Annotated in this window: 49 protein-coding genes and 1 riboswitch (2 of these 50 cut by a window edge); of the genes, 16 read left to right on the forward strand and 33 right to left on the reverse strand. The window is 64.5% G+C overall.

Annotation, left to right across the window (positions count from 1 at the left end; all coding sequences use genetic code 11):
• From A4C63_RS20215 to mnxG, 13 genes are all read right to left on the reverse strand, one after another.
• Positions 1 to 60 carry the start of a secretin N-terminal domain-containing protein gene (locus A4C63_RS20215; RefSeq protein WP_063914264.1) on the reverse strand. The gene continues 1806 nt to the left of window position 1, outside the view, so the window shows 60 of its 1866 coding nt (coding positions 1-60); it begins with the start codon at positions 58 to 60; the stop codon falls past the left edge of the window.
• Entirely contained in the window at positions 57 to 566 is a 510-nt protein-coding gene (locus A4C63_RS20220; RefSeq protein WP_063914369.1) for a hypothetical protein, read from the reverse strand. Before A4C63_RS20220 ends, A4C63_RS20215 begins: the two co-directional genes overlap by 4 nt.
• Positions 566 to 1129: a type 4a pilus biogenesis protein PilO gene (gene pilO, locus A4C63_RS20225; RefSeq protein WP_063914265.1), complete on the reverse strand. Its 564-nt coding sequence runs from the start codon at positions 1127 to 1129 to the stop codon at positions 566 to 568. Before pilO ends, A4C63_RS20220 begins: the two co-directional genes overlap by 1 nt.
• Positions 1116 to 1658 (reverse strand): PilN domain-containing protein, encoded by a 543-nt coding sequence (locus tag A4C63_RS20230; RefSeq protein ID WP_063914266.1) that lies wholly within the window; start codon positions 1656 to 1658, stop codon positions 1116 to 1118. The genes pilO and A4C63_RS20230 overlap by 14 nt, the downstream gene beginning before the upstream one ends.
• Position 1659: 1 nt before the next feature.
• Positions 1660 to 2451 carry a hypothetical protein gene (locus A4C63_RS20235; protein ID WP_063914267.1) on the reverse strand — a complete coding sequence of 264 codons (792 nt, stop codon included), beginning with the start codon at positions 2449 to 2451 and terminating at the stop codon, positions 1660 to 1662.
• Positions 2435 to 4240: a GspE/PulE family protein gene (locus A4C63_RS20240; RefSeq protein WP_256202957.1), complete on the reverse strand. Its 1806-nt coding sequence runs from the start codon at positions 4238 to 4240 to the stop codon at positions 2435 to 2437. Before A4C63_RS20240 ends, A4C63_RS20235 begins: the two co-directional genes overlap by 17 nt.
• A 60-nt stretch (positions 4241 to 4300) precedes the next feature.
• Positions 4301 to 4834 carry a response regulator gene (locus A4C63_RS20245; RefSeq protein ID WP_063914269.1) on the reverse strand — a complete coding sequence of 178 codons (534 nt, stop codon included), beginning with the start codon at positions 4832 to 4834 and terminating at the stop codon, positions 4301 to 4303.
• 248 nt (positions 4835 to 5082) lie between these two features.
• Positions 5083 to 5724, reverse strand: coding sequence for a SurA N-terminal domain-containing protein (locus A4C63_RS20250; RefSeq protein ID WP_063914270.1), 642 nt, complete (start codon positions 5722 to 5724; stop codon positions 5083 to 5085).
• A gap of 12 nt (positions 5725 to 5736) precedes the next feature.
• Positions 5737 to 7227, reverse strand: coding sequence for an ABC transporter substrate-binding protein (locus A4C63_RS20255; RefSeq protein WP_172827541.1), 1491 nt, complete (start codon positions 7225 to 7227; stop codon positions 5737 to 5739).
• 239 nt (positions 7228 to 7466) lie between these two features.
• Positions 7467 to 8132, reverse strand: a complete 666-nt coding sequence (locus A4C63_RS20260; RefSeq protein WP_063914272.1) for an SCO family protein — start codon at positions 8130 to 8132, stop codon at positions 7467 to 7469.
• The gene (locus A4C63_RS20265; protein ID WP_063914273.1) at positions 8129 to 8785 is read right to left on the reverse strand and encodes an SCO family protein; all 657 of its coding nucleotides are present in this window, start codon (positions 8783 to 8785) and stop codon (positions 8129 to 8131) included. Before A4C63_RS20265 ends, A4C63_RS20260 begins: the two co-directional genes overlap by 4 nt.
• Entirely contained in the window at positions 8782 to 10758 is a 1977-nt protein-coding gene (locus A4C63_RS20270; protein ID WP_063914274.1) for a cytochrome D1 domain-containing protein, read from the reverse strand. The genes A4C63_RS20265 and A4C63_RS20270 overlap by 4 nt, the downstream gene beginning before the upstream one ends.
• An 18-nt stretch (positions 10759 to 10776) precedes the next feature.
• Positions 10777 to 16623 carry a manganese-oxidizing multicopper oxidase MnxG gene (mnxG, locus tag A4C63_RS20275; protein ID WP_063914275.1) on the reverse strand — a complete coding sequence of 1949 codons (5847 nt, stop codon included), beginning with the start codon at positions 16621 to 16623 and terminating at the stop codon, positions 10777 to 10779.
• 671 nt (positions 16624 to 17294) lie between these two features.
• Between mnxG and A4C63_RS26595 the strand changes: the two genes are divergently transcribed.
• The 4 genes from A4C63_RS26595 (at position 17295) to A4C63_RS20290 (ending at position 24135) form a co-directional block, all read left to right on the forward strand.
• A complete protein-coding gene (locus tag A4C63_RS26595; protein ID WP_063914276.1) occupies positions 17295 to 22166 on the forward strand; it encodes an RHS repeat-associated core domain-containing protein in 4872 nt (1623 codons plus the stop codon).
• Between the two features lie 3 nt (positions 22167 to 22169).
• Positions 22170 to 22586: an SMI1/KNR4 family protein gene (locus tag A4C63_RS25960; protein ID WP_082888380.1), complete on the forward strand. Its 417-nt coding sequence runs from the start codon at positions 22170 to 22172 to the stop codon at positions 22584 to 22586.
• Between the two features lie 17 nt (positions 22587 to 22603).
• Positions 22604 to 23086 (forward strand): hypothetical protein, encoded by a 483-nt coding sequence (locus A4C63_RS26375; RefSeq protein WP_156510897.1) that lies wholly within the window; start codon positions 22604 to 22606, stop codon positions 23084 to 23086.
• Positions 23087 to 23862: 776 nt separating this feature from the next.
• Positions 23863 to 24135: a DUF3077 domain-containing protein gene (locus A4C63_RS20290; RefSeq protein ID WP_015270601.1), complete on the forward strand. Its 273-nt coding sequence runs from the start codon at positions 23863 to 23865 to the stop codon at positions 24133 to 24135.
• A gap of 323 nt (positions 24136 to 24458) precedes the next feature.
• On the opposite strand, the gene madM is transcribed toward A4C63_RS20290, so the two are convergent.
• From madM to mdcA, 9 genes are all read right to left on the reverse strand, one after another.
• A complete protein-coding gene (madM, locus tag A4C63_RS20295; protein ID WP_063914278.1) occupies positions 24459 to 25223 on the reverse strand; it encodes a malonate transporter subunit MadM in 765 nt (254 codons plus the stop codon).
• A gap of 2 nt (positions 25224 to 25225) precedes the next feature.
• Entirely contained in the window at positions 25226 to 25648 is a 423-nt protein-coding gene (gene madL / locus A4C63_RS20300) for a malonate transporter subunit MadL (RefSeq protein WP_063914279.1), read from the reverse strand.
• Between the two features lie 201 nt (positions 25649 to 25849).
• Entirely contained in the window at positions 25850 to 26770 is a 921-nt protein-coding gene (mdcH, locus tag A4C63_RS20305) for a malonate decarboxylase subunit epsilon (RefSeq protein ID WP_063914280.1), read from the reverse strand.
• Positions 26767 to 27381: a malonate decarboxylase holo-ACP synthase gene (locus tag A4C63_RS20310; RefSeq protein WP_063914281.1), complete on the reverse strand. Its 615-nt coding sequence runs from the start codon at positions 27379 to 27381 to the stop codon at positions 26767 to 26769. Before A4C63_RS20310 ends, mdcH begins: the two co-directional genes overlap by 4 nt.
• Before the next feature lies 1 nt (position 27382).
• Positions 27383 to 28174, reverse strand: a complete 792-nt coding sequence (mdcE, locus tag A4C63_RS20315) for a biotin-independent malonate decarboxylase subunit gamma (protein WP_063914282.1) — start codon at positions 28172 to 28174, stop codon at positions 27383 to 27385.
• The gene (locus tag A4C63_RS20320) at positions 28171 to 29019 is read right to left on the reverse strand and encodes a biotin-independent malonate decarboxylase subunit beta (protein ID WP_063914283.1); all 849 of its coding nucleotides are present in this window, start codon (positions 29017 to 29019) and stop codon (positions 28171 to 28173) included. Before A4C63_RS20320 ends, mdcE begins: the two co-directional genes overlap by 4 nt.
• A complete protein-coding gene (locus A4C63_RS20325) occupies positions 29012 to 29311 on the reverse strand; it encodes a malonate decarboxylase subunit delta (RefSeq protein WP_063914284.1) in 300 nt (99 codons plus the stop codon). The genes A4C63_RS20320 and A4C63_RS20325 overlap by 8 nt, the downstream gene beginning before the upstream one ends.
• Before the next feature lies 1 nt (position 29312).
• A complete protein-coding gene (locus A4C63_RS20330) occupies positions 29313 to 30257 on the reverse strand; it encodes a triphosphoribosyl-dephospho-CoA synthase (RefSeq protein ID WP_063914285.1) in 945 nt (314 codons plus the stop codon).
• Positions 30257 to 31918 carry a malonate decarboxylase subunit alpha gene (mdcA, locus tag A4C63_RS20335; RefSeq protein ID WP_063914286.1) on the reverse strand — a complete coding sequence of 554 codons (1662 nt, stop codon included), beginning with the start codon at positions 31916 to 31918 and terminating at the stop codon, positions 30257 to 30259. Before mdcA ends, A4C63_RS20330 begins: the two co-directional genes overlap by 1 nt.
• Positions 31919 to 32283: 365 nt before the next feature.
• Here mdcA and A4C63_RS20340 point away from each other — a divergent pair, with 365 nt between their 5' ends.
• Both A4C63_RS20340 and A4C63_RS20345 read left to right on the forward strand, forming a co-directional pair.
• Entirely contained in the window at positions 32284 to 33354 is a 1071-nt protein-coding gene (locus tag A4C63_RS20340; RefSeq protein WP_063914287.1) for an enoyl-CoA hydratase/isomerase family protein, read from the forward strand.
• A gap of 16 nt (positions 33355 to 33370) precedes the next feature.
• On the forward strand, positions 33371 to 34522 hold the full coding sequence (locus A4C63_RS20345; protein ID WP_063914288.1) for an acyl-CoA dehydrogenase family protein: 1152 nt from the start codon (positions 33371 to 33373) through the stop codon (positions 34520 to 34522).
• A gap of 130 nt (positions 34523 to 34652) precedes the next feature.
• Here the strand turns inward: A4C63_RS20345 and A4C63_RS20350 are convergent, their stop codons facing one another.
• A complete protein-coding gene (locus A4C63_RS20350) occupies positions 34653 to 35585 on the reverse strand; it encodes a LysR family transcriptional regulator (RefSeq protein ID WP_063914289.1) in 933 nt (310 codons plus the stop codon).
• A gap of 125 nt (positions 35586 to 35710) precedes the next feature.
• Between A4C63_RS20350 and A4C63_RS20355 the strand changes: the two genes are divergently transcribed.
• Positions 35711 to 35974: a DUF2790 domain-containing protein gene (locus A4C63_RS20355; protein WP_063914290.1), complete on the forward strand. Its 264-nt coding sequence runs from the start codon at positions 35711 to 35713 to the stop codon at positions 35972 to 35974.
• A 1-nt stretch (position 35975) separates the two neighbouring features.
• Here A4C63_RS20355 and A4C63_RS20360 read toward each other — a convergent pair whose 3' ends face one another.
• Positions 35976 to 36668, reverse strand: a complete 693-nt coding sequence (locus A4C63_RS20360) for a tRNA (adenine(22)-N(1))-methyltransferase TrmK (RefSeq protein WP_063914291.1) — start codon at positions 36666 to 36668, stop codon at positions 35976 to 35978.
• A gap of 136 nt (positions 36669 to 36804) precedes the next feature.
• Here A4C63_RS20360 and A4C63_RS20365 point away from each other — a divergent pair, with 136 nt between their 5' ends.
• On the forward strand, positions 36805 to 37185 hold the full coding sequence (locus A4C63_RS20365; protein WP_015270613.1) for a RidA family protein: 381 nt from the start codon (positions 36805 to 36807) through the stop codon (positions 37183 to 37185).
• Positions 37186 to 37439: 254 nt separating this feature from the next.
• Entirely contained in the window at positions 37440 to 39440 is a 2001-nt protein-coding gene (locus A4C63_RS20370; protein WP_063914292.1) for a U32 family peptidase, read from the forward strand.
• Positions 39441 to 39552: 112 nt separating this feature from the next.
• On the opposite strand, the gene A4C63_RS20375 is transcribed toward A4C63_RS20370, so the two are convergent.
• A complete protein-coding gene (locus A4C63_RS20375; protein ID WP_063914293.1) occupies positions 39553 to 40878 on the reverse strand; it encodes a sigma-54 dependent transcriptional regulator in 1326 nt (441 codons plus the stop codon).
• A 341-nt stretch (positions 40879 to 41219) separates the two neighbouring features.
• Here A4C63_RS20375 and A4C63_RS20380 point away from each other — a divergent pair, with 341 nt between their 5' ends.
• Positions 41220 to 41486 (forward strand): hypothetical protein, encoded by a 267-nt coding sequence (locus tag A4C63_RS20380; protein WP_013972506.1) that lies wholly within the window; start codon positions 41220 to 41222, stop codon positions 41484 to 41486.
• 106 nt (positions 41487 to 41592) lie between these two features.
• Here the strand turns inward: A4C63_RS20380 and A4C63_RS20385 are convergent, their stop codons facing one another.
• The 4 genes from A4C63_RS20385 to cobW all read right to left on the reverse strand — a co-directional run bounded on the left by A4C63_RS20385 (position 41593) and on the right by cobW (position 48117).
• A complete protein-coding gene (locus tag A4C63_RS20385) occupies positions 41593 to 42159 on the reverse strand; it encodes a VWA domain-containing protein (protein WP_063914294.1) in 567 nt (188 codons plus the stop codon).
• Positions 42160 to 42260: 101 nt separating this feature from the next.
• Positions 42261 to 43283: an ATP-binding protein gene (locus A4C63_RS20390; protein ID WP_063914295.1), complete on the reverse strand. Its 1023-nt coding sequence runs from the start codon at positions 43281 to 43283 to the stop codon at positions 42261 to 42263.
• A gap of 1 nt (position 43284) precedes the next feature.
• Positions 43285 to 47046, reverse strand: a complete 3762-nt coding sequence (gene cobN / locus A4C63_RS20395; protein WP_063914296.1) for a cobaltochelatase subunit CobN — start codon at positions 47044 to 47046, stop codon at positions 43285 to 43287.
• A gap of 3 nt (positions 47047 to 47049) precedes the next feature.
• Positions 47050 to 48117 (reverse strand): cobalamin biosynthesis protein CobW, encoded by a 1068-nt coding sequence (cobW, locus tag A4C63_RS20400; RefSeq protein ID WP_003247913.1) that lies wholly within the window; start codon positions 48115 to 48117, stop codon positions 47050 to 47052.
• 99 nt (positions 48118 to 48216) lie between these two features.
• Positions 48217 to 48430: riboswitch (cobalamin riboswitch) on the reverse strand.
• A gap of 98 nt (positions 48431 to 48528) precedes the next feature.
• Here cobW and A4C63_RS20405 point away from each other — a divergent pair.
• The 3 genes from A4C63_RS20405 to A4C63_RS20415 all read left to right on the forward strand — a co-directional run bounded on the left by A4C63_RS20405 (position 48529) and on the right by A4C63_RS20415 (position 51888).
• Entirely contained in the window at positions 48529 to 48888 is a 360-nt protein-coding gene (locus A4C63_RS20405) for a hypothetical protein (protein ID WP_063914370.1), read from the forward strand.
• A gap of 266 nt (positions 48889 to 49154) precedes the next feature.
• The gene (locus tag A4C63_RS20410; RefSeq protein ID WP_063914297.1) at positions 49155 to 50732 is read left to right on the forward strand and encodes an ATP-binding cassette domain-containing protein; all 1578 of its coding nucleotides are present in this window, start codon (positions 49155 to 49157) and stop codon (positions 50730 to 50732) included.
• Between the two features lie 136 nt (positions 50733 to 50868).
• Entirely contained in the window at positions 50869 to 51888 is a 1020-nt protein-coding gene (locus tag A4C63_RS20415; protein ID WP_046614378.1) for a branched-chain amino acid aminotransferase, read from the forward strand.
• Between the two features lie 217 nt (positions 51889 to 52105).
• Here A4C63_RS20415 and A4C63_RS20420 read toward each other — a convergent pair whose 3' ends face one another.
• Complete coding sequence (locus A4C63_RS20420) at positions 52106 to 52534, reverse strand: multidrug/biocide efflux PACE transporter (protein WP_063914298.1); 429 nt, start codon at positions 52532 to 52534, stop codon at positions 52106 to 52108.
• A gap of 92 nt (positions 52535 to 52626) precedes the next feature.
• On the opposite strand from A4C63_RS20420, the gene A4C63_RS20425 reads away from it, so the two are divergent.
• Positions 52627 to 53481 (forward strand): LysR family transcriptional regulator, encoded by an 855-nt coding sequence (locus A4C63_RS20425; protein WP_063914299.1) that lies wholly within the window; start codon positions 52627 to 52629, stop codon positions 53479 to 53481.
• A 29-nt stretch (positions 53482 to 53510) separates the two neighbouring features.
• On the opposite strand, the gene A4C63_RS20430 is transcribed toward A4C63_RS20425, so the two are convergent.
• Entirely contained in the window at positions 53511 to 54401 is an 891-nt protein-coding gene (locus tag A4C63_RS20430; protein WP_063914300.1) for a DUF2950 domain-containing protein, read from the reverse strand.
• A complete protein-coding gene (locus A4C63_RS20435) occupies positions 54398 to 55867 on the reverse strand; it encodes a DUF3300 domain-containing protein (protein WP_063914301.1) in 1470 nt (489 codons plus the stop codon). The genes A4C63_RS20430 and A4C63_RS20435 overlap by 4 nt, the downstream gene beginning before the upstream one ends.
• A gap of 295 nt (positions 55868 to 56162) precedes the next feature.
• On the opposite strand from A4C63_RS20435, the gene A4C63_RS20440 reads away from it, so the two are divergent.
• Positions 56163 to 56408 (forward strand): hypothetical protein, encoded by a 246-nt coding sequence (locus A4C63_RS20440; RefSeq protein WP_063914302.1) that lies wholly within the window; start codon positions 56163 to 56165, stop codon positions 56406 to 56408.
• 11 nt (positions 56409 to 56419) lie between these two features.
• Here the strand turns inward: A4C63_RS20440 and A4C63_RS20445 are convergent, their stop codons facing one another.
• Positions 56420 to 57079, reverse strand: coding sequence for a VIT1/CCC1 transporter family protein (locus tag A4C63_RS20445; protein WP_063914303.1), 660 nt, complete (start codon positions 57077 to 57079; stop codon positions 56420 to 56422).
• A gap of 130 nt (positions 57080 to 57209) precedes the next feature.
• Here A4C63_RS20445 and A4C63_RS20450 point away from each other — a divergent pair, with 130 nt between their 5' ends.
• A protein-coding gene (locus A4C63_RS20450; protein ID WP_063914304.1) for a hypothetical protein crosses the window boundary here: on the forward strand, positions 57210 to 57272 show its 5' portion. Its footprint extends 189 nt past the window's final position; only the first 63 of its 252 coding nucleotides appear in the window; it begins with the start codon at positions 57210 to 57212; its stop codon lies off the right edge, out of view.

The following is a 57272-nucleotide window of genomic DNA, read 5'->3' on the forward strand; positions in this document are numbered from 1 at the left end:
GGCCACGCACAGCGCCACAAGCAGGAACGGAGCCGGTTTGCACAGCTTTGACGACTTCATGGTGCGCTCCCTACAGACAAAGTCTGCGACTGATGCAAAGGCAGGTAGACCAGGTGCAGCTCGCTGGCCGATACCCGATCGAGGCGGTAGGTGTCTTCGATCACGTCGCCCTGGCGCACGACGTAGAGTTTTTCGCCGCTCTGCAGGAAGATCTGCAGGTCGTCGCGGTCGCCGATGCGGCCGATGAACTGGAATGGCAGGTCCGGGGCGGTCGGGGCTGCGGCTACGGCGGGCGCGGTGACCACGGGTTGTTCGGTGACGGTGGCCAGGGCTTGGGGTTTGGTCCATTGCTGGGTTGGGAAGAGATCTCTTGAGGCCTGTTCCGGCCTATTCGCGGGTAAACCCGCTCCCACAGGGACCGTGGATACCGCCGGTTCTGTGGGAGCGGGTTTACCCGCGAAGGCCGTGACGCCGTCGTCCCGGCCAAACCAGTGCCCCGGGGCCCAGGCCAGCGCCGCACTCACGCCGAGGAAGCCAACCCAGATGACAGCACGTTGTGTGTTCATCATGACCTCGACAGGTAAAGGGTCATGCGCAGGCGGGCGTTGAGCTCGCTGTCGCCAATGCGTTTGCGTTGCAGCTCGAGGTCTTCGAGCACCAGGGTCGGCAGCTGCTTGAGCAGGCCCTTGAGGAAGCCACGAATCTGCGGGTAACTGCCGCGTACCGGCAGCACGATCTGGTAGCGCGCCAGTTGCGTCTTGGGGTCGACGCCCAGGGCGTATTCGCCACGCGCCAGGCTGATGTGCTCGGCGCTGGCCAGGTGGTACAGGCGCTCGATCAGCGCGCTGGCCTGGGGCTGCCCCGGCAGTTGCTGGCGCAGGCTGTCGAGGGCCTGCTGCTCGGGTTTGATGGCGATTTTCAGCTCGCCACGCCTGACCCGCTCGACCTGCACGCGGGCGTCCGCTTCGCTGGCGCGCAGTTCGCGCAGGTTCTGCCATTGCGGCAACACCCCGGCGCAGAGCACGCCCACGGCCAGCAGGCCCACCGCAACCGCAGCCAGGCCGACCGGGCCGACGCGACGCAGGCGCTCCTGGAGGATCAGGCTGTTCAGCGATTCACGGGCGCGCATGGCCGGTCTCCCAGGTGGCGGTAAGGGTGAAACGCACCGGGTGCTCGGGCTGTGCGGCCAGCACCTCATGGTTGAGCAGCGACACATCGCTGAGCTCGGCACTGGCTTCCAGACGCTGGTGGTACTGCAGCATCGCTTCCAGGTTGCGCGCCTCGGCGGTGATGCGCAGCTGGCCTTTGCGCGCGTCGGGGGCCAGGCTGAGCAGCGCCACGTCGTCCTGCGGCTGCGCTTCGAGCATGGCGAACAGTTGCTGCCAGGGCCGTTGCAGCTGCTGCGAGACGCTTTGCATCTGCGCCAGACGCTCGGCCTGTTCGCGGCTGGCGGCGCTGCTCAGCGGTGCGACGGTGGCCGGGCGCCGCCCCAGTTGCTGCTCCAGGCTGTGCACGCTGGCCTCCCGTTCGACCTGCTCGGCCTGCAAACTTTGTTGCAGCAGCACCAGGGCTGCGACCATGGCGCTCCCCACTGCAAGCAGCGACCAGGCCAACGGGCTGCTGCGCCGGGGCTGGAATTCCAGGTCGAGGCGGCGCATGTCAGGCCACCGCCCGCCACATGGCGCACAGCGGGTCGGCGTCGGTGGCCGGCTGGCACAGTTGCACCGCCGCCAGTTGCGGCACGTCGCCCCGACCCGGGGCATGCAGGTAGACCCGTGGCAGGTGCTCGCCGTACAGCTCGCAAGTGCGCTCGATCAGTGCTTGCAGGGCCTGGTCGCTATCGGCGCAGCCTTGCGCCAGCACTTGCTGCCAGGCGCCCCCGGCAGCCAGCAGCAGCACGCTGCGGCGCGGCTCGGCCAGGACGAACAGGAAGTCGCCCTGCTCCAGCTGTGCCGAGCAGCGGTTGTAGGCAGCCATCAGGTACGGCTGCACCGAGCGCAGGCTCAGGTGGCTTTCCCGGCCCAGCGCCTGCAGCCGCTGCAGCAGGGCTTCGGGCAGCGCCGTGGCGATGCGTGCGGCACCGGCCGGCTCGGGCGAGAGCACGATGCGCCAGTCGTCCAGCGGCTGCCCGTAAAGGTTTTCGAAGCAGGCCCGGGCGTAGGCGTCCAGTTCGCGCGGGTGGCTGATGGCATCACTCCAGGGCACCAGGCAGAACCGGCTGTAACGGGCCGACAGCAGCACCCGCAACTGGGCACCGCGCACGGCATGCTCGGCCAGCAACGTGGCCAGGGCGTCGACGGCGGCTTCCCAGGCCGGCTGGGCGGCATCACAGGTGAAGTCGTGGCTGCCCAGCCACTGCTGGCGGTTGGCGTGCCAGCTACCCAGGCCTACACCTTCGGCACCGAGTACGGCGCTGTATCTATAGGAGCCACGATCAGATGAATGTGACACGGTTGATCTCCTCGAGGGTGGTTCGGCCATCACGGACCAGGTCCAGGGCCGAGGCCCGCAGCAGGCGCAGGCCGCGCTGGCAGGCGAGGGTCTTGATCTGCGACAGGGGGCGGCGCTCGACGATCATCTGCCGCAGGTCGTCGTCCAGGTGCAGCAACTCGGCAATGGCGCTGCGGCCGCGGTAGCCACTACCGCGACACTGGCCGCAGCCCTGGGCACGGACGAACCGCCACCCCGCCACCCCTTCACGGGTCAGGCCAGCGCCATACAAGGTGTCGTCATCCACCTCGCACGGCGTCGCGCAGTGCGGGCAGGCCAGGCGGATCAGGCGCTGGGCCAGCACCGCATTGAGCGCGGAAACGAAGCTGTAGGGGTCGACCTGCATCTGGCTGAAGCGGCCGATCACATCGAACACGTTGTTGGCGTGGATGGTGGTGAACACCAGGTGGCCGGTGAGCGCCGACTGCACGGCAATTTGCGCGGTGTCCGGATCGCGGATTTCGCCGACCAGGATCTTGTCCGGGTCGTGGCGCAGGATCGAGCGCAGGCCGCGGGCGAACGTCAGGCCCTTCTTCTCGTTGACCGGAATCTGCAGGACGCCGGGCAGCTGGTATTCGACCGGGTCCTCGATGGTGATGATCTTGTCCACGCCGTGGTTGATCTCGCTGATCATGGCGTACAGGGTGGTGGTCTTGCCGCTGCCGGTGGGGCCGGTGACCAGGATCATGCCGTAGGGTTCGGCCGCCAGCCGGCGCAGGGCGCGCAGGGTTTCCTCGGCAAAGCCCAGGGCCTGCAGCTGCACGCCGCTGACCCGGTCGGACAGGTCCTGCTTGTCGAGTACCCGCAGCACCGCGTCTTCGCCAAAGATGCTGGGCATGATCGATACCCGGAAGTCGATTTGCCGGTCGCCCACGGCAACCTTGAAACGGCCGTCCTGGGGCACGCGCTTTTCGCCGATGTCCAGCTCGGCCATTACCTTGATGCGCGAAATAACCTGGTCGGCGAAGGCACTGCCGCTGGCCTTGCCAGCGCCGTTGAGCACGCCGTCGATGCGGTACTTGATGGTCAGGCCCTGGCCGGTCATGCCCAGGTGGATGTCGCTGGCGTGCAGCTTGAGGGCGTCGTACAGGGTGGAGTTGACCAGCTTGACCACGCGGCTCTGGTCCTCGCTGATGCTGGCCAGCGACAGACGTTGCAGCGGGTCGCTTTCGCTGCTTGCTTCGGTGTCGTGGTCTAGGGCGTCCACGGCGTGGAAGCTTTCTTCGTGGCGGGCCAGGAAGGTAGCCAGGTCTGCCGCGTGGGCCAGGTACAGCGGTGCGCCTTGTAGCACATCGTCGACCCAAGCCAGGCGGGCGTGGTCGAAGGGGTCGGCGAACACGCCCAGCAGTTGACCGCCCTGCTCGATCAGCACGAATTCACGCTTCAGGCACATCGCCAGGCTGACCTTGTCAAAGCGTGGGGTGCTGGCCAGCAGCGATTGGCTGTCCAGCACCGGGTAATGCAGGGTCAGGCCCAGACGCTGGGTGAAGGTATCGGGGGTGTCGCAGGCCAGCTGTTCCAGGCGGGTGAGCAGGCGTTCGTCGCTGGTTTGCAGGCGGGCCTGGGCCAAAAGGTCATGGGGGTAGGCTGAATGTTCTGTTACCTGAGCTGGCCCTTTCGCGGGTGAACCCGCTCCCACAGCATTCCCGCTGCCTTCAAGATTGCAGTGTACCTGTGGGAGCGGGTTTACCCGCGAAGAGGCCGGTGCAGGCGGTAGAGCTTCCTGGGTTGCATCGAATGCTTCTGGCATGGCCTGCGACTCCGCTCAGGGGCGCGTCGCAGGCTGGCTCGGCCAGGGGTGCGGGCGCCGCTATTCCCCTGTGAGCAGTTGATCGTCGTCGGGCCCTGGGGGCTTGGCGCCATTACGGCGGCGGTCGGCCAAAACCCAGCTTCCATCGTACAACTGCAGGGGGAACGATTCGTTCCTGTTCTGGCGTCGTTCGACAAACCCTTCAGCCGGGTTGTCCGTGGCCCTGCGCCGGCGCTCGATGCCCATCAGGTCAAAGATCGCACGGGCCAGTTCCACCAACGGGAACGGCTTGAACAGGACATGGCTCACACCCAGTTCGGCGGCCCGCTCACGCACTTCGACGGTGGGGTGGGCGGTAATCAGCACGAAGTGGCACTGCCTGTTCTTGCGTACGGTCTCCAGAACCTGAAAACCCTCCATGTCGGGCAAGCGGTAATCCAGCACGATCACTTGCGGTGCCAGGCTTGCAGCCTGTTCGATACCACTGGCACCGTCGTGGGCAACATGAACTTCCAGGCCTTGCGCCTGCAGGTACGCTTGCAGGTTCTGCGCAAGGGTCTGTTCGTCATCGACTACCAATACTCTGTTCACCAAGGTCGACTCCCAAGAACTGCCCGGTTACCCGGTCTGCGAAGTGCGCCCCTGTACAGGCTTGAGCAGGCTTCGTGCCAGGCGTGAATAGTCATGCTGCACCACTGTAAGTCATTGATTTGCCGAGGGTGCCGATCAACACCCGTAAGGCGGCGGGCAGGCACACCCGCCCAGTTCCCCACATGCGGGGAAACTGATGGCATACTGCCATTTCTTTATTCCCCAGCATTGGGGAAACGCCATCACGGGCCTCAGTCGGCAATCTCCACGGTAGCGGACGCACGCAAACGTTGGCGCACGGACTGACGCGCCTGCGCCTCCCGCTGCCCGATGAGCGTGGCCCTGGCCAGGACCAGACCCTGTTCGCGTATGATCGAAGGCTTGTCACTTTGTTGCTGCGCTCCTTGCAGGGTTTCCCGGTTGGCATCATAGAATGCCTCGACTTCGGCCTGGCTGGGCGCGGCGACCGCGCTGAGCAGGGCATACACCTGCTGCGCGGCCAGCTCGTGCCGGGTGTAGTCATTGTACTGTGCCCTATCGAAACCCGCTTCCGCCAGCCGCCGTTCAAAAATTGCCGGGCTGCCAGACGCGGCCTCGACTTCGCCGACATGCGCCGACACCTGCTCGTCGCTGATGGCTATGCCGCGGCGCTGGGCCTCCTGCCACAACAGCTCCTTGTCGATCAGTTCATCCAGGGCCTGGTCGCGCAGGCGCTTGTACAGGGTCGGGTTGCGGATGCTGGCCACCGTGCGGCCCTGGGCGTCCAGGTACTCGCTGAAATAGCGCTCCAGGCGCGCCACTTCGATCTCCACACCGTTGACCCGCGCCGCCGCCACTTCGGCCCAGCTTGCCTTGGCCAATACCTGCAACAGGCACAACAACAAAACACGCATGGCAACCTCCGCTCAAGGGCTGTCCGGCACTGGCCGGTACGGGGTGACCGCGGTGAAGCGCGGCCCGGGCAGGGCCACCGCCACCACATGGGCACCGGCCATGCCCTGGCGGCGACCGGGGCCGAAGCCCAAGGCCGGGGTCAGGCCGGTGGGCACATCATGCAGGCCTTCCAGCGCGGCAATCAGCTGCTCGCGGCTGGTGTCACGGCCAGTCTGCTTCAACGCCTCGCTCAACAGCCGCAGGGCGCACAGGGTGTTGACCTGCAACGACGCCTGGCGTGGGTCGAGGCCTTGGCGCTGTTGCAGGCCGGCCAGCGCGGCCAGGCCCTGCTCGGTCCAGTCCTCGGGCACGTAGGGATACGCCAGGAACACCCGTTGCGACCACGCCTCGGGCAAGTGCGCCACGGCGCTGGTCACCTGGCTGGAGGCGGCAAACAGGTACGGCTGGCGGCCAGCGGCCTGCAGCGCCGAGGCCAATTCGGCAAAGGCCTGGGCACGGCCGAGGAAGACAATGCCTTGCCCGTCCACGGCCTGGCCAGCAAAGGCCTGGACGGCGGGTGGTGCCCAGCCCTGCTGAAGCAGGTGTTCGCGCACTTGCTCGGCCAACGCCGCTTGCTCATTGCCGGCATACACCACACGCAGGTCGCCCGCTGCCAGGCCCAACGCCGCACGGGCGTGGCCTGCCAGGCTCAGCAGTTGCGCAGGCAAGCCGGGCAAGGGGTCAAAAATCTGTACGCTGCCGCCACTGCGTGGGGTGCTGCCGATCAGCGGTACATTCTGTGGCGCCAGCAAGGTTGCCAGGCGCTGGTCGAGCATGGGCGCCAATGGCGCGATCAGGGCGAACACCTGCTCCTGCTCCAGCAACTGCTGCAGCGCCCGTTCGGCGCTGGCCGGGTCGAAGCCCGGGTCGAGCACTACCAGTTCCAGGCGTCGCCCGTGGATGCCGCCCTGCTGGTTGAGCTGCGCCAGGCCGTCTTCCAGCACCGCACGCACCACCTGCCCGGCCTCGGCCAGCGGGCCGGACGCCGGCAGCAAGGTACCCAGGCGCAGCACACCCTCCTCCACGCCAGGGTCGCGGTCCTGGGCCAGGCGCTTGAGGTAGGCCGTGAGGTTGCGCTGGTCAGCCAGGGTCAGCTCGAAGCGCGGCATGGCCGGGTCCAGGCGATTGCCGGCCGGGTCGACGCCTTGCTGAATGGCCCGGGCCAGGCTGCTGTCGGTGTATGCCGGGTAGCGGCGGCCGTTACTTTGGCGTTCGCCTTGGCCTTGCGCCAGGCGCTGCCAGTCTAGGCTGGGTGGCCGCACACCACCTTCGGCGCGACCGCGGCCATCGTTGCCGTGGCAGCTGGCGCAGGGCAGCACGCTGGCGGGGACCGTCATGTCGCTGGCGCCGACCCGGGCTTGCAGCTGTGCGTCACTGCTTGAGACGCCCTCGCGGTAGAGGCGTTTGCCGGCTTGTTCATGTTCGGTCAGGTCCAGGGCAAAGGCAGAAAAAAAGGGTGCCATGCCGAGCACGAACGCCAACCAGATCGCAAGCCCTGTGGGAGCGGTCTTTGTGGGAGCGGCCTTGCGTCGTGAAAGGGCTGCGCAGCAGCCCCAGCGATAGTTGCACCAGCCCAGAAAACGGGGAGCGCTGCGCGCTCCTTTCGCGACGCAAGGCCGCTCCCACAACGACCGCATCCACAAAGGGAAGTCCCAGAGTGGCAGATGCCACAGAGGCCAATGCCGCAGGGATCGCATGATACTCACCGGTCTGCCAAAGGCAGGGCCAGCAACTGCATGCGCTGGGCAATCGCCGCAGGCGGTGCATCCGGGCGGATCTTGCTCCAGCGCTTGCCGGCCACATCGCCGGCAATCAGCTGTGTGGAATGCTGCTCGGGGCTGGGCAGGAACTGGCCGATGCGGCCGAGCACCAGGTCGACATTGGCCTTGTCACCGGTCAGGAACAACCAGTTGGGCCCATCCACCCCCTGCTTCTCGGCAAACGCCTTGAGCACCTCAGGGGTGTCGTTGAGCGGGTCGCTGCTGATCGACACGAAGGTCACCTGGCTGGCCAGCTGCGGCCCCATGGCCTCGCGCACTTCGCGCAACTTGCGGGTAATCAGCGGGCAGGCGTCGGTGCAGTGAGTGAAGATCACGTTGAGCATCACCACCTTGTCCTTGAGCACATCGCTGTAGAAGCGCAGCTCGCGGCCGTTCTGGTCCTTGACCACAGTGTCGGTGAACCAGGTCCAGGCATCGCGGGTGCCGCCGCCACTGGTCATCGCCTGTGGTGCCGGCTGCGGTTCGGGAACCTGCGGGGCATGGCCCTCGTGGGCGAACGCCACCGAAGCGAGGATCCACAGGCAGCCACCCAGCACCAGCCAGTCAAAACCGCGCATGCCGACGCGGCGGGAGCTTACCTGGCTCATGGTTGCACCTCGTGATGGTCGGCAATGGCCGTGCTCTTGGCATGCACCCGGCGGGCGCCCAGGCGGTTGATTTCGTCGATCAGCACCGCCGGGTCGGTGAACCCGTAGTAGCGCGTCCAGTGCCCGGTGCGCCCGTCACCCACCAGGATCAGCGGCGGGTGCTGGCTGAGGTCGGCGCTGAAGCTGCCCAGGCCCTTGAGGGTTTCGCTGATGGCGTACGGCGTGCCGGTCAGCCAGCTCCAGCCCGGCCCCTTCTGGAAGGCCTTGGCGTAGTCTTGCAGGCGCTTGGCGTCGTCACGCTGCGGGTCGACGCTGATCGACACCAGATGAATCTCTTGCCCTACCCGGCCACCCAGTTGCTGCTGGACCTTGCCCATGATCGAGGACACCACCGGGCACACCGTGGTGCAACTGGTGTAGATAAAGCCCATGACCACCAGGTGGTCGCCCACCAGGTCTTTTTCCAGGCGTATCGGCATGCCGTCCTGGTTCAGCAACGATACATCGGCAAAACTCACGCTGGCCTTTTCCTGGCGCGCCGCCGGCGGCTGTTCGGCATGGCCGTTGTGGTCGTGGCCGCCATGGGCCAGGGCCAGGTTGCTGGCAAAGGCCAGGCTCAGGGCCAACAGTTTGCAAGCATGCTTGGCGTTCATCGCAAATTCCTCACATCAGTCTCGGAAGCGTTGGACGTTGTGGCCGGCAGGACACGCAGGCTGGTGTAGTTTTCTTCAGCGAACCTGTGCCCCAGCGACGGCGACTGCACATGCAGGTACCAGGCGCCGGCTTCGGGCAGGGTCAGGGCCGCTTGATAGATGCCCTCGCCCACCTCCTCCAGCTGCAGGTTGCGCGGCATCGACGAAGGCGCCAGGAAGTAGCGCAGGCTCAGGTCGTTCAGGCCCAGGCGCGGCTGGCCGTCGTCGCCGACGATGCGCACCCGGGCGGTAATTGAGCTGTGCTGCGCCAACGGCCGGTCCAGGCCGATGAACTCGGCGTGCGCGCCCTTGCGCTTGCCGGCATTCGGCGCTTCGGCCACGTCGGTGCTGAAGCAGTGGATGATCTGCGGCTGGTTGAGCAGGAACGCCACGTCGAACTTGCCGGCGGCGGGCATCTTCACCGTCGAGCCGTACACCCCCGGCGCCAGCTCGCGCAGGCTGCGGTCGACGACGATGGCGGCGCGGGCCTGGTGGCCACGGTTGTTGTAGCCGGACATCGGCGCGTTCATGCCTTCGGCGTAGAAGTAGGTGGTGTTGTCCACCGGGTTGACCACGAACACCGAATTGTCGTCACGCGACACCGACAGCCCCTGAGCCAGCGGCAGGTCACCTGCCTGGCGTGGCGCCGCCGGGCCGGCCTCGAAGCCCTGGACGATCGGTGAGCGCCCTTCGCCCAGGCTGGCCAGGTTGATCATGCTCACCTTCGGCGAAGCCAGGCCGCGCACGTAGGCATAGCCCTTGGTGAAGGTCAGCTGGTAGGGTTCGGCCGCTACCGGGATATGGTGGATCAGCTTGTCGGTACTGGCGTCGATCACCAGGGCCTGGTTCTCCAGGGTGTTGAGCACAATGCCGTAGCGACCATCGCTGCTGAAGCGCATCGGCCCCAGGCCCTGCTCGGCCTGGACCGTGTGCCGCAGCTGGTGGTTGCGTGCATCGAACACCCGCACGCTGCCCTCTTCGCCGTCGACCACGTACACCGCTTGGGACAGCGCCGAATAGCTGACCGACAGCGGGTGCGGGCCAACCTTGATGGTTTTGACCAGGCGCATTTCCGGGATGTCGATGACGCTCAGGGTGCCGCTGTCGCGGTTACTGACATAGGCATAGCGCGAGTCGCCACTGAAGGCGATTTCGTGGTGCCCGCTGCCGGTGTTGAAGGTTTTCAGGGTGTTGCGCCCCGGCACATCGATCACCGTTACGCCGCCCTTGGCCGGATCACTGCTGTTGTTGCCCACCCACAACCGGTGCTGGTCTGGCTGCAGGGCCACGCGCAGCGGCTGGTCACCGGCGTCCAGGTCGGCCACGCGGGTGAAGGTTTCGGTGTCGATCACCGAAACCTTGCCGCGCTCGGGGATGGACACGAACACCTGTTTGTCGTCACCGGTTGCTACCCAGTCCATGGGCCGCCCAGGCAGGTCGATGCGGGCCAGGGTGCTGGTCACGCCGCCCACCGATACGGTCGGGTCGATCACCGTCAGGCTGGCGTCCTTGTTCATCATCAACAGGAAGTAGCTGTTCAGGTCGAGCAACGGCCGGGCGCCGATGCTGCTTTTGAGGAACAGCGCGACACGGGCCTTGCAGCTCTGGTCGCGGTCGCCCTCCGGGGCCGACTGCGTCGGGTCGATCCACGCCCCCGGGGCCATACCCGACAGCGGCTGGCCACTGGCCTGGTCGCTGACCTTGAAACGGATGTTGGCGAAGCTGCCTTCCTGCAGCTCGCCCCCCGCCAGCGGCCGGGCCTCGAACTCCACGGTCACGCCGTCCCGGCTGAGCCGGTGCAGGGCCTGCGGGTCGGCAGACTCCTGCAACAGCTCGCGCGGATCGCACCAAAGGTTTTCATACGCCACGCCCAGGCCGATCAGCGCAACTCCCAGTGCTACCCCCAAGTAAGCAGGGCGAGTCTTCTTGTTCATGCTCGCACACCCCTTCCGTCACTGCGCCGGGGCCGTTGCCGGTGGCGCTTCATTGGTCACCCGCAAGATCCCCCACAGCCCCGAGAGGTTGCCGTAGGCGGCGTAGTCGCGGAACAGGTAGTCACCTGTCACCGCGTTGGCGCCCCCGGCACTCGGCAGCATGAAGCTGAAGTGCGCCGCCGGCAGCACGCTTTCCTGGGCACCGATGTACATGGCCATCGGGTTGTAGCCGAAGCGCACCGAGCCGATGCCAGGCAGGCTCAGCGGGTAGCCGTCAACGTCATTCTTCTCGGCCTGGTAGTTGTGCAGTGGCCACACGTGGCCATCCAGCTGGTAGACCATGCCGCGGCTGCCACCACTGGGCATCACGATGTGGTTACGCACGGGCTGGCCAGGTTTGGCGTACAGCACCGGGGTTTGCGGATCGCCACCGACCAGGGCATTGGCATAGGCCATATGGGCGTTGGGTACATCGCCAAAGCCCAGGCCAGCGGCGCGGCCGAATGGCGAGTCGGGGGCCATGCCGAAGCGCAGCCACAGGGGCTCGGTCTTGTAGTTGACTGCCATGTTGCCGTTGTCCTGCGGGTCGCCGGTGGCGCCGTTGCCTTCGGTATTGATGCCCTCCACCGGGCGGCCATCGGCCCAGCGCATGTTCAGCGCACGCTGCCAGACCGTGACGAAGTCGCGGTAGTCCGGTTGACCGGTGACCTTGACCGTGGCCTGGGCACGGGTAGCGGTGTCCTCGGTCCAGGTGGCGGTCTGCGGCAGGATGCTCATGGCCCCCACCAGGCCTTTCTGCGGCTGCTTGATGAAGTCCGACGGGGTCAGGTTGAGGCCGCCGAACTCGATGGCCGTGGTGTTGATGTTGTCCACCGTGCGGCCCAGTTGCGACACCGGCTTGCCTTCACGCTCCAGGTGGCCCGCATAGTACTGGTAGGTGCGGGTCGGCCAGGCGCCGCTGGTACCGGCACGCGGGGCCACGGTCTGCACCGGGTTGAGGCCGACGTTGGCACCGTCGGACTTGGTGATGTCGTAGGCCAGCAGCTGCGCATGCAGGCCCACGTGGCTGGACGGCCGCATCAGGTTGTTGGCGAAGGCAGTGGCCCCCTCGCTGTCGAAGCGGTCGCGCTTGACCACGTTGTGCATCACCGCAGTGCTGGGCAGGTCCGGCATTACCAGTGGCAGGCGGTTTTCCAAAGTGATGCTGATGCACTCGCCGGCGTTGGCGCGCAGCACCAGCGGCTCCACGGGCACGCCCGCCTTGAGCTTGCCGGTGGTGACGTCCAGGTCGGCCTTGCGCACGTACAGGATTGCGGTCGGGTCGTGCAGCGGCGCGCTGTGGCCACCGATGGTGAAGGGTTCCCCATCTTCGGGGTCTACCCCACTGACCAGCGGGATGGTGGTCTTGCGGCTGTTGAACACCAGGGTGCCGCCGTTGGCCTTGAGCGGGCCGCCGACATGCTGGCCGACACCGGCCGGGTCGTTGATGCTGACCCCGTTGCGGTTCTCGAGGATGTCGTTGGCCAGCGCCGCGACGATCTCGTAGCTGCGCTTGACCGTGGGGCGGCTGCCGATGCCGTTGGGGTTGGCCGTGGTTTTCGGGCAGATGCCATCGAAGTTCACGGTGTTGCGCATGGCCACCGGCTGTGGGTTGTTGGGCAGCGGGAACAGGTCGGCACGCTGCGTGGTGTAGTTGCGCATGATGCCCCAGATGCCGTTCCAGTAGCCTTCCAGGGCCGCATCCAGCGAATACAGGTAGTCACCATTGGTGGCTGCCGAGCTGGAGATCATCGACACCGGCGCCATGAAGCCCAGTTGCTCGGAAATACCGATCATCTGCGATGACTTCCAGCCCGAGTTGGAACTGTTGCCATAGCCGGTGCCGTTCTGCAGCCACTTCACGCCATGCAGGGTGACGTTGTGCTCCTCCTCATGGCCGCCGGCGTGCATGCGCAAGCGCACGTTGTCGCCGGAATATGTGCGCAGCATCGGGGTAAACGGGTCGCCCGGTTCGCTGCCGGCCTTGTTGATGTGCGGCGGGAACAGCGTGGTGCCGCCGGTGGGGCCGACCGCCGAGGTGATCGCCGACGGCGCCAGGTTCAGCGCCGGGATGGCGCGGTCGGTACGGGTTTGCAGGGCATGGCTGAGGTCGCCGGCCAGGCCGTCGGCCTGCATGCCACGCTTGCCATCCGGGCCGACCTTGTTCGGGTCGAACACACGCAGGGCCAGGGGCTCGTTGCGGTAGTTGACGACGAACATGCCCGGGTCATCCACCGAGATTGCCTGCGGGCAGGGCCGGCTTGGGCAGCCTGGGTTGATGCCGCCGCGTTCCTCGACGATGGCCTCCAGCAGGTTCGACGCCTTGCCGCGCACCGGCGGATTGATGGCGTAGCGGAAGCTGTCGGCGGTAGCCGGGTACGACTGGGCATTGGGAATGCCGTCCGGCCCGGCACCGACGTACACACCGGCCTCATAGGCGTGCTGGAAGTCGCTGTATTCCAGGAAGAACTCGCGGTAGCTGTCGTTCTTGCCGTCGCCATCGTGGTCACCGGTCTGGATCACCGCCTGCCACGAGGTCGGGCCTCCGTCCTGGCGCGTGGCCGGGTTGTACAGCTTCTCGCCGGTTTCGGCGTGATACCAGGTGGAGTTGGCCGGTTCGGCCAGCACGGTGGCATACAGCCCAAGCTGCTGGTGGGTCGATGGGCCAAGGTGGTCATGGGTGAAGATGGTGCCCAGGCCGCGGTCGACGTTGTACACGTTGACCAGCGGGTCGGCGAACCAACGCTGCATGGCCGTGCGTGCGCCCAGCCAGTCGGCCCGGCCGAAGCGGCCGAAGTACGGGTGCTGCCGGGCTTGCGGGCAGGCGGCGGTGCCGTCGCGGCTATCGCCCTGGGTGCAGCCGTTATAGGCACGAATGGCCTGTATCCGCTCGACCACGCTGCCGGGCGAGAGAATGCCGTCTTCGTAGTTCCAGCCGTTGGCCGAGCCGTCGGCAGCGGTCAGGTCCCACTTGGGCAGGTGGATGTGCTGGCCGATCACGTCGGTCGGGGTGCGCACCTGATAGTCGTCCATCTCATAGATGTTCGGGATCAGGTTGGTATGCTGGTACATGGTGCAGTCGAAGGTGTTCATGCGCATCACCAGCGGCTCTGGCGGGCGCTGCTTGGTGATCACCGGCCAGGCGTCTTCCCACAAGGCGATGATACGGGCTTGCGGGAAGTGGTAGCCGACCTTGTTGTACACCGCGTCGAACTGGATGTTGGCGCCCTTGTAGATGCGTGGGCGGTCGGCGGTGAAGGCCGAGGAGCCACGGAAGTTCAGGCCCGACAGGCTCTCGCCGCTGAAGAACTCGCCTACCCCGGAGGACTGGGTCAGGCGTTTGCCCCGGTCATCCATGCACGGCTCGTAGAACGGCGCGCCGGCAGTCGGCAAGGCGCCGTTGGTGCGGAACGCCTTGGCCACCGGCTCGCTGCCCGGGATCAGGGCAAAACTGGGGTGTTCGGCCAGGGCGTGGAACTGCATGGCCGCCTGCTCGACATCGGTGCCTTCTTCCGGCAGGTAGATCGGCTTGGCCTTGTGTACCACCTTGGTGAAATCGAGCTTGGTGGTGGTGGTTTCGGCTTCACCTCCGGCGGATACACCGTCCAGCGCGTGGCGCCCCAGACCACCGTCCCAGCCATCGACCTGGTTCGGGTCGAGGTTGGCCCAAAGTGCCTTGCCGCTTTCTTTGAGCTGGCGCGCCATGGCCGGGTCGAGCATGTCCAGTGGTGGGGTGGGTGGACGGTTGCCCACGCTGCTTTCCATACCGCCGATCCAGAACGGGTAGCCAGGGTTTTTCAGGGTGCCGTCGGCGTTGCGGTTGGCGTCGCTGCGATCGACCAGCGCCAGCGAGCCGATGGCCTTGCGTACCGGCACCTGGTTGGCTGGCTCTTCATCCTCGTCTTCATCAGGCTCGTCGTCATCATTGGCGGCAACCAGCGCTTCGGACAGCTTCGGTACCACCACCACCTTGCCTGGCATCGGCGCCATGGCCTTGCCGGGCAGCGGCACGATGGCCGGGATTGGCGTGCCGGCAACGATCTCGCCATCGGGCAGGGCCCGGGCGCCAACCGCCGGCTTGCCACTGCGCAGGGCGAACGGGGTGCTGTGGAAGCCATTCTCGCCCTGCCCGCTCACCTCCAGGCGGGTGCCCTCCTCGAACACGTCGTGCACCCGCCACATGGCCCACATGCCCTGGGCGAAGTGCGGGTAGAAGTGGCAATGGTAAATGGCATCGCCCGCCACCCGGTTGCGGTTACCCGAACCGCCGTTGGCGATTTCGTAGGTGTAGCCAACCCCCGCGCCGATGCCCTGGGCATCGATGTAGTCGGAATTGTCGTCATTGGGGTTGAACAGCCACTGGTGGCCATGCAGGTGGAAGATGTGCTGCTCATGGCCGTTGTGCGTGTTGCGGAACTTGGTGAAGTCACCAATGTAGCTGTGGTGCACGTTGGCAGGTTCGGCCGGATACAGGGCCATGCTGGCCTTGACCCCGACGGCGCTGGCCGGTGGCACCTCGCCAGGGCGGATGTGCTCCAGGCCGACGTTGGCCGGCACGTCCACCAGGGTACCGACGTCGCCGACAGTGTGCGCACTGAGGAAGAACTCCTCATAGGCGCACGACAGGCAATCGTGCATCGGCCCCACGCCCAGGCGGTTGGCCACCACTTCGGCGCCCATGCCACCGGAACCGTAGTTGATCATGAACGAGTCGCGGGTGGGTTCCAGCACATGGCCCATCACCGGGTCGGCCCAGTAGCCAGGGAATGCCTGGGTGCCAGCGACCTCGTCGGCGAATTGCGAGGCGAAGTCACGGAACGCCTCCAGGCGGTTGGGCAGCGCCGGGTTGCGCTTGCCCAGGCTTTCCAGCGGGTAGGTGGATTTGGGGAAACTGCCATCCGGGTTGGGGCCCATGACGATGGCATCGGTTTCGCTGTTGATGATTTCGTTGCCGTCGACCATGGCAATGATCGGTTTGCCGGCCTTGCCTTCGGCGATCCAGGGCTGAACTTGCGGGTAGCGCGCTTCGTAGTCGATCACCGGCTGGCCGGTGGCGGTGCGGCCGGTGGTGGCCAGGCGCATTTCTTCTTCAGTAAGGGTATTGCGGTAGGTGCGGCCGAGCTTGGGCACCACCACTACCTGGCCGAACAGGCCGTTGGCAACGTTCCCCGCAGTGCCCTCGCCGCCGAAGGTGGCGGCCTTGCTGGTGGCGGCGAAGGCGCCTTCGCGTTCGGCGTACAGGGTGTAGCTGCGGGTGCTGCCGGGGCTGACGAAGAAGTTGCCGTTGCGCCCGGTGTAGGCAGAAATGTCGGCGATGCTGTTGACCGCCTGCATGCCGTTGACCTGGAAGCCGACCATGCGCTCGGCCACCTGTTCGTCGGCGACGAAGCCTTCGGCGGCTTCATTTTCGAGCTCCGGCCCCTCCTCTTCGCCCTCAGGCTCCTGCGCCTCGATGCCGTGCTTGTTGGGGTTGGCCTGGTAGTCGAGCAGGTTGGTCAGGTTGACCGTCAGGCAGTCACCGGCGGCCACCCGCAGCACGATGGGCCGAGGGCGCTTGTCCGGGCGCAGGGTGACCTTGCCCGGTACCGCCGCCCCGCCGATGCTGAGGGGGACACTCTTGTCGTCCACCACATCCTCGCGCAGGGCGAACATCATGCCATTGGCGTTTTGCGCGCCAAGGCGGTTGAACATCAGGGGCTGGTCCAGCGCCACCACGTTGGCGACCAAGGTGCGCTGGCACTGCACGGCCGCTTCGCTGGTCGACTGCCAGCCGAGCAAAGCCAGAACGAGTGATGACAGGATGGGGCCTTTGAGTGGCGTAGACATGCCGCACCTCCGGGACACAGGATCTCTGCGTGGAGCTGGAGCAAGGTGTATGCCAGGCGAGAATTTCTTTTATTTACAATTGGTTGCAGTTGCAAACGAAACAGATTGGGGAGGATCCCCCAGCGGTTTTCCCCGAATCGGGGGGCGGCTTGCAGGTGTTCGTCACAAGATTTTCAGTGCCAGTGAGATCGAGCGCCGCGCGGGCGGCGCTTCGCAGCCAACAAGTCGCTACCCGTACTGGCCTCATCGCAGGCAAGCCAGCTCCCACAGTTACTGCACATGGCTTAAAGCCGATACGGTCGATGTGTGCGGGTTCACCCGCGAACACCGGCGCAGCCGGTGCCATCAATCACATCGCTTGGTTCAAAGACCGGCCTGTGACCACTTATTACATCCCCAACACCATGTAACGTCACGAGTCGAACTTTCCTACACATCTTTCGGAAGCCGGACCAGCGACCCGGAACCCTTGCCTCGTTAGTGTCGAGTGCTTGCACCCCGTGCAATTCACCACACGTGCCCGCATGCGCCAGGAGGCTGCATGCGGGCGCTCACCTGCCCGATGGAATGAACAGCAGGAACACTAATGAGCGCACAACACACTCTACGCGTTACCCCAAATACCCTCACTCCAGCCTGGATGATTCATCCCGTCATCTGGAGTACCCGCCATGGATAAATGCTCCGACGTCGTCGCCCCCACCGAGACCTTCGACAAGGACGATGTCAGCGCCAGCACCAAACTGCTGGCGCAATGGCTGACCGACCTCACCGGCTATCTGGTCAACTGGCGCACCGTCATCACCGTGGCGGAGGTATTACCCGTCGCCGGTTCGGTATTCGCCGCCACCGACGCCATCGGGGACATCATCAGCCTTGTCCAAGGCACCCCGGAATACCGGGCCGACCTGTTCAACTGGGTTGGCCTTGGCATCAACCTGTTCGCCATCGCACCGATACCCGGCATGAGTCCCGCTCGCAAAGTGATGCGGCCGGTTTTGAAGTCCGCGAGGGCTTCCTCCAAGGACGGCATGGCCCAAGCCCTGCTGATCGCGATGGAAAACGCCCTCGCCGACGTCTGCCGGGGCGACCTGGAAAACTTCGTCAAGGAAATCGACCGGCAGTTACAAACCATCCTGGCCAGCTTTGCGCAGAAGATCGTGGATATCTGCCAGTTCCTCGCAGACCTTATCCGCTCGGCCGCAGACGGCACCGTCAAAAGCACTGCCCTGACCGTTATCTTCCCGGGGTTACGCCTGGTTGCCGAAACCTCCGATTACGCCAAACGAAAAACCGGCTACGGCTTGAGCAGAGACCAGCTTGGCCTGGGGCCAGACCCAAAACTGCTGGCACTGCTAGAACCCATTGCGCTCAGCCTGGAAAGCCTCGGCCGAATGGCAGGCAACAAGATCGCCCAGATCGGCAACAAGGCCACCCCAGGCAGCCTGGCGGCGATCCTGGATGCGTTGAAGCTGGCTCTGAGCAAGCGCAAGCCTGTGGTGATCCGGGCCAACGTGAATGCCGACGGCAGGGTTACCCAAGTGCGGCGCGTTCACCCACAAAACGGCACCGAAGCAGCCCCGCGGCAACGCCCTGCCCGTGCCGACCCCAACTGCCGCAAAGCCGGGGTCGCCGGCGGCACAGGATGCAGCATCAGTTTTGCCCTGGGCAGCGAAACGATCAGCCACACGGACTTCACGCTACCCGGCGTGTTTCCTATCAACTGGAACAGAACCTATCGCTCGACTCTAGGCGCCTACGACCATAGCCCGTTCGGCGCCCGCTGGATCACGCCGTTCTCCAGCCGCTTCGACCTGGCCGGGGACACGCTTGTCTACCATGGCATCGATGGCCGTAGCCAGCACTACCCCTTGCCTGATGTCAGCAAGCATCACCACGACCCGATCGAAAACCTGTGGGTCGGACGACCAGAGGCTGACAAGCTGGTGCTGGCGCGCGGGCATGTGATGCATGAGGTGTACGTGCGCGACGGTGACCAGTTCCGGCTGGAACTGATCTCGCATCAGGGCGGTGCACGCATCGCACTGTTCTATGAGCACCGTCATGCCGACCGTTCTGTGCTGTCCGACCTGATGACCTACCAGTACGAAACCGCCCATCAGCACATCCACACGCAACTGGACGATTGTGGCCGGATCGTCGCCCTGTGGTTGATGCGTGATGGCCAGCCAGAGCGTCAAGTCGCTGGCTATGAATTCGATGCCCAGGGCGACCTGTGCAGTGCGCGTGACGAACATGGCGCGCAATGGACCTACCAGTACGCCCATCACCTGATCACCCGCTACACCGACCGTACGGGCCGGGGCATGAACCTTGAATGGGTCGGCGAAGGCTCCGACGCCAAGGCCATCCGCGAGTGGGCCGACGACGGCAGCCTGGATACCCGATTGAATTGGGACCCAGATATTCGCCTGACCCGCGTGACCGATGCCAACGGCAACCAGACCCGGCACTTCTACGACAGCCTCGGTTACACCTACCGCATCATTCATCCGAATGGTGACGAAGAATGGCTGTACCGTGACAGGGACAAGAACGTTACCCAGCATGTGCATACGGATGGCACCGCTGACCACTACATCTACGACAACCGCGGCAACCTGCTGCAGCACACCCGCCCGGACTACACGACCGTCCACCACGCCTATGACGACCTGGACCAGCGCTTCAAGACCCGCGATGCCGAGGGTGGCCTGTGGAAGTACGATTACGACCAGCGCGGCAACATCATCGAAACCCAGGACCCACTGGAGAACAAGACCCTCGACACCTACAACAGCGACAACCTGCCTATCGCCATCACCGACGCCAACGGCGGTGAGAAGAAGTTGGCCTATAACCCGGATGGCCAGCTGGACCACTACATCTACGACAACCGCGGCAACCTGCTGCAGCACACCCGCCCGGACTACACGACCGTCCACCACGCCTATGACGACCTGGACCAGCGCTTCAAGACCCGCGATGCCGAGGGTGGCCTGTGGAAGTACGATTACGACCAGCGCGGCAACATCATCGAAACCCAGGACCCACTGGAGAACAAGACCCTCTATACCTACAACAGCGACAACCTGCCTATCGCCATCACCGACGCCAACGGCGGTGAGAAGAAGTTAGCCTATAACCCTGATGGCCAGCTGACGAGTTACACCGATTGCTCAGGCAAGACCACGCAGTGGAAATACAACGCGTTGGGGCAACTGAGCAAACTGATCAACGCTGCCGGCGAGGTCACCGAATACCGGTACGAAGCAGGTCAGCTGGTGTCGCTCATCCACCCGGACAAGTCCACGGAACGCTTCGAGCGCGATGCCGAAGGCCGCCTGCTCAGCCATACGGATGCCCTGCATCGCCGAACCGCCTGGACCTACAACGAAGCAGGGTTGATCTACCAACGCCTCAACGCCAACGACACCACCCTCACCTACCACTGGGACAAGCTCGGCCAACTGGTACGCCTGCGCAACGAGAACAACAGCGAAGCCAGCTTCAAGTATGACCCCGTCGGGCGGCTGCTCAAGGAAACCGGCTTCGACAAAGAGACCACCCACTACCTCTACGACAACGGCAGCAACCTGCCCACCCGCCGCGTGGATGGCGACAGGACCACGCACTTCGAATACGACCCCATGGGCCGGCTCATCCAGCGCAAGGCCGCTCGGCGTGGCGGTGATAAGTGGGAGGTTGAAACCTTTGCCTATGACGGCAATGGCAACCTGCTGGCGGCCAACAACGGTATCTGCAGGCTGCAATGGTTCTACGATGCTGCCGGCAACAACACGCGAGAGCATCAGTGGCTGGATTATCTGGTCAAGCCACAGATTGCCGTGTTCAGGCATGAGTACGATGCCCTCAACCAACGCATCGCCACCACCCGCCCCGATGGGCATCGGGTCAGCTGGCTGACCTACGGCAGCGGCCACTTGCTCGCGCTCAAGCTCGATGACCAGGAGCTGATCAGCTACGAGCGAGATGATCTGCACCGGGAGATCGGCCGCGTGCAAGGCAATGGCCTGGTCCAGCGCCAGACCTGGAGCCCGAATGGCCAGTTGCTGGAGCAGATACTGGTTCGCCAAGGTGAATCCAGACGCATAGCGGCGCGCAGCTACCGCTATGACGAAGCCGGCCAACTGTGCCACATCGACGACCTGAACCGTGGCGACCTGCACTATCGCTACGACCCGGTTGGCCGTTTGCTCGAAGCCAGCCGCAACTACGAGAAGGAAACCTTCGCCTTCGATCCGGCGAGCAACCTGCTGGATCCCGAGGCTCCACCGGGTCCGAATCCGCATTCGCCGCGCAAGCTGATGGACAACGTGCTGCGCAGCTACTGCGGCACGCAGTATCGGTACGACGAGCGCGGCAACCTGCAGGAACGGATTGAGAACGGCAAGACAGGCAAGTTTACCTGGGACCTGTATGACCGGCTGCGGCGCTACGAAGATGAGCGGCTGGTTGTCGAGTTCGGCTACGACGCATTAGGCCGCCGGGTGTACAAGGACTCGCGCTCGAAGTACCGCAAACGGTTACAAGCTGGGCCGGTCTGGAACGAGAATGCACGGCGTGCGCTGGATGAAAAGCTGGGGTGCGATCTGACGCTGTTCATCTGGGACGGCGACACACTGGCGTTCGAGCAACGCGGGCGGGATGGCAAGGGAAATACCACGCACTATGTGTTTGAACCGGGGACCTTCGTTCCTGTGGCACAGGGAGTGATGAATCATATTGAGGAGATGCTGCATCAGCCGAGCTATGATTTCCCGTATGACATCGACCGAGATCCCGTGTGGCAACACAACCCGACACCAAAATTATTTGAAACCTTGACATGGTATCAATGCGACAGTCTAGGGACCCCGAATGAACTATGCAACAACATAGGGGAACCCCAATGGAAAGTTAATCTTAGGCCGTGGGGCAAAATACTGCCCAGCTCCGCCACCCACGAAGAACCGAAAAAAGCAGAGTACAACATACGGTTCCAAGGACAATATTTCGACATAGAAACAAACCTACACTACAATAGGTATAGATACTATTCGCCCCACTTGGGTAGATTCATAGGAAAAGACCCCATCGGTTTTAGAGGCGGACTCAATGTTTATCAGTTTGCTCCAAATCCAATTGAATGGGTTGACCCACTCGGCCTGTGTCCATGCCTACCGCCGTGCCTCGACGGGGGTAGCTATAGAGAAATGCTCAAAAGTGCCAAAGGATACGACACCTCACAACAACTAGACGCCCATCACCTTCCTCAACAGGCATACAACAGAACAATCGGACTTTCGAAGGGTAGAGGACCATCTGTACTAATGACGCATGATGCACATGGCGATACTCGGACTTGGGGAGGAAGAGGAAAAACCAGCATGAGAGAAGACGCTGGCTTAAGCGCACGACAACGAATGGCCAAAGACGTCAGGGACCTTCGCAATCTCTTCGGGCGAGACTGTAATGAGGCCGCGCTTAAATCAATTTACTACGCAAAAACTTTACCCGAATTTCAGAAAATTGGAAATTAGATCATGAAACCAGAAATCCCAGCAGAGTTCGCAGAATTTGCCGAAAGACACGCAAAAAATAAAGGGTTGTGCAATTTAGAACTCAAGGAAGAGATCGATGCGTTTGGAAATCCGCTAGAAACAGAGTTGCTACGAATTTACACAGATAAAGAAACAATAGCAACAAAATCAGCCTCATTAAAAAATGACTTCCCAATTACCCAGGACTACGGAACATCGAAAGAACCCCCATCTACTCCCGGCGCCATACCAGATATTGTGGATTTTGAAAAAATATTGTGCTTTGGAACCTCAGGTGACGGAGCTTCATTCTGCTTTGATTTCCGACAAAACCCACCTTCAATAATATGGTGGGATGACGACCACTGGAGAATACTAGCTAAAAATTTCAAAGACTTCATTGCGCTTTTTGACGAATAAAAACTGACAAAAGACTTATGACATCCTATCAAAATGAAATCGAAAAAATCAGAATTACTGCCGGAGACGTATTCGCGGTTCCACTATCAACACGAGAGCCGCTTTACGGCCACATCCGGGCATATCAAGATTCCGACATAGCAATCCTCCCTATAATCTCTAGAAAAACATTACTAAACGCTGCAGATTTTGCTGGCCTAACATCTTACCAAGATGTCCTGATCATACGAAAGCCCATGGAGAACGGCGAATGGCCAAAAGTCGTAAATATTCCATTTCCAAACGAAGATTCAGCATGGCCACCCCCAAGGAAGCAGGTGTCTGAGATCAGGCCCGACATTCGTCTAGTTGTATCAAAGGGACAGTTCATTCCAGCCAATGTGTTTGGAAAATTCGACGAACTCCCGCCGCTTATCAAACTAAATAGCGAGGCACTTATCGAGAGAACCCTTGAGCTTTCAGAGAAATTCAAGCTAATTAAGATCCATGATAGCAAGTGACCCAGAACCATGACATCTCAGGAACTAACACCAGACGGCAGCGTCCATCGCTAAAGTGCGAAAAACAAGCGGAGGCGGCGGTATAGCATTTCACCAAAATTCCTGTACCGCCCCCCAATTCAAGCCAGCGGTGAGGAAGTACCTTGGGTTAGCTGGCCAAACTGATCAACACCGCCAGCGAGGTCTTTGCGGCCCGATCGCGACACAAGGCCGCTCCTAAAGCAAAAGCACGCCCTCTTCGCGTCGACCTCGATATTGTGCCGGACAAAAAAGGCGGTCGCGCGCGTTGGCTCAGGCGTTACTGGCCAGAAACAGATGTAGGAGCAGCCTTGTGCTGCGAAGCGCCGCGCGGGCGGCGCTCGATCTCACAGGCGCTGAAAATGTAGTGCCGGACACATGGTAGCCCTGACTCCAACCTCTTGCCCTACACCCCACAGCCAACAAAGCCATCACCTGTAAGACATTTCTGAACATGAAACCAAATGCTTCAGAATGAACCCGCTTAGGAATTATCCTACGCGCGCTGCCGAACTATCGCTGTTGTCGGGGAAACACCTCACGGATAACGTTTTCGGGTCGCTCCGGCGACCGGGTGTGAGAACCCGACTGGTAGATTTGGTAACACCGTCATGGTGGCCGTACGTGGGCAGGCTTTTGCCTGGCCGAGTCTTTACCAATTCTCCTCGGTTTCTCACCCCACGTATGGCTGCCACCTTCAATCCGTGAGAAAGATTCTGGTGGCAGTTCCCTTACTAGAGAACTGGAACCCTGAAAACATGAAAGACGAACCCAAAGTCATCCTCACCATCGGCGCAGAGACCTTCCTCGAGGTCGGCAACCCGCCGATCAATCTGCTGCGGGTCCAGCCCGGCATTCCTATTGATGATGCCTACGAGCAAGTGTCGATCCTGCTGAGCTATATCAAGCACCTGCTGCGCGAAGGCGATATGGAGGACGACCACAAGTTCCTAGGCGCCGCCGATTATCTCACGGCCTTGGCCAAGGCCTTGATGAACGAAGTTGAGCTGACCAAGAATACCTTGCGCTAAAGCTCAGGGTTCTGCCTGTGCTGGCCTCATCGCCGGCAAGCCAGCTCCCAGAGGTACAGCATTGCTCTCAAGGTTGTCGCTGTACCTGTGGGAGCGGCTTTAGCCGCGAACACCGGCGCAGCCGGTGCCATGCACCGCGTTGGATTCTTCGCGGCTAAAGCCGCTCCCACAGGGTACGAGGATCGCTTGCGAATTCAGTTATCTCTGCGACAGCGCGGCCCAAAGGGCTGGGCAATCTCCCACAGGGATCGCGCCAACTTTAAGAATTTGAGCAAGACAGTTCCCGCAGAGATCTGCGCTGGCTTCCAGGTTTGCGTTCGCCGTCAACCGACCAGGGCGCGTACGCAGAAGTACAAGATCGACGGCCCCATCAGGCAGCCCAACCCGGTATGGAACGTGGCTGTCAGCGCCCCGTACGGCACCAGGCGCCGGTCGGTCGCCGCCAGCCCGGCCGTCACCCCCGATACCGTCCCCGCCAACCCGCCGAACACCATCGCCGAACGTGGGTTGTCCAGCGCCAGCAGGCGCGCCGATACCGGGGTGAACACCATCACCAGGATCGCCTTGATCAGCCCGGTGGCAATCGACAGGGCCATCACATCCGAGCTGGCTCCCAGTGCCGCCCCGGTTACCGGCCCGACGATATAGGTCACCGCACCCGCACCAATGGTGGTCATGCTCACCGCATCACGGTAACCGAAGGCGTAGGCCACCGCCGCGCCGACAATGAACGGCAGCACAGTGCCGAGCAGCAGCGCCACCGCACCGATCATCCCGGCCCTGCGCGCCTCGGTGGCCTGTACTTCGAAGGCCGTAGCGACAATGGCGAAGTCGCGCAGCATGGCGCCGCCCATCAGGCCGATGCCGGAGAACAGCGCCATGTCGGCCAGGCCTTTCTGGCCACCAGTAAGGGTGCCACCCACCCAGGCCAGCACCAGGCCAATGACGATGGCGATGGCCGAGCCGTGCACGCGGCCAAAGGTCAGGTACTTCGACAGCACCACCGACAACCACATGATCGCGCCGACCACTGCAAAGGCAGTGATCAGGCCGTTATGTTCCAGGGCATTGTCAATGATTGGCCACATGTTCAACGCCCTCCTGCAGGGGCAGCCTGCACTTTGGTTTCGGGGCCGGCCTCCAGCGCCGGCAGGGGTTCGCCGCGGTGGCTGCGGCTGATCAGGGCAATGGTCGCACCGCACACCAGTACCGCACCTACCGCCGCCAGCAGCGCCACCGGCCCGCCGTGCAGGGCAGTGACCACGTTCTGCTGGGCGGCCATGGCCACCACCACCGGGATGTACATGGCGCCCCAGAAGCCCACGCCGAACTCGCATTCCTTGCTCATGCCGCCGTTGCGGTGCATGTAAAGGCGTGCGCAAATCAGCAGGATCATGGCGATGCCGACCCCGCCCACATTGGATTTGACGCCCAGCAGCACGCCCAGGAAGTCGCCGACGATGACGCCGGCAAGCGTACAGACCGCCAGCAGTGCCACACCATAGATGATCATTGTTGTTGTCCTCAGGTAGTGTCGAAGTTGCTTGTTGTTGTTCTTCGCCATCAGTAAACCTGCAAGCACCGCGCTGGCTTCTTCGCGGGTAAACCCGCTCCCACAGGTACTGCAAATACCTTGAGCCCTGTTTGATTCCTGTGGGAGCGGGTTTACCCGCGAACACGGGCGCAGCCCGTGCCATCCGCCGCGGTGTTGCCGTCATCGATCGTTGGCCACCTCCTGGCGCAGCAGCGCATCCAGGCTGTCCCAACGGGTGCCTTCAACAGCTACCACCCTGCCCTGCTCGAACACCGGCCGGGCCAGCCCGCTGAGCACGTTGCCGGGCGGCAGTTCCAGGTGCAGGCGCACGCCACGCTCGTAGGCGTTGCGCAACGTGGCACGCCAGTCGACCACCCGCGCCATGTTGCCGGCCAGGTCGTCGCGCAGACGCTGTGGGTCGAATACCGGCCGTGCGCTGCTGCCGCTGAGGTAGGTGATACGCGGCCGCTGCAGCTCGACCGTGGCGAAGGCACTGGCCAGTTCGGCCGCCGGGCCATCCAGCAACGGGCAATGCGACGGCACGCTGACCGCCAGGCGCCGGGCCGCACCTTGGCCCAGGCGCCGTGCTCTGGTGGCAACCGCAGCCATAGCGCTATCGGCACCTGCAATGACGATCTGGTTGTCGCTGTTGAGGTTGGCGACATACACCTCGCCGCCCACATCGCTCAGCAAACGTTCGACGCTGGCCAGGTCCAGGCCACTGAGCGCGGTCATGCCGTAGCCTTGCGGATAGGCGCGCTGCATCAGCTCGCCACGCAGGGCAACCAGGCGCACGGCATCGGCAAATGCCAGGGCGCCCGCCGTAACTGCTGCCGGATAGGCACCGATCGACAGGCCGGCCACGTAATCCGGCGCGGGGCTGCGCTGCATCAGCCAGCGTGCCCAGGCCACGCCAGCCAGCAACAGGCACAGCTGCACGGCACGGGTGGTCTGCAGGGCCTGCTGGCTGTCCAGCGCCAAGGTCTGCTGACCGAGGGTGTCACTGGCCTCTTCCAGCAGTTGCCCGGCGCCCTCAGGCAGGCGCTGCAGCATGCCCACCTGCTGGGCGCCCTGGCCGGGGAAGGCGAACAGGCTGCTCATGCGGCACGCTCCATCGCTGCCCAAGGGTCGCTGACCAGGCGTGGGCCATGGGCCGACTTGAGCAGCACGCGGTGGGCGAAGCCGGCCCACTCGCGCAGGGCGACAGCACCCGCCGGGGTTTCCAGCTGCAGGTCGATACGGCACGGTGCGCAATCGAGGATATCCAGCAGTTCCCGTGCCTGCGCCCGGGCCAGCGGTTGTGGCGTGCGCAGCAGCAAGTCCAGGTCGCTCTCGGCGTGCACCACCTCCATACCGGTGGCAATCTGGTACCCCACCCCGCCTGTAGGCCCCCAGGCCAGGCCACTGGCATCCAGTACCGGCGCGACCGAGGCCAAGGCCTGCAACGCAAGCCAAGGGCTTTCGGCTTGCCAGTGCAGCGTTTCGGGGCCTTGCTGACGCTGGATATCGGCCAGGCACATCAACGCACCCAAGCGCTGCGCCCGGCTCTGACCACGCAACCCGACAGCTACCCAACCGCCCTCACAGACGGCACGGCGTACCACTACCGGCTGACCGCTCACCAACACGTCCAGCGCCCACTGCGGCGCATCGGCAGGCAAGCCCGACACAGGCATCCCCCAGAGCAGGTCGTGCGGCCTTGGCGCGGTCATCTCAAGCGCCCTGCCATTGACGGCGCAGCTGGTCGCGCACTTGGCGCGAGGCACTGCGGTTTTCACCGGCCAGCCGCGACGACAGATCGCTCGAGCTGCCGATGTCGCGCACCGCATCTGCCAGGCAGGCACGTACCTGGGTGATGTCGGCGCTGCTCGGCGTCTCGGCGTTGTCCACCGTGAGACGGCGCCACAGCAGGCCGAGCGAGGCGTAGCTGGCCAGGTCGTAGGCCATCGGCGGCACCTCGGCGGCCAGGGCCTCCAGTTGTTCGACGCTACGCAGGGTGATGCGCGCCGCTGCCGCCTTGCCCATCGCGTGCACCATGACCCCGGCATCGTCCAGGGCAATCAGGCGCTGGGCCTGATAACCGTGGGCGAGGAAAGCACCAGACATGGCCTTGCCGACCAGCAGGCCTATCACCGGGTGCCCGGCCAGCCGCGCCTGGGCATAGGCCTGCACCGCAGCGGCCAGCGCCTGATGAATACCCAACGCCTCCTCCCGGCGGCCATAGGCCTGGCTGGGCACGTCGATCACCGCGACGATCGCCCGTTTCTGACCATGGCGGTCAGCCTCGACCGCTTCGCTCACGGCCTTGGCCAGGCCCCAGCCTTCCAGCAGCCCGACTTCGCCCGAGCGCGCCCGGGGGAACGGATTGTCGGCATCCGGGACCACAGCGATGAAGCGCGCCAGGCGGTTGTCCAGTTCGCCATCGATTACCCGCAACGACGCGGGATAGCCTGGCAATGTTTGCCCGCCGGCCAGGCCCGGCAGCCAGTTCAAGGCACGGTTCATTTGGCTTCTCCTTGATAGAGGTCGCGCACGGCAGCGGCATCCAGTTGCGGGCGACCATCGCCCAGCAGGGCCAGGCGTTCGAGGAACCAGGCGTGTTGACTGGCACGATCCCTTGAAGGCTCGTCCAGTAATTGCAGCAAGCGTTCGCGCAACGCCTCGATGTCATCAGCCACATAGGCATCGACCAACCCGCTGGCGTGGCGCTGCTCGCCACCGGTCAGGCTCCAGATGAAGGGGCGGTCCTTGGCATCGTATTCACCGATACCCGCTTCCTGCTCGATCACCTGCGGGCCATTAAGGCCCAGGCGCGCTTCGCGGGTGACCAGCAAGTGGCTGCACAGGCCGGCGGCGATGGACATGCCGCCGAAACAACCGACCGAACCTGCGACCAGGCCGACCACCGGCTGCCAAGCCCGCAGCTCGACAATCGCCGCCTGGATTTCGGCAATCGCCGCCAGGCCCAGGTTGGCCTCCTGCAGGCGTACACCGCCGGTTTCCAGCAGCAACACGGCGCAGGTGGGGACACCGTTGCGGTTGTCTTCGATAGCCAGCTCCAAGGCACCGGCGATCTTGGCACCGCCTACCTCGCCCATGCTGCCGCCCTGGAAGCCGCCTTCGATGGCGGCGACCACAGCCTTGCGCCCGTTCAGCAGGCCCTTGGCGATGACCACGCCATCATCGGCCTGGGGCACGATGCCCTGGCGTGGCAACCACGGCGACATCAGCCGGTCGAACGGCCCCAGCAGTTCACGGAAGCTACCCGGGTCGAGCACGGCGCGGGCGCGCTGACGGGCGCCCAGTTCGACAAAGCTGCGGCTGCGCAGCAAGCGTTCGGTGTCAGTCATGAGCAATCTCCTCGAAGCCTTGCTCCAGGCGAAGGCGCACCACGCCTGGGGTGGCGCCGAAATCATGGATGTCGATGTTCACCGCCGGCCAGGTGCGGCCATCGAACAGGCGCTGGAACAGCTGCGCCCAGCGTGCAGCGCTGCCATTGACCGAGGTCACTACCTGTATTTGCAGGTTGCCGGCGCTGCCGGGTTCGATCAGCACTTCAAGGTCGCCGGAGCTGACACAACCCACCAGCGTGCGGCCGCGCCCCGGTTCGGCGGCGGGGAAATTAAAGGTCAGGGTTTCCATGTCACAGGCTCCCGGCTTTGTCGAGGAACAGGCAGGCGGCCAGCAGATCGGCGGCGCCGCCCGGTGAGGCATTCAGGTGCAGCAGGTGCTGGTCCAGCCGGCGCAGTTGCCGGCGCCCGGCTAGCGTGGCACTGCCGCCTTCGGTGAGCACGGCACAGGCGCCTTGCTGGACGGCAGCCAACCCGGTCGGGCCGCTGCGCCAGAGCACGCAGGTGTCGCTGAGCACGGCCATGATCGCCAGTAGCGCGTCGAGCCGGGCGTTCGGCTCGCTGGCACCGGCGGCGCGGCTGCGCTGCAGTTGCGGCAGGCCGTGACCGATGACAGCGGGGAAGCCTTGTTGCGCCTGCTCGCGGGCGCCGCCAGTGCCATAGCGGCGGCGTACCTGCAGGCCATGGCTGTCTTGGCTGGTCATGGCGGGGTCGTCGAACAGTGCGATGCGACCGGCACGGGCAGCCAGGGTGTTGGTATCGGCCTGGGTGTCGAGGGCCTTGGATGCTACCAGCAGGCCGAGGGCCCAGATTGCGCCGCGATGGGTGTTGACCCCGCCGGTGGCGGCCAGCATCGCCGCCTCGCCTTCGCGGCCGAGCTGGCCCAGGGTGGCGCGCAGGGGCTGGCCGATGGTGCCGATGGCCTTGGCGGCTTCGGCCATGTTGCGCAGGCATGGCCACAGGGCCAGGGCCGAGGCATGCATCAGCGCCAGGGTCATGTCGGGGTGGGCGCCGTTGCCACGGCGGTCGACCAGGCCGGGCTTTGGGGACAGGTCGGCTTCGTCGATCAGGGCTTCCACGGCCAGGTCGGCCAGGTGGTCGGCCAGGGGTAATTCGGTTGTCTGTGCCGGCCTCTTCGCGGGTATACCCGCTCCCACAAGGATGGTGCGATGTTCAAATGCGTCACTATTCCTGTGCTTGCGAAGAAGCCCATGCGGTTGCAAGTCGAGTGCTTTCATCACCAGCTCCTGAACCGTGCAGGCGGGTTGTAGAGGCCGCCGGACCATTCGACCAGGTCAGCGATGCTGCGCGCAGCCAGCAGTTCGCGGCTGGCATCGGTGCGGCGGATGCCGAGGTCTTCGGGCAAGGCGACCAGGCCTTGCTGGCGCAGGTGCAAGGTGTCCTTGGGGTCGTGACGCAGGCCGATGGCGGTTACCCCGGCCACGGCGGCGATCATCTGCTGGCGCTCTTCCAGGCTGCGCGCCTTGTACAGGTAGGCAATGCCCTCCTCGGTCAGCAGGTGGGTGACGTCGTCGCCATAGATCATCACTGGGGCCAGCGGCATGCCGGCTTTCTTTGCCACGTCCACGGCATCGAGCGTTTCCACGAAGGTGGGCTTGCCGCCTTCCTGGTAGGTCTCGACCATCTGTACCACCAGCTTGCGACCGCGTTCGAGCATTGTTTCCGGCTCGGTCATGTCGAGCCAGGCCGGGGTCGCGTGGCGTCGGCCACGCGGGTCGTGGCCCATGTTCGGTGCTCCGCCGAAGCCGGCCAGACGGCCGCGGGTCACGGTCGAGGAATGGCCATCGCCATCTACCTGCAGGGTGGCGCCAATGAACAGGTCGACGGCGTACTGCCCGGCCAGCTGGCACATCATGCGGTTGGAACGCAGCGAGCCATCACGGCCAGTGAAGAACACGTCCGGGCGCTGGGCGATGTAGTCCTCCATGCCCAGTTCGGTGCCGAAGCAGTGCACGCTTTCCACCCAGCCGGTCTCGATGGCCGGGATCAGGGTCGGGTGTGGGTTGAGTGTCCAGTTGCGGCAGATCTTGCCCTTCAGGCCCAGGGACTCGCCATAGGTAGGCAGGATCAGCTCGATGGCAGCGGTGTTGAAGCCAATACCATGATTCAGCGACTGCACCTGGTGCTTTTCGTAGATCCCGCGAATGGCCATCATCGCCATCAGCACGTGCACCGGTTTGATATGGCGCGGGTCGCGGGTGAACAGCGGCTCTATATAGAACGGCTGGTCGGCAACCACCACGAAATCGACCCAGGACGCCGGGATATCGACCCTGGGCAGGTCATCCACGCGGTCCACCAACTGGTTGACCTGGGCGATGACGATACCGTCGCTGAACGCGGCCGGCTCCACCAGTGCCGGGGTGTCTTCGGTGCTGGGGCCGGTGAACAGGTTGCCATCGCGGTCGGCCATGAAGCCAGCCACCAGAGTGACGTTGGGGATCAGGTCGACCAGCAGCCGCGAGTACAGCTCGATATAGGTGTGGATGGCACCGACCTCGAGCAGGCCGTCTTCCAGCAGTTGGCCAATGCGCAGGCTTTGCGGGCCGGCGAAAGAGAAGTCGAGCTTGCGGGCAATGCCACGTTCGAACAGGTCCAGGTGCTCGGCGCGGCTGACGCTGGGCATGATCATGTGCAGGTCGTGCAGGCGCCCCGGGTCGACCCTGGCCAGCGCGCGCGAGAGGAAGTCGGCCTGCTTCTGGTTGTTGCCTTCGAGCACTACCCGGTCGCCGGGAGCGAGCAGCAGCTCCAGGGCTTCGACGATACGCTCGGTGGGCAGCACCACGCCGTCGGCGAGGTGGCGGACCCGGTCAAGGCGACGCAGCTTTTCGGCGCGCCGCCGGGACCATTGCGGCGGTGGATTCTTGGTTGTTGTCATGGTGACTCCACGGGTTCGCTGTCGTGGGGGTCACCTTAGGGCTGGGGTGGTTGGGGGATCAATCAAGCTACTGGCGCTTTCGTTACTGTCAGGTTAATGATTCAGTGACGCTTTGCTTTTTGTAGGAGCAGCCTTGTGCTGCGAAGAGGCCCTGACGGCCATAGAATGTCGTTAGCCATGCCGGCGCTTTCGCAGCACAAGGCTGCTCCTACAGGGAGCGCGCAACCTTCGGGCAGGGCAAAAATGCACGATGCCCTTGCACAATTGTCGATTGTGCAAGGCAAATTCGCATGACAGGATCCTGCGATCCTCCAGCGAACTCCAGACTTCACTTGGAAAATCAATAACAAAGCAGGGAGAACGCAATGACTGCGCACGCTCATACCTCGGCAACCGACCATGTGCTGGCCGAGGTCCGCAACCAGATTGGCCACCTGACCCTGAACCGTCCCGCCGGCCTCAATGCCTTGACCCTGGACATGGTCCGCAGCCTGCGCCAGCACCTCGACCTGTGGGCCGAAGACCCGCAAGTGCGCGCCGTGGTACTGCGTGGCGAGGGCCCCAAGGGCTTTTGCGCCGGTGGCGATATCCGCTCGCTGCACGACAGCTTCAAGGCCGGCGAAACGCTGCATGAAACCTTCTTCGTCGAGGAATACGCCCTCGACCTGTCCATCCACCGCTACCCCAAACCGGTGCTGGTGCTGATGGACGGCTTCACCCTCGGTGGCGGCATGGGCCTGGCCCAGGGCTGCGACCTGCGCGTGGTCACCGAACGCAGCCGCCTGGGCATGCCCGAAGTGGGAATCGGCTACTTCCCGGATGTGGGCGGCAGCTACTTCCTGTCGCGCCTCCCTGGCGAACTGGGCATCTACCTGGGCGTCAGCGGCAGCCAGATCCAGGCAGCCGATGCACTTTACTGCGGCCTGGCCGACTGGTACCTGGCCAGCGACCAGCTGGCAGCCCTCGACCAGGGCCTGGACCAGCTTCGCTTCGGCGACCAGCCACTCAAGGACCTGCAGAACCTGCTGGCCCGGCTCGGCACCCAGGTGCTCGAGGATGCGCCGTTGGAAAAACTGCGCCCGGTCATCGACCACTTCTTCGCCCTGCCCGACGTGCCCGCCATCGTCGAGCAACTGCGTGCGGTGAGCATTGGCGACAGCCACGCCTGGGCCGTGGCCACTGCCGACCAGCTGGAAAGCCGCTCACCGCTGGCCATGGCGGTTACTCTGGAAATGCTGCGCCGGGGTCGCCAGCTGGGCCTTGACGAGTGCTTTGCCATGGAGCTGCACCTGGACCGCCAGTGGTTCCAGCACGGCGACATCATCGAAGGCGTGCGCGCGCTGATCATCGACAAGGACAAGCAGCCACGCTGGAACCCGCCGACCCTGGCCGCACTGCAACGCCAGCGGGTCGACCAATTCTTCGAAGGCCTGTGAGCCCGGGAGTACACAGATGCAAGACCTGGAACTGAGCGAAGAACAGATCATGATCCGCGACATGGCCCGGGACTTTTCCCGTGGCGAAATCGCCCCGCATGCCCAGGCCTGGGAAAAGGCCGGCTGGATCGACGACGGCGTGGTGCGCAAGATGGGCGAACTGGGCCTGCTGGGCATGGTGGTGCCGGAAGACTTCGGCGGCAGCTACACCGACTACGTCGCCTACGCCCTGGCGGTGGAAGAGATTGCCGCCGGCTGCGGCGCCACCGGAGCGATGATGAGCATTCACAACTCGGTGGGCTGCGGCCCGCTGCTGGCCTACGGCACGGCCGAACAGCAACAGCAGTGGCTGCCGCGCCTGGCCACTGGCGAAGTGATCGGCTGCTTCTGCCTGACCGAGCCGCAGGCCGGTTCCGAGGCGCACAACCTGCGCACCCGCGCCGAACTGGTGGATGGCCAGTGGGTGATCAACGGCGCCAAGCAGTTCGTCAGCAACGCCCGCCGCGCCGGGTTGGCGATCGTCTTTGCGGTGACCGACCCGGAGCTGGGCAAAAAGGGCCTGTCGGCGTTCCTGGTGCCCACCGACAACCCGGGCTTCAAGGTCGATCGCAGCGAGCACAAGATGGGCATCCGCGCCTCCGACACCTGCGCGGTCACCTTCGACAACTGCCGCATCCCCGCCGCCAACATCCTTGGTGAACGTGGCAAAGGCCTGGCCATCGCCCTGTCCAACCTCGAAGGCGGCCGTATCGGCATTGCTGCCCAGGCGCTGGGCATTGCCCGTGCCGCCTTCGAGGCGGCGTTGGTCTACTCGCGCGATCGGGTGCAATTCGGCAAGCCGATCAACGAGCACCAGAGCATCGCCAACCTGCTGGCCGACATGCAGGTGCAGGTGAATGCCGCGCGGTTGCTGATCCTGCATGCCGCACGCCTGCGCAGCGCCGGCAAGCCGTGCCTGTCGGAGGCCTCGCAGGCCAAGCTGTTCGCCTCGGAAATGGCCGAGCGAGTGTGCTCGATGGCGATCCAGGTGCATGGCGGCTATGGCTACCTGGAGGATTACCCTGTGGAGCGCTATTACCGCGATGCGCGGATCACGCAGATCTATGAAGGGTCGAGCGAGATCCAGCGGATGCTGATTGCGCGGGAGTTGAAGCACTATCCGCTGTAGGAGCAGCCTTGCGCTGCGAAGAGGGCCGCAACGCGGCCCCACGATGCAAAAATTGCAGGGGCCGCTTTGCGGCCCTTTCGCGACACAAGGCCGCTCCTACAAGGGCCAGCGTTAACCGCCCCACACTCGGCTATCGCCAATAGCGCGAATCATCCACCACCTTGGCATGCCCCTCGAACAGCGCCGGCAGTTGCTCCTTGAGGTAGTCGATCCAGGTGCGCACCTTGGCATCCAGGTAATGCCGTGACGGGTAGATCGCATACAGCGCACTCTCACGCAGGCGATATGGCGCCAACAACCGGCACAAGCGCCCCTGCTCGATCGCCTGGCTCGCGGTGTAGAACGGCAACAGGCCAATGCCCATGCCCAGTTCGCTGGCCACCAGCATGGCGTCGGCGACGTTGGTGGAGAAACTGTCGTTCGGTGCGATCACACACTGGTCCACCCCTTGCGGGAACACCCAGTCACCTTCATACATCGGATAAGCCATGCGCAGGCAGCGGTGCTGGTGCAGGTCTTCCGGGCGCTCGGGCACGCCGTGGGCCACCAGGTAGCTCGGCGCCGCGCAGGGGATGCTGAAAATGGTGCCCAGCGGCACGGCGATCAGCTGCGAATCCGGCAACGCCCCGTCAACGGTAATCACCACGTCATGCCCTTCGGCCAGCGGGTCGGGGTTGCGCTGGGACAGGGTCAACTCGATCACCACTTCCGGGCACAGTGCGTTGTAGCCGGCCACCAGCGGCATCAGCAACAGGCCCAACCCGTGCGGGCAATGCAAACGCAGGCGGCCGCGGGGCGTGAGGTGCGCACCACGGGCTTCGCCCACCGCCTCTTCGGTCAGCAACAGGATCTGCCGCGAGCGCTCGAGAAACCGCTCGCCCGCTTCGCTCATGCGCAAACGCCGCGTGGTGCGGTGCAACAGGCGGGTCTGCAGCTGGTTTTCCAGCTCGGCAACGATGCGCGAAACCTGCGCCGCAGAGATGTCCAGGGCATTGGCGGCCGCAGCGAAGCTGCCACATTCCACCACACGGGCGAAGGTACGCATGGCATGCAGCATGTCCATGAAGGTGTGCTCCTTGTTCGGTCTTATTCTTGCGTTACAGGCAGGAATCTATCACGGGTTAGACCATTTATTGTGGATGACCAATGAATGGATCATTAGCCATACATTGAAAAAAGGAGCCTGCCATGAAACGTTCGATCGCTGTCCTTGCCGTTGCCGCTACCCTCGCCTCGTTCGGTGCCTTGGCCGACGCCAGCAGCAATCAACCGGTCAGCAGCAGCAATTACGAATACGGCATGCCGCTGGACATTGCCAAAGTCATCTCCATCACCCCGGCCAGCAACGCTGCCGACTGCCAGGTTGGCACCGCGCACATGGTGTATGTCGACCACCAGGGCCAGAAGCGCGAAGTCGACTACCGGGAAATGGGCAACTGCTCGCAGCAGTGAGTCAGCCCAGCGCCTCGGTGATCCAGCCGACCTGTTGCCTGAAGTCATCGATTTTCGCCTGGGGCACCGCATCGCGGGCCCGCTCGAAGTTGGCCAGGGTCTGCTGCTTCTGCCGCAGCATGCGCCGCCACTTGACCAGGAACGCCTCGCTTTTCTCCTGCAACAACACCGGGCCGAAGTACAGCTGTTCAGCGGTATACGCTGCCCCGCCCGGCTCGGCGACGATGATCTCGTAGTCGAAACGGTTTTCCCGCAGCAGTTCTTCGCTGACGATCCGGTAACCATTGCCCATCAGCCACTGGCGCAGTTCGCGCTCAGCGCCATTGGGTTGCAGCACCAGGCGCGTGACACCCGCCAAGCGCTGTTTGCCGGCCTCGAGGATCTCGCACATGGTGTCGCCCCCCATGCCGCAGATGCTGATCACCGAGATGCGATCTTCCGGCTCGACCGCTGCCAGGCCGTCGGCCAGGCGCACGCCGACTCGGCCTTCCAGGCCGTTCCTGCGCACGTTGCGCTGGGCCGAGGCGAACGGCGTCTGCGCCACCTCGCCCGCTACCGCCGCTTCCAGCACCCCGCGCAGCATCAAGGCCACCGGCAGGTAGCCATGGTCCGAGCCGATGTCGGCCAGGCGCGCGCCTTGCGGTACTTGTGCCGCCACGCGCTCCAGGCGCCTGGACAATGTCTGTTCGTTCAACGTAAACCCCTGCTTTGCAATCGGCCGCGATTCTGACGGCGAACGCCGCGCATTTCAAACACCGGGGCGCCCTCGACCGGGCCAGCGCGCTCGCGTAGGCTTGCCGCTTTCCTTCCGTAGCAAGGCAAAACCCACCATGGCACAAGCAGACATCATCTACACCCCGGACCCGGACGCCGAGTCGATTTCCTCCGACGTCGCCGAATACAACGGCGTGCTGGTCACCACGCAGATCCCGACCCACGCCGATGGCAGCCTGGAGCTGGGCGGCATCGTCGAGCAGAGCGAGTGCACCCTGCAGGCGCTGAAAGTGGCGCTGGAGAAGGCCGGCAGCGGCATGGACCGCGTGCTGCACCTGACCATCTACCTCACCGACATGGCCGACCGCGCGGCATTCAACGAGGTGTACCAGCGCTTCTTCAGCAAGCCCTGGCCGGTACGCGCCGCCGTGGGTGTGGCTGCACTGGCATTCGAAGGCATGCGCGTGGAAGTGACCGCAATGGCCGCCAAGCGCTGATTCACCCTGTCAGGTCCAACCTGATGGAAGCGGCCTGTGGGAGCGGCCTTGTGTCGCGAAAGGGCCGCAAAGCGGCCCCAGTGATCTTGCGGTGGATCCAAGCCCCTGGGGGCGCTACGCCCCCCCGTTCGCGACGCAAGGCCGCTCCCACAGTTTTCCTGCATCCTGCACCTCTCGGCACCCCGATGATGCCGCCAGCCCGTTTCGCCGCTACAATGCCCGCCTAAACCGTGACAGCCCGAACCTATAACGACATGTCCCTTCCAAAGAATCACCTGGAACTGCTCAGCCCTGCCCGTGACGTGGCCATCGCCCGTGAAGCGATCCTGCACGGCGCAGACGCCATCTACATCGGTGGCCCGAGCTTCGGCGCACGCCATAACGCCTGCAACGAAGTCAGCGATATCGCCGAACTGGTCGAGTTCGCCCATCGCTACCATGCACGCGTGTTCACCACCATCAACACCATCCTCCACGACAACGAACTGGAGCCCGCGCGCAAGCTGATCCACCAGCTGTACGACGCCGGTGTCGACGCGCTGATCGTGCAGGACCTGGGGGTGATGGAGCTGGACATCCCGCCGATCGAGCTGCACGCCAGCACCCAGACCGACATCCGCACCCTGGAACGGGCCAGGTTCCTCGACCAGGCCGGCTTCTCCCAGCTGGTACTGGCTCGTGAGCTGAACCTGCAGCAAATCCGCGCCATCGCCGCCGAAACCGACGCCGCCATCGAGTTCTTCATCCACGGTGCGCTGTGCGTGGCCTTCTCCGGCCAGTGCAACATCTCCCATGCGCAGACCGGCCGCAGCGCCAACCGTGGCGACTGCTCGCAAGCCTGCCGCCTGCCGTACACCCTGAAGGATGACCAGGGCCGTGTGGTCGCGTTCGAGAAGCACCTGCTGTCGATGAAGGACAACAACCAGACCGCCAACCTGGCTGACCTGGTCGATGCCGGCGTGCGTTCGTTCAAGATCGAAGGCCGCTACAAGGACGTGGGCTATGTGAAGAACATCACTGCCCACTATCGCAAGGAACTCGACGCCATCCTCGAAGGCCGCCCGGAGCTGGCCCGCGCCTCCAGCGGCCGCACCGAGCACTTCTTCGTGCCCGACCCGGACAAGACGTTCCACCGCGGCAGCACCGACTACTTCGTCACCGACCGCAAGGTCGACATCGGTGCCTTCGACTCGCCAACCTTCACCGGCCTGCCGGTGGGCGTGGTGGAAAAGGTCGGCAAGCGTGACATGCAAGTGGTCACCGAGGTGCCGCTGACCAACGGCGACGGCCTGAATGTGCTGGTCAAGCGTGAAGTGGTGGGCTTCCGTGCCAACATCGCCGAACCGCGTGGCGAGTTCGAGGAAGACGGCGAGAAGCGCTACCGCTACCGCGTCGAGCCCAACGAAATGCCCGAAGGCCTGCACAAGCTGCGGCCCAACCACCCGTTGTCGCGTAACCTCGACCACAACTGGCAGCAAGCCCTGCAACGCACCTCGGCCGAGCGCCGCGTTGGCGTGCAATGGCACGCGGTACTGCGCGAGCAACGCCTGGTGCTGACCGTCACCAGCGAGGAAGGCGTGAGCGCGCAAGTGGCACTGGACGGCCCGTTCGGCACGGCCAACAAGCCGCAGCAGGCACTGGACCAGCTGCACGACCTGCTCGGCCAACTGGGTACCACCATGTACCACGCCGACAGCATCGAGCTGGACGCTCCACAGGCGTACTTCATCCCCAACTCGCAGCTCAAGGCCCTGCGCCGCGAAGCCATCGAGGCGCTGACTGAAGCACGGGTGCAGGCGCACCCGCGTGGCGGGCGCAAGGCCGAGACCACCCCACCGCCGGTATACCCCGAGTCGCACCTGTCGTTCCTGGCCAACGTGTACAACCAGAAGGCCCGCGACTTCTACCATCGCCACGGCGTGCAATTGATCGATGCAGCCTACGAGGCCCATGAAGAGCACGGCGAAGTGCCGGTGATGATCACCAAGCACTGCCTGCGCTTCTCCTTCAACCTGTGCCCCAAGCAGGCCAAGGGCGTGACCGGCGTGCGTACCAAGGTGGCGCCGATGCAGCTGATTCAGGGCGATGAAGTGCTGACCCTGAAGTTCGACTGCAAGCCGTGCGAAATGCATGTGATCGGCAAGATGAAAAGCCACATCATCGACCTGCCGACCCCGGGCAGCGCGGTGGCCCAGGTGGTGGGGCACATCAGCCCGGAAGACCTGCTGAAGACCATTCCCCGCGGGCCGCATTGATCGGTAGCCTGTAGGGGCCTGTTCGCGGGCATGCCCGCTCCCACAGGAACTGCGCGTACCTGTGGGAGCGGGTTTACCCGCCAACACCGGCGTAGCCGGTGCCATCCACTGCTCAGCGCATCTGATGCTTGTGCAGCAATCGATAGAAAGTCGGCCGCGAAATGCCCAACACCTTGGCCGCCACGCTCAGGTTGTCACTGTGCCGGCTAAGGACATCGCACAACGCCTGGCGCTCGGCCCGGTGCTTGTACTCCTCCAGCGTGCCCAGCGGATGCTGCACCCGGTCAAGGGTCTGCAACCCCAGGTCCTGCGCCTCGATTTGCCGGCCTTCAGCCAGCACCAGCCCGCGCCGTACCCGGTTTGCCAACTCGCGGACATTGCCCGGCCAGTCATGCCGGCCCATGGCCGCCAGGGCATGGTCGCTGAACGAACGGGGTCGACGCCCGGTTTCCAGGCTGTAGAAATGGGCAAAATGACTGGCCAGCATCGACAGGTCACCATGCCGGTCGCGCAAAGGCGCGGTCACTACCTGCAACACGTTCAGGCGGTAGTACAGGTCTTCACGAAAGCGCCCCTGCTCGATAGCCCTTTCCAGGTCCACGTGGGTAGCCGCCAATACCCGCACATCCACCGGGATCGGCTGGCTGCCGCCCACCCGCTCGATGTGTTTTTCCTGCAGAAAGCGCAGCAGGTTGGCCTGCAACTCCAGCGGCAGGTCGCCGATTTCGTCGAGGAACAACGTGCCACCATGGGCCGCTTCGATGCGCCCGGCTTTGCGCTGATGCGCACCGGTGAAGGCGCCCCTCTCATGGCCGAACAGTTCGGACTGGATCAGGTGCTCGGGAATCGCCCCACAGTTGATGGCAATGAACGGCTGCTCGCTGCGTTGCGACTGACGGTGCAGGGTGCGCGCCACCAGTTCCTTGCCGGTGCCGCTTTCACCGCGGATCAGCACCGGGGATTCGGTGGGCGCCAGCTTGCCCAGCAGCTTGCGCAGCTCGCGGATCGGGCGGCTTTCGCCGAGCAGTTCGTGGCTCGCTTCATCCACCCTAGCCGCCCCTTTGCCACGCAGGCGTGCCATGCCGAAGGCCCGGCCCAAGGTGACCTGCACGCGGGAAACGTCGAACGGCAAGGTGTGGAAGTCGAAGAACCATTCGCAAACAAAATCGCCGACAGCCGGCATGCGCAGCTGTTCGGCACTGAGCACGGCAATCCATTCGGTGTTACTGCGCTTGATCAAGTCCTTGACCCCGTCCGGGCGCCTCAGGTGCGACGCCTGCAAGCGCAACAGGCCCACATCGCAAGGATGATCCAGCGCGGCACCGAGCATGCAGCTGTCCACATCCCAGCCTGCGCTGCGCAAACCAGGCAACAAACGGTGACAGTCATCGCAGGGGTCGACGATGAGCAAACGGCGTTGGACGGCAGGCTGCTGCATGACCAATCCTTGGCGCCAGTATTAGGTTTCTTGAAATAAAACAGTAAGTTGTGGCGCCTGATTAACAGTAGCAACGAAGTTGACGGTTCCCAGTACCGTCTGTCTGCCGAATCATTTTTTTACAATACGTGACGGGAATTTTCGCACTTTATTGACATCACATGGCGGCATGGGCAAGAACGGATTCGACCCTGCAAAAATTTTTTACAGCCAATGTGTGACTTGCCCCCGGACAACGAGCATCAGTACACATAACCCCGCGCTGCACTTCGCGATAACCGAGGCGACTTTGAAGCAACGCGGACTCACTTCGATGTTTGGGACCATAGAGAGACCGAACCATGAATGCCCCGCTCCGTGTCAACGAAGCACTGCTGATTGCCGACCACGCCTTCGAACCTTTCCAGTGCGTAGCCTGGGATGCACCCAACGGTACTGGTGAACTGAGCCTGGCAGTGATCGACCGGACCAGCACCCGCATCGGCAGCAAGCAAGTGTCCTCGCGTATCTACTCCGACCCGGCCCAGTGGGCCAGCCTGATCGAGGAAGTGCGCGCCGAACTGTGCGAGAAAGGTTACGATCTGCAACCCTGGTCGATGCCAAAATAATTTCGGCCGGCAAACCAAGTGCGTGCACCGTCACGCACTTGTACAACTTCCCGGTTGCTGTTCTGGCAACTTTTCTTATTGCGACATAGTGTCGCGCCAACACTGTTCAATCCACCACCTTGAACTGTTGCAGGTGCTGGTAATCAGCCTGCAGTTGTTGCGCCAGACGCTGCGCACGGCCCAGGCTCACCGGCGCCAGTTCCATATCCACCAGCAAAGTGGCACACGGCATCGGCTGCACGGCGCTCCAGTGCTGCAGGCGACCATCGGTAAACACCAGACAACGCAGCGCCTCTTCGGGGTGGGCCCGTTGCCGCGCCAGTAACCAGTGCCGAGCCTGTTCCAGTGCAGCGATCAACGGCGTACCACCACCGGCCCCCAAGGCTTGCAGCCAGGGTTGCAAAGCGGCCGAGGCCTTCAGGCCGTGGCGCTGCCACTGCGGCGTGCGCCCACTGGCGGTAAGCAGGGCCAGCCGGGCACGCTGGCGGTAGGCCTGGTCGAACAGCGCCGCCAGCAGCCCTTTGGTTTGCGCCAACGCCTGGTGGCGGCGGGTCGAGGCCGAAGCATCGACGATGACCAACCACAGTTCTGCGGGCTTGGCCTGACGTTGCTGCCAGCACAGGTCCTGGCGCTGGCGTGGCCGCCCCTTGAGCAGGGTCGGCAGCCAGGCCACCCGACCGGCCGCGGCACTGCGCGCCCCGCCCCGGCTGGCGCCGTACTGCTTACCTGCGCCCGCTTTGGCATCCGCCCCTTTGGCAGGTGGCTGGGGGATGCTCAGGGCTTTTTTGCCCAGTTCGGCACCTCGCGGCGGGCGCCGCTGGCTACCGGCTGCGCCGGCATTGCGCCCCAGTCGCCCTGCCCACCCTGTTCGCCAGGGTTACCTGCGCCTTGCTGACTGGTCTGCTGCTCAGGCTGCTGCGGCGCCGAAGGCGAGTTGGCCTGAGGCATAACGCGGCGGCGATGGCGCAAGGCGAACTCGGCCACTGCATCGACATCGGCTTCTTCGATGGCCGCGCCGCCGCGCCAGGCACAGTGCGCGCGTGCGGCGCGCAGCCAGACCAGGTCGGCGCGCAGGCCGTCGACCCCGGCGGCGTAACAGCGTTCGGTGATCCAGGCCAGCGCCTGGTCGTCCAGGGCAATGCCGGCCAGGGCGTGGCGCGCCGCCTGGCAGCGCTCGCGCAATTGCGCCTGGGCCTCGGCCCATTGCGCGCAGAAGGCCTGCGGATCGCTGTCAAAGGCCAGGCGGCGGCGAATGATCTGCTGACGCGCCTCAGGCTCGGGCAAGCCTTCAAGCGCCACATTCAGGCCAAAGCGATCGAGCAGCTGTGGGCGCAGCTCGCCCTCCTCCGGGTTCATGGTGCCGATCAGCACGAAACGGGCACTGTGCCGGTGCGAGATGCCATCACGCTCGACGCGGTTGGTGCCACTGGCGGCCACGTCGAGCAACAGGTCTACCAAGGTGTCAGGCAGCAGGTTGACTTCATCGACATACAACACGCCGCCATCGGCCTGGGCCAGCACACCCGGGGAAAACTGCGCCTTGCCCTGCCCCAGCGCGGCATCCAGGTCGAGGGTGCCGACCAACCGTTCTTCGCTGGCGCCCAATGGCAGGGTGACAAACGGTCCCTCACCGAGCAAGTCAGCCAGGCCTCGGGCCAGGGTACTCTTGGCCATGCCGCGCGGCCCCTCGATCAGCACGCCGCCGATCTTCGGGTCGATGGCGGTCAGGCACAGCGCCAGTTTCAGGTCGTCCGCACCGACCACGGCGGCCAGCGGAAATTGCACGGGTTCACTCATTTCAAGCCTGTTCCTCGCCGTCGAGCAGTTGTTCCTCAAGGGCTTCGCGGTAGTCGCCAGGCGCCTGCCACAGGCCGCGCTGCTGGGCCTCCAGCAAACGCTCGGTAAGGTCGCGCAGGGCCTCGGGGTTGTGCTCGCGCATGAAATCGCGGGTCGCCGGGTCGAGCACGTAGGCATCGGCCAGCGCCTGGTAATGATGGTCGTCGATCAGTTGCGTGGTGGCGTCGAAGGCGAACAGGTTGTCGACTGTCGCCGCCATCTCGAAGGCGCCTTTGTAGCCATGACGCTTGACCCCGTCGATCCACTTCGGGTTCAACGCCCGGGCACGGATGACCCGGTTCAACTCTTCCTTGAGGGTACGGATGCGCGGCCGGTCGGCCTGGCTGTGGTCGCCGTGGTAGCTGGCCACTGCCGCACCGGACAAGGTTTCCGACGCCGCCAGCATGCCACCCTGGAACTGGTAATAGTCGTTGGAATCGAGCAGGTCGTGCTCGTGGTTGTCCTGGTTCTGCAGCACCGCCTGCACCTTGGCCAGGCGCTGGGCGAACTGGGCGCGTGCCGGGGTACCGTCGTCGCTGGCGCCGTAGGCATAGCCACCGTGGTTGAGGTAAACCTCGGCCAGGTCGTCGCGGCTGTGCCACAGGCGCCCGTCGATGGCGTTCTGCACCCCGGCACCGTAGGCCCCGGGCTTGGCACCGAACACCCGCCAGCCGGCCTGGCGCGCAGCCTGCTCGGCGTCAACGCCCTGCGCCTGCAGCGCGGCCCGCTCGCTACGCACACGGGCAGCCAAGGGGTTGAGGTCGTCGGGTTCGTCCAGCGCGGCCACCGCCTGCACTGCGGCATCGAACAGGCGGATGAGGTTGCCGAAGGCATCACGGAAAAAGCCGGAGACGCGCAAGGTCACGTCCACCCGCGGGCGGTCGAGCAGGCTGAGCGGCAAGATTTCGAAATCGTCGACCCGCTGGCTGCCAGTGGCCCACACCGGTCGCACGCCCATCAGCGCCATGGCCTGGGCGATGTCGTCGCCGCCAGTACGCATGGTTGCCGTGCCCCACACCGACAGGCCGAGCTGGCGAAGGTGATCACCGTGGTCCTGCAGGTGGCGCTCGAGGATCAGGTTGGCCGAGGCGAAGCCCAGGCGCCAGGCGGTGGTGGTGGGCAGGTTGCGCACGTCCACGGTGTAGAAATTGCGACCGGTGGGCAGCACGTCCAGGCGCCCACGGCTGGGCGCACCACTGGGGCCGGCGGGCACGAAACGCCCGGCCAGCGCCGCCAGCAGGCCATTCATTTCGGCGCTGCCGCAGGCGTCCAGGCTGGGTGCCACCGCTTCGCGCAGCGCCTGCACCACGTCGTGCACCGGCTGCCATTCGCTCAGGGCAGGTAACTGGGCGGTTCCGCCCAGCGCTTGGTCGATCACCTGCAGCGCCAACAGCTCGAGGCGCTCGCGGGTATCGCCACAGGTGCGCCAGGGCTCGCTGCTCATGGCCTGCAACTGCTCAGGGCGTGGGCCCTGCCACGGCTGGCCAAGTTCGCAATCGAGCGGGTCAAAGCCCGGCACCAGCGCCTTGGCCAGGGCCCGCAGCAGGCTGGCATTGCCGCCGCGACCGTCGCCACGCTCGACCCGCAACAGCGCCAGCAAGGTATCCAGGCGCAGCCGGCCCTCAGGCGATTGACCGAACACATGCAGGCCATCGCGAATCTGCGATTCCTTCAGGTCACACAGGTAGGTGTCGAGCCGCGGCAGCCACACGGCGGCGTCATCCAGCTGGCCTTCCAGCTGCAGTTCGCGGTCGATGTGGTTGGCCTTGACCAGCTCGAGAATGTCGCGCTGCAACTCGCGGGCCCGCCGCGGGTCGAGCAGCTGTGCTTCGTAGAACTCGTCGGCCAATTGCTCCAGGTGGCGCAACGGGCCATAGGTTTCGGCACGGGTCAGCGGCGGCATCAGGTGGTCGATGATCACCGCCTGGGTGCGACGCTTGGCCTGGGCACCCTCGCCCGGGTCGTTGACGATGAACGGGTAGATGTTCGGCAACGGGCCGAGCAAGGCGTCCGGCCAGCACTGCGCCGACAACCCGACGCCCTTGCCGGGTAGCCATTCGAGGTTGCCGTGCTTGCCGACATGGATCACCGCGTCGGCGGCAAAGGCATGGCGCAGCCAGAAGTGAAACGCCAGGTAGCCGTGCGGCGGCACCAGATCAGGGTCGTGGTACACCGCGCTGGGGTCTACCTGGTAGCCCCGCGCCGGCTGGATGCCGACGAAGGTCAAGCCAAAGCGCAGGCCGGCCACCATCAGCCGGCCACTGCGGTACATCGGGTCCTGCTGCGGCGGCCCCCAGCGTTCCAGCACCGCCTGGCGGTTGGCCTCGGGCAGGCGCTCGAAGGCGGCCTGGTAGTCGGCCAGGCTCAGGCTCTGCGCGCAGGGGCGCAGGTCCAGCTGGTCGAGGTCATTGGTCACGCCACCGAGCAACTGGTGGATCAGTTGCGTGCCGCTGCCCGGCAAGTCGGCCAGCGGGTAGCCTTCGGCCTGCAGGGCCTTGAGGATGTTCAGCGCGGCCGCCGGCGTGTCCAGGCCAACGCCATTGCCTATGCGGCCATCCCGGGTCGGGTAGTTGGCCAGCACCAGGGCCACACGCTTCTGGGTATTCGGCAGGCGCGCCAGCTCGACCCAGCGGCGGGCCAGCTCGGCGACGAAGTCCATGCGCTCGGGGTGGGCGCGGTAGCAGACCACGTCGGACTGGCTGCGCTCGCTACGCCAGGCCATGTCCTTGAAGCTGATCGGGCGGGTGATGATGCGCCCGTCCAGTTCGGGCAAGGCAATGTGCATGGCCAGGTCCCGCGCCCCCAGGCCCTGCTCGCTGGCTTCCCAGCCGGGCTGGTTGTCTTGCGCGCAGATGGCCTGCAGCACCGGGATGTCACGACGGAACGGGCGCAGGTTGGGGCGTTCGGGGCTGGACAGGGCAAAGCCGGTGGTGTTCACCAGCACCTCGGCACCCACCTCGTCCAGCCAGCCTTCGACCTGCTCCAGGCAGGCGCTTTCCTTGAGGCTGGCCACGGCGATCGGCAACGGGTTGAGCCCGGCGGCCTGCAGGCGCTGGCAGAACACGTCGATGAACGCGGTGTTGGCCGCCTGCAGGTGCGAGCGGTAGAACAGCAGCGGCGCCACCGGCTGCTCGGGGTGCCACAGTGGGTACCAGTCCTCCAGCGTGGCGCTGCCCTTGGCCGGGTGATACACGGCGGTGCGCGGCAAAGGCTGCGGCTCGTCCCAGGCATAGTCGCGGCCCAGCCACTGGCTGGCCAGGCAGTTGAACAGGTTGATGGCATTGGCCTTGCCGCCCTGGCGCAAGTAGTGCCAGAGGCGCTCGGCCTGCTCGCCGCTGACGCTGCCCAGGCTGGTCAGCTCCGGGTCCGGGCGGTCGTCGCCCGGCACCAGGATCAGTTGCACGCCACGGCCGGCCAGCTCGACCAGCTGCTCGACGCCATAGCGCCAGTAGCCGACGCCACCGTGCAGCGACACCAGGATGACCTTGGCATGGCGCAGCACCTGGTCGACGTACAGGTCGACCGAGGCATGGTTCTGCACCTGCATCGGGTTGGCCAGGCGCAGGCTGGGGTAATCCCCGGGCAATTGCTCGGCGGTATCGGCGAGCAATGCCAGGTGCGAATCGCCGCTGCAGAGAATCACCAGCTCGGCGGGTGTCTGGCCAAGGTCGGCAATGCTGTCATCCGGCACAAAGCCGCCGGGCTGGGTCCGCAGCAGGTGCATGGGTCAGGCGCCCAAGGCCTGGCGCAGGCGCGCTTCCAGCTGAGCCGCGTCGAGGTCCTGGCCGATCAGCACCAGGCGGGTGATGCGCGGCTCGTCGGCGCGCCAGGCGCGGTCGAAGTGCTTGTCGAAACGAGTGCCCACGCCTTGCACCAGCAGGCGCATCGGCTTGCCCGGGATGGCTGCGAAGCCTTTGGCGCGCAGGATGCCGAACTCCACCACCAGCTGGGTCAGGGCGTCGAGCAGCAGGCTTTCGTCGGCTTCGGGCAGGTCGATGGAGATCGAATCGAAGGCGTCGTGGTCATGATCGTCATGGTCATCGCCGTCATGGTGCGAATCGTGGTGGGTGCGGCGGCCATCAATATGCGCCTCGGACTCGGCGCCTACGCCCAACAGCACTTCCAGCGGCAATTTGCCACTGCTGGCCTCGATCACCTTGACTGCCGGCGGCAGTTCTTCGGCCACTTCGGCGCGGACCTTGGCCAGGCCTTCGGCGTCGATCAGGTCGGCCTTGTTCAGCACCACCAGGTCAGCGCTGGCCAGCTGGTCGGCGAACAGTTCGTGCAGCGGCGATTCGTGGTCCAGGTTAGGGTCGAGCTTGCGCTGGGCATCGACCTGGTCCGGGTAGGCGGCGAAGGTGCCGGCGGCCACGGCCGGGCTGTCGACCACCGTGATCACCGCGTCGACGGTGCAGGCATTGCGGATTTCCGGCCACTGGAAGGCTTGCACCAGCGGTTTGGGCAGAGCTAGGCCGCTGGTTTCGATGAGGATATGGTCCAGGTCACCACGGCGTGCCACCAGCTCGCGCATCACCGGGAAGAACTCTTCCTGCACGGTGCAGCACAGGCAGCCGTTGGCCAGTTCGTAGACGCGCCCGCTGGCTTCTTCCTCGGTGCAACCGATGCTGCACTGCTTGAGGATTTCGCCGTCGATGCCCAGTTCGCCGAACTCGTTGACGATCACCGCAATGCGGCGGCCCTGGGCGTTGTCGAGCATGTGGCGCAGCAAGGTAGTCTTGCCCGAGCCGAGGAAGCCGGTGACGATGGTGACGGGGAGCTTGGCCAGTGTTTTCATGTCGCATTGCCCTTGGCAGATTGGCGCGGGCATGCAGGACGACAGCCGCAGGCCAGGCCGGCCGGGCTTGTTCGCCACCGGATCACCCCGCCCGGTTGAAAGTCGAAAACGTGACGAGGCAGGTCTCCTGGCTCGCACCGTTCCATGTGCCCGCTGGTGCAGCAGGCTGGCGGGATGACGCCTTCCCGCGCGCGGGCGCAGTGGCTGTGTCGATCCGTTGTCGGTGCTTACAGATGCGGGGGCAGCCGCGGCTTGTACCGCGTTCCCGTCTTAGCTTCGGCCTGGCCGAAGAACCTCGAACTGGCAAGGCTACGCAGTGGCTGGCGGGTGGTCAACCATTGCTGCCGGGCTGGGCGACAACAAGTGGCGCAACTGCGTTACAGTGGCGGCTTTGACCAGCGAGGCCCACCGGTGAAATCCCTGAACAAGCGCGACATGGCACGCCTGGAGCGTGAACTGGTGGTTTGCCTGACCGAAGCGTGCGAAACCGCCAAGGCGGAGATCGTCGGCTTCACCTGGCTTACCCATCGTCTTGACCCCGAGGATTTTCCGGCCAGCCTGCGTATTACCTGGGTGTTCGAGCAAGAGGCCGACAAGGCCGCCGCCCTGGCGGGCGACGCGAAGGTGCGCATGCTGGCGCTGACCGGCTTGGCGCTGGAGCAGGCTGGCATTCAGCTGGATCATCCGGCCTGGCATGTGCGGTTTGACAGTGAAGAGGCCTGCCAGCGGAGCCATGGGGGTGACTGGACCAGGCGCCTGATGGGGCGCTGAACCAGGGGCATGCGCGGTCCTGGCTCTTCCTGCCTGCACTGGGCACCGGCTTTGCCGGTGTTCGCGGGCACGCCCGCTCCCACAGGGTCCGCGGCGCACTCGCGGAATCTGTTTTCGCGCGACAACGATGCCTCTATCCGTTAGGCTACGCATTCCCCTGTCACGAGGTGTTCGTCCAATGCGCCATTGATGCCGCCGTCCCTTCGACGGCCAGTCTTCAGCCTCCGGTTCGCTCCGGAGATGTCGCGGCATTTGTGGAGTTGTGCATGACGAACACGTCGATCCTGACGCTGGACAGCGTTTCCTTGGCCTTGCCTGACGGCAGGCTGTTATTTACCGACCTCAGCGAAACCTTCGACCATCGCCGCACCGGCCTGGTCGGGCGCAACGGCGTGGGCAAGAGCCTGCTTGGGCAGATTCTCGCCGGCCAGCGTGAACCGAGCAGCGGCCATTGTCGGCGCGCAGGGCATGTTCACCTGCTGAGCCAGCAGGCAATCGAGCATAACGGCACGCTTGCCGACCTGGCGCAGGTTGGCGGCGTGATTGCAGCGCTGGAGCGCATCGAACAAGGCAGTGTCGAACCCCGCGATTTCGACACCGTTGCCGAGCGCTGGGACATCCGCGGGCAACTGCTGGCCCAGTTGCAACGCCACGGCCTGGGCCAGCTTGACTGGCGCCAGCCAGCCCGTAGCCTGAGCGGTGGGCAGGCCATGCGCGTGGCGCTGATTGGCGCCTGGCTCAGCAATGCCGACTACCTGATCCTCGACGAGCCGAGCAATCACCTGGACAGCAACGCCCGCGTCCAGCTGCTGAGCATGATCGAAGCCTGGGACCGGGGCTTGCTGGTGATCAGCCATGATCGCAGCCTGCTCGCGCACATGACGCGGATCGTCGAATTGTCCAGCCTGGGATTGCAGGCCTATGGCGGCAACTACAGCTTCTATTCGGCCCAGAAAGCCAGCCAGACGGCGCAGGCCCAACAGCAACTTGCCCGGCTGAAACAGGAGCAGCAACGCCAGGCGCGCGAACTGCAGCGCCAGCGCGAAGCCCTGGAACGTCATCAAGCCCGCGCCGGGCGCAACGCCAAGCGCGCCAACCAGGCCAGGATCCTGGTCGACCGCCAGCAGGAACGCAGCCAGGCCACTGCGGGCAAGCAACGTCGCGACCATCGCGACGCCCAGCAGGCGCTGCTGGGCAAAGTGCGTGATGCCGCCCACGAGGTCGAGCAGGACAGCGCCATTACCCTGCATACCCCCACACCACAGCGCCATCCAGGCCGGGAAGTGCTGGCCCTGCAGGCGCTGCGCCTGCCACGCGGCACGCGCAAACCACTGAACCTGCGCTTGTGCCTGGGCCAGCGGGTGGGCCTGGTCGGCGCCAATGGCAGTGGCAAGTCCACCCTGCTCAGGCTGGTGAACGGTGAGTTGCCAGCACCGCCCGAGAGCCTGCGCCTCAGTGGCGAAACCGCCCTGCTCGACCAGCACTGCAGCGCACTGCCAGACCACACCAGCGTGCTCGACCACCTGCGCCAGGCAAACCCGACGCTGGCCCAGGGCGACCTGCGTAGCCGCCTGGCGCAACTGGGCCTGGACGCGGCCCGCATCGAACTGCCCAGCGGCCTGCTAAGCGGCGGTGAGCGGATGAAGGCAGCACTGGCCGCTGTGCTGTACCGCGAACGGCCGCTCGACCTGTTGCTGCTGGACGAACCCGGCAACCACCTGGACCTGCCGTCGCTGGCTGCACTGGAACGCATGCTCGGGCAGTTTCGCGGGGCGCTGGTGGTGGCGTCCCACGACCAGGTACTGCTGGACCAGCTGGCGCTGGACCAGTACCTGCAGCTGTAGAGGCCGTAATCAATGCATCGCAGGCTATCAATTCGTGACTGGCCGTTCCCGATCCGCCACGGATGTATTATGGTGGCGTGGTGCGCATATAACAGCAGCCCGAGCGATCGGGCACTTGCAAGACAATGAGGGTGTCATGAGCAACGAAAGCATTAATTGGGACAAGCTGGGTTTCGACTACATCAAGACCGACAAACGCTACCTGTCCGTATGGCGCAATGGCGAGTGGGACAAGGGCACCCTGACCGAAGACAACGTACTGCACATCAGTGAAGGCTCCACGGCCCTGCACTACGGCCAGCAGTGCTTCGAAGGCCTCAAGGCCTACCGTTGCAAGGACGGTTCGATCAACCTGTTCCGCCCGGACCAGAACGCTGCCCGCATGCAGCGCAGCTGCGCCCGCCTGCTGATGCCACAGGTGCCAACCGATGTGTTCATCGAGGCGTGCAAGCAAGTGGTCAAGGCCAACGAGAAGTTCGTGCCACCGCATGGCAAAGGCGCCCTCTACCTGCGCCCGTTCGTGATCGGCACCGGTGACAACATTGGCGTGCGCACCGCCCCCGAGTTCATCTTCTCGATCTTCGCCATCCCGGTTGGCTCGTACTTCAAGGGCGGCATGAAGCCACACAACTTCCAGATTTCCAGCTTCGACCGCGCCGCCCCGCAAGGCACCGGTGCGGCCAAGGTCGGTGGCAACTACGCGGCCAGCCTGCAGCCGGGCGCTGAAGCGAAGAAAGCCAACTTCGCCGACGCCATCTACCTCGACCCGCTGACCCACACCAAGATCGAGGAAGTCGGTTCGGCCAACTTCTTCGGCATCACCGCCAACAACGAGTTCGTCACCCCGAAATCGGCCTCGGTGCTGCCAGGCATCACCCGCCTGTCGCTGATGGAACTGGCGCAATCGCGCCTGGGCCTGACCGTGATCGAAGGCGATGTGGAAATCAACAAGCTGGACCGCTTCGTCGAAGCCGGCGCCTGCGGTACTGCTGCGGTGATCACCCCGATCGGCGGCATCGAGTACAACGGCAAGCTGCACGTGTTCCATGACCTGGAAAAGGTCGGCCCGGTTACCCAGAAGCTCTACAACGAGCTGACCGGTATCCAGAGCGGTGATGTGGAAGCACCGGCAGGCTGGATCGTCAAGGTCGCCTGAGGCACTTTAGCGGTTTGAAAACGGGGCATGCCAGCAATGGCATGCCCCGTTTTTCATTGGTTGACGCGGGCCCCATTGTGGGAGCGGCCTTGTGTCGCGAAAGGGCTGCAGAGCAGCCCCAGAAATTTTTGCAACTGCGCTGAATTCCTAGGGCCGCTTTGCGGCCCTTTCGCGACACAAGGCCGCTCCCACAATGGGGCCTGCATCGGCAAAACATTTATGCAAGGCGACGCTGCATCAGCAGGTGCCGGGCTTTGTCGAAGGCCCAGTTGTACAGCACGGTGTAGGGCAAGATGATCACGAAGAAGCCCAACTCCACCATGAACGCCTGCAGCAACGAAATATCCAGCATCCACGCCGCCACCGGCAGGCACCACACCACCAGCCCGGCCTCGAAGCCCAGGCCGTGCACAAAGCGTGCGCGGGCCTTCCAGTGGATACGCTCGGCCTGCACGTAGCGATCGACCAGCGCGTTGTAGACCATGTTCCACAGCATGGCGATCACCGACAGGGTCACCGCCAGCGCCCCCGCCGTCGCCAGCGACTTGCCCATGACCCAGGACAACAGCGGCGCACACAGCAGCACGGCGAACACTTCATAACCGACGGCGTGAATCAGGCGTTCGGTGAAAGACACGTTTTTCATTGCAAATTCCATCCATTGCGTGAGTCGTGCTTCCTATTTTCTTTGACAGAACCGATACTCGCGAAATAGCTACCATCGGTTTTATCAATACCATGCGCTACTCACCCGAAGCTCTGGTCGCCTTTGTCGAAGCCGCATCGCTGGGTTCGTTTTCCGCTGCGGCGCGCAAGCTGCGCAAAAGCCAGTCCACCGTCAGCATTGCCATCGCCAATTTCGAGGCTGATGTGGGTTGCCCGCTGTTCGACCGTAGCGGCCGCCACCCCACGCTGAACGAGGCCGGGCGGCAGGTGCTGAGCCATGTCGAGGCGATCCTCGATGCCAGCGCCCAGCTCGATGCCCTGGCGGTGCGCCTGGCGGAAAACGTCGAGGCACTGGTGTCGGTGGTGATGTCGGACAGCTACAGCGTGACCTTCCAGGGCGCGGTGATGGCCCGCTTCGCCCAGCACTACCCGCATACCGAACTGCGCTGCGGCCCGTCGGAAGATGCCGATGTGATTGAGCTGATCCAGCAGGGCCTGGCGCATATCGGCATTCTTGCCACGCAGCCCAGCTACCCCGCTGACGTCGCCGTGGCGCGCCTGCCCGAGCAGGCCGAGTTTGGCGTGTACGTGGCCAGCGGGCATTCGTTGGCAGCTTTGCCTCAGGTGCAGATGCAGCACCTGGAGAGCGTACGGCAGCTGTATATCAAGACCTATGCCCCCAGCCTGCACCACGGTCGCGGCCAGGCCTGGTCGGCACCGGATTACCTCACCCTGCTGGAGTTCGCCGTGCGCGGGTTCGGCTGGGCCGAACTGCCCAGGGCGCTGGTGGCCCGGTTTGGCACTGGGCTGGTGGAGTTGCAGGTGGCCGGGTACCCCCGGCGGGTTGATATGGATGTGGTCTGGTCGAGCCGGCGCGCGCTCGGGCCGGCTGGGCAGTGGCTGGTGCGGCAGATGTTGGGGCAATAGACCTTTATTGCTTGCCAGATCCTACAGGGTCAATCCCCTGCCGGCACGTCCACCACCTTCCAGCTGTCATCCGGGTCAAAGCGTTTCATCTCCTTGGCCAGCTTGTCACCGTGCGGCCCGAGGTCTTTCTCGAACACCTCGCCGTCATGGCTGATCATGAAGCTCATCACCCCGGTGTCATCGTACTTTGCCGGCCAGGCAACCATGGCGAAGCCGCGGCTCATCTGATTGCCGATCAGGTAGCTGTAGGCACCGCCGGGGGCGGATGGGCCTTGTGCATCAAGGATGCGGAAGTGGTAGCCATACCAGGCGTCGCCGACCATGTCCTGGCCGAACAACGGGCCCAGCGGGCTGACCTGGCCGTCGCCGTCGTCATCCCAGTACAGCCCGTCATGCTTGCCGGGCTCGCTGAAAATCTTCTGTGCGTATTCCAGCGCACCGTTGCCGTTGTGGTCCTGGGTGGCGTAGTCCATCTGCGCATCGTGGTAGGCCAGCATCGACTGCATGGCACCCAGCTCGTTGCGGCCAATGCGCCGGGCGCGGATTTCGGCGCCGCCGGCCTTGAGGTCGAAACGCCAACCCTGGCTGCCTTTGGTCAACGGTATGGGCAACGTCCAGTGATCACTGCCCACCGCGAGGATGGCCTTCGCCCCCGACATATCGATGCTGTGCTGCGCGCGATACTGCTCCAGGAACGTGTCCACGTCACTGCGTTGCACACCACCGCGCGGTATGTAGGTACGCCAGTCATCGCCCAGCAACTGGGCCAGGCGGGCTTCATCGGGTTTCTCCTCGCCCAGCGCCGCAACAAAGGATTCCACGGCTTTCTCCGGTGTCGGGAAAGCTTCCTGCGCAGCGGCCAGGGTTGACCAGGCCATACCGGCTGCGAGTACCAGTGCCGCTATCGATTGACGGTTCATCGACGGCCACCTCCCCCGCGGCGTGCGGGCGCACTGGGCCGGGAAATCTGATGCCCGGCGGCGCGCGATGCGCTCGGGCGCTGGGCGAACGACTGGCTGGTGCGGCCGCGGCTGGCCTGCGCACTGGTGCGCGAGGGCGAACGCACGCCGGCGAAGGCATTGTTACGCGCCCGGCCGGCTGTATTGGAGGGCCGGTTTTGCGCCAGCTGCCGCCCTTGGCCTTCGCCCTGCCTGTGCTGATTCACCTGGTTGTTCTGCTGCCGGGCCTGGCTATTGCGGGACTCCTGTCGGCGGTCGGTTGCCCTCGGGTTGTCGCTACGGGGCTGCATGCGGTTGCCGACCGAATTGCCCGCCTGCGCCTCGCGCATCTGCTGGCGTGCCTGTCGGTTGCTGGTAGCCGGCCGTTCGATACCGGCCCGGTCCATCGACGCCCTGGCCTTGTCCCGCGCCTGGGCGCGCTGGGTGTCGTCGCCGCGGAAGGCTGTACGCTGGGTGGCTCCGTCCAGCTGGCGGCCGTACTGTTGACGGCTGCGGGAGTCGCGATACGGCACGCCGTCGCGGTTGGCGGCGTTGTGCTGCCATTTGTTCTGGTTGTTGGTGATGCGGTTGTTGCCGTTGATGTTGTTGTAGCGGTTGACGTCGATGTCGATGTCGTTGTTGCCCCAGTCACAGTCGCCCCACAGCGAGGCGACGATCGCTACGCCGGTACCGAAGGCGAGGCCCGCCACCAGCGCGGAGCCGGGGTAGTACATGGGCGGTGGCGGATAATACGCCGGCGGCGAGGCCGGGTAGGCCCAGGTGCCGTAGGTGGTGGTCGGGTTATAGCTGGGCACGTACACCACTTGCGGGTCGGCCGGCTCGATGATGATGGTGGTGGGCGGGCTGCTGGCAGTGACCACCTGGGTACTGCTGCCGCTGGAGGCCGGTGCCGGGGCGGGTGCGGGTGCAGTCTGCACGGTCACGTTCTGGTACTGGTTGCTCTGCAGGTTGCCGGCGGCCTGGGCCTGGTGACGCAGGCGCTGCACGCCGCCCATGACATCGTCGGGCTGAGCGAGGAAGGCGTCACCCAGACGCTGTACCCAGACCGGGTCCTGACCCAGGGTTGCCAGCACCTGCGGGAAGGCCACCAGCGCTTGTACGCTCGGGTCCCAGGGTTGGTTCGCCACCTTCTTGACCGCATCGTCGCCAGAGGTCTTGGGGTTGGCTTTGGACCAGGTCACCGCTTCGCTCACCTGCCCCGGGTAGGTGGACGCCATCAATACCTGGGCCAGCAGCGCATCGGGGTACAGCGCGATGGGCGCGAGCATCTGGTCCAGTTGCTCCTGGGTGAACACAGGGTCCTTGGCCGCGACCGTGTCGGCTTGTGGTGCCGGGTCGGGTGCAGGTACGTCTTCTGCCAGCACCAGGCCGGGCGTAGCGCTCAGATACAGGATCACCGACAGGACCGCAGACAATGGCATGCGCATCGCTTCTCCCCACGAGGTCGGAACACGTGGGTTAAGGGTAGCAATGGCGCTGCTTTTGGCCAGATGCGGGGACGCAAACTTTTCGCGCTCTAAGGGTGGGGGTGGTTGCTGCTTTTGAATCTATACCAGGGCTGGGCTGAGATCTGTAATTGACTGTACCGGCCCTTTCGCGGGCATGCCCGCTCCCACAGGTACTCCACAATGTTCAAACCTGTGGTGATCCTGTGGGAGCGGGCGGGACCGCGAAGAGGCCGGCACATGCACAAGAACCCTATTCAAAAAGGAGCCCGCCCCAATGAACACGCCCCGCCTCATCGCCGCCGCCATGCTGGCCGTGCTCTGCACCTCGGCCTGGGCGGCCACCGACCGCGCCGAACGGCGCCGCGAGGCCCGTGATGTGCGGCAGGAAACCCGCCAGGACGCGCGGCAGACCAAACAGGACTGCCGCCACGCCGACCAGCAAAGCAACGCCGGCTGCCGGCAGGACAAACGCCACACCAAGCAGCAAGGCCGTGAGCGCGCCCGTGATATAAAATACTGAACGGGCGATGCTCAGCCGCCCAGGGCGATGATCGCCATGATCAGCGCCGCCCCGACCGCTGCCAGGACCACGCCGGTCAACAGGGTGCGGCCACCGGAATAGCGTGCCAGCAGCCAGCCCGCAAGGAAGAGCATGGCCAGGGCGACCAGGTTCGACACGCGAATGGCCGTACCGGTGGTCTCGATCAGCAGGAATGGAATGACCATCGGGAAGGTTGCCAACACCACCAACAGGAAAGTGGCCAGGGCTGCCTTGAGATCATCCAGACCCAGGCGTACCGGCAGCGGGCGGGCAGCATCACGCAGCATCCGCCCGCGCAGCATCTCCAGGCCGTCTTCATCCAGTGCCAGGCCGATGCGCTCTGGCAGCGCATCGGCAATCAGCCTGCGCCCCTGGCTGGCTTCACCGGCTTGCAGGCGGGCCAACAAGGTCCGGCTACGGGTGCGCTCGGTCCAGGTACGCAGCAAATAGATGACCGCATCGGCCAGGCCCCAGGCCAGGTTGCAGCCGAACGCAGCAATCAGCATCAGCCGGGCATCTTCGCGCCCTGCCGTGGCCACGCTCAGCGAGCCAATGAAGGTCATCGCCATCAACAGGCCGAAGATGACTTCGGTGATCCGGTCGATCGGTTCCAGCACGCCCCATTTGCGCGGTTGCTCGGCTTGCCCCATCGCACCCTCCCGGTTCCCCTGGAACCATCGATAGTCACTATCGAGAATGGCAATTTCTGCCGAACGACATGGCCGAATAACCTAGCTCCATCGACTCGCCGCTCACGACCCCGGCCCCTGGAGCTACCTGATGAACACCCTGGCCCGCCTGCTGTCCGCCAACCTTGCCGTTTTTGCCATCGCCATCATCAGC

Origin of the sequence: Pseudomonas sp. p21, assembly GCF_001642705.1 — a bacterium.
Taxonomy (GTDB): Bacteria; Pseudomonadota; Gammaproteobacteria; order Pseudomonadales; family Pseudomonadaceae; genus Aquipseudomonas.

Bases quoted from the DNA above. Each gene is read 5' to 3' on its own strand.
- A4C63_RS20255 (WP_172827541.1), bottom strand. From the start codon at position 7,227: ATGGCACCCTTTTTTTCTGCCTTTGCCCTGGACCTGACCGAACATGAA.
- A4C63_RS20430 (WP_063914300.1), bottom strand. From the start codon at position 54,401: ATGAACCGTCAATCGATAGCGGCACTGGTACTCGCAGCCGGTATGGCC.
- A4C63_RS20325 (WP_063914284.1), bottom strand. From the start codon at position 29,311: ATGGAAACCCTGACCTTTAATTTCCCCGCCGCCGAACCGGGGCGCGGC.
- A4C63_RS20440 (WP_063914302.1), top strand. From the start codon at position 56,163: ATGAACACGCCCCGCCTCATCGCCGCCGCCATGCTGGCCGTGCTCTGC.
- A4C63_RS20330 (WP_063914285.1), bottom strand. From the start codon at position 30,257: ATGAAAGCACTCGACTTGCAACCGCATGGGCTTCTTCGCAAGCACAGG.
- madM (WP_063914278.1), bottom strand. From the start codon at position 25,223: ATGTGGCCAATCATTGACAATGCCCTGGAACATAACGGCCTGATCACT.
- A4C63_RS20260 (WP_063914272.1), bottom strand. From the start codon at position 8,132: ATGAGCCAGGTAAGCTCCCGCCGCGTCGGCATGCGCGGTTTTGACTGG.
- A4C63_RS26375 (WP_156510897.1), top strand. From the start codon at position 22,604: ATGACATCCTATCAAAATGAAATCGAAAAAATCAGAATTACTGCCGGA.
- A4C63_RS20310 (WP_063914281.1), bottom strand. From the start codon at position 27,381: ATGACCGCGCCAAGGCCGCACGACCTGCTCTGGGGGATGCCTGTGTCG.
- A4C63_RS20350 (WP_063914289.1), bottom strand. From the start codon at position 35,585: ATGGACATGCTGCATGCCATGCGTACCTTCGCCCGTGTGGTGGAATGT.
- mdcE (WP_063914282.1), bottom strand. From the start codon at position 28,174: ATGAACCGTGCCTTGAACTGGCTGCCGGGCCTGGCCGGCGGGCAAACA.
- A4C63_RS20340 (WP_063914287.1), top strand. From the start codon at position 32,284: ATGACTGCGCACGCTCATACCTCGGCAACCGACCATGTGCTGGCCGAG.
- madL (WP_063914279.1), bottom strand. From the start codon at position 25,648: ATGATCATCTATGGTGTGGCACTGCTGGCGGTCTGTACGCTTGCCGGC.
- cobW (WP_003247913.1), bottom strand. From the start codon at position 48,117: ATGAAAACACTGGCCAAGCTCCCCGTCACCATCGTCACCGGCTTCCTC.
- mdcA (WP_063914286.1), bottom strand. From the start codon at position 31,918: ATGACAACAACCAAGAATCCACCGCCGCAATGGTCCCGGCGGCGCGCC.
- A4C63_RS20445 (WP_063914303.1), bottom strand. From the start codon at position 57,079: ATGGGGCAAGCCGAGCAACCGCGCAAATGGGGCGTGCTGGAACCGATC.
- A4C63_RS25960 (WP_082888380.1), top strand. From the start codon at position 22,170: ATGAAACCAGAAATCCCAGCAGAGTTCGCAGAATTTGCCGAAAGACAC.
- A4C63_RS20345 (WP_063914288.1), top strand. From the start codon at position 33,371: ATGCAAGACCTGGAACTGAGCGAAGAACAGATCATGATCCGCGACATG.
- A4C63_RS20320 (WP_063914283.1), bottom strand. From the start codon at position 29,019: ATGACTGACACCGAACGCTTGCTGCGCAGCCGCAGCTTTGTCGAACTG.
- cobN (WP_063914296.1), bottom strand. From the start codon at position 47,046: ATGCACCTGCTGCGGACCCAGCCCGGCGGCTTTGTGCCGGATGACAGC.
- A4C63_RS20380 (WP_013972506.1), top strand. From the start codon at position 41,220: ATGAATGCCCCGCTCCGTGTCAACGAAGCACTGCTGATTGCCGACCAC.
- A4C63_RS20270 (WP_063914274.1), bottom strand. From the start codon at position 10,758: ATGAACAAGAAGACTCGCCCTGCTTACTTGGGGGTAGCACTGGGAGTT.
- A4C63_RS20265 (WP_063914273.1), bottom strand. From the start codon at position 8,785: ATGAACGCCAAGCATGCTTGCAAACTGTTGGCCCTGAGCCTGGCCTTT.
- A4C63_RS20420 (WP_063914298.1), bottom strand. From the start codon at position 52,534: ATGAAAAACGTGTCTTTCACCGAACGCCTGATTCACGCCGTCGGTTAT.
- A4C63_RS20375 (WP_063914293.1), bottom strand. From the start codon at position 40,878: ATGCAGCAGCCTGCCGTCCAACGCCGTTTGCTCATCGTCGACCCCTGC.
- A4C63_RS20250 (WP_063914270.1), bottom strand. From the start codon at position 5,724: ATGCGTGTTTTGTTGTTGTGCCTGTTGCAGGTATTGGCCAAGGCAAGC.
- A4C63_RS20365 (WP_015270613.1), top strand. From the start codon at position 36,805: ATGGCACAAGCAGACATCATCTACACCCCGGACCCGGACGCCGAGTCG.
- mnxG (WP_063914275.1), bottom strand. From the start codon at position 16,623: ATGTCTACGCCACTCAAAGGCCCCATCCTGTCATCACTCGTTCTGGCT.
- A4C63_RS20355 (WP_063914290.1), top strand. From the start codon at position 35,711: ATGAAACGTTCGATCGCTGTCCTTGCCGTTGCCGCTACCCTCGCCTCG.
- A4C63_RS20390 (WP_063914295.1), bottom strand. From the start codon at position 43,283: ATGAGTGAACCCGTGCAATTTCCGCTGGCCGCCGTGGTCGGTGCGGAC.
- mdcH (WP_063914280.1), bottom strand. From the start codon at position 26,770: ATGAGCAGCCTGTTCGCCTTCCCCGGCCAGGGCGCCCAGCAGGTGGGC.
- A4C63_RS20435 (WP_063914301.1), bottom strand. From the start codon at position 55,867: ATGCGCATGCCATTGTCTGCGGTCCTGTCGGTGATCCTGTATCTGAGC.
- A4C63_RS20220 (WP_063914369.1), bottom strand. From the start codon at position 566: ATGAACACACAACGTGCTGTCATCTGGGTTGGCTTCCTCGGCGTGAGT.
- A4C63_RS20230 (WP_063914266.1), bottom strand. From the start codon at position 1,658: ATGCGCCGCCTCGACCTGGAATTCCAGCCCCGGCGCAGCAGCCCGTTG.
- A4C63_RS20240 (WP_256202957.1), bottom strand. From the start codon at position 4,240: ATGCCAGAAGCATTCGATGCAACCCAGGAAGCTCTACCGCCTGCACCG.
- A4C63_RS20415 (WP_046614378.1), top strand. From the start codon at position 50,869: ATGAGCAACGAAAGCATTAATTGGGACAAGCTGGGTTTCGACTACATC.
- A4C63_RS26595 (WP_063914276.1), top strand. From the start codon at position 17,295: ATGGATAAATGCTCCGACGTCGTCGCCCCCACCGAGACCTTCGACAAG.
- A4C63_RS20410 (WP_063914297.1), top strand. From the start codon at position 49,155: ATGACGAACACGTCGATCCTGACGCTGGACAGCGTTTCCTTGGCCTTG.
- A4C63_RS20425 (WP_063914299.1), top strand. From the start codon at position 52,627: ATGCGCTACTCACCCGAAGCTCTGGTCGCCTTTGTCGAAGCCGCATCG.
- A4C63_RS20290 (WP_015270601.1), top strand. From the start codon at position 23,863: ATGAAAGACGAACCCAAAGTCATCCTCACCATCGGCGCAGAGACCTTC.
- A4C63_RS20370 (WP_063914292.1), top strand. From the start codon at position 37,440: ATGTCCCTTCCAAAGAATCACCTGGAACTGCTCAGCCCTGCCCGTGAC.
- pilO (WP_063914265.1), bottom strand. From the start codon at position 1,129: ATGCGCGCCCGTGAATCGCTGAACAGCCTGATCCTCCAGGAGCGCCTG.